This window comes from Caulobacter sp. P1_D6 (genome assembly GCF_056406095.1).
In genome coordinates, this window is record NZ_JBFUAW010000037.1 from 1 (window position 1) to 54,525 (window position 54,525).

Consider the following 54,525-nt stretch of genomic DNA (forward strand, 5'->3'; position numbering starts at 1 on the left):
CCTTGTCGCGGGCCTGGCGGATCAGGACGGGATTGGTGGAGGCCTCGATGCTCGCCCAGGCCGCTTCGAGGGCGGCCATCAGCTTGAGCTGGAAGGTCAGGCACCGGGTGGGGATGTCGATGGTGGCTTGGGTCATGCCGCTAGTGTGCAGCCGTCCCGGAGGGTGGGGACGGGAAACGTGCGTTTTTGTGCAAGGGATTGGATTCGTTGGGGTCGTGATCGGCGGGCGCGGGGATAGAGCACCGTTTCCCTCTCCCCTTGCTGGAGAGGGTGGCCTCCGAAGGAGGTCGGGTCTGAGAGACCCCTCATCCGGCGGCTTCGCCGCCACCTTCTCCCGCAAGGGGAGAAAGGAAGCCCTGTGGATAACTTCTAGCGCCCGCCGGTCGCGCAGGCGCCGTCGGCCATCTGGCGCTCCTGGTCGCGGGTCCTGTCCAGCGCCTCGATCTTGGCGTCGCGGAGGTTCTTGGCCTTGGCCGCCGCGATCTCGCGGGCGTACAGCGTCTTGGCCTTGGCGATCTGGACGCGGGCCTCGGCGCAGTCGGCCGGCGTCTCGTTGAACCTGAGCAGGTCGACATAGTTCTGGATCGCCTGGCTCGACCCCGTGGCGGCCGCCAGCGCCATCCAGCGGCGGCGTTCGGGGGCGTGGATGTCGTACATGAAGTAGTGGATCGACAGCCGGGCGGCGTCCTCGCGCCAGCCTCTCAGCGTGCCTTGCTGGGCCTGGGCCAGTTCGGCGGGCGACAGCACGCCGTCGAACGGCGCGGCGTTTTCCGCCGCCGCCTCGGCCGCGCGCACGGCTTCCTGGGCCCTCTGCTCGGGCGTCTTGGGCGTGCAGGCGCAGAGCAGCAGGGCGAGCGCGAGGGGCGATGCGAACCGCCCGACGCCCAGGTTCGTTTTCGGCATTGGATCCCCCTCGGACGCGCACGGCGGAACTTGACCATGGCGAGACGGGGGAGGGCAACGGACGCGTTCCCTCTCCCCTTGCGGGAGAGGGTGGCGGCCGGAGGCCGTCTGGTGAGGGGTCTCGCAAACGAAAACCGCCGCGACCGGCCTTTCGGCGGATCGCGGCGGCTTGCGTCTTTCGACCCCTCATCCGGCGCTGCGCGCCACCTTCTCCCGCAAGGGGAGAAGGACGAAGGTTTACTGGTAGCTCTGCAGCGGGCGAACCTCGAGCGTCTCGGCGGGGGCCGAGGAGATCGCCTGGGCCGCGGCCAGCGCACCAGCGCTGGTGGTGTAGTAGGGCACCTTCATCATCAGCGCCGTGCGGCGGATCTCGAAGCTGTCCTCCAGGGCCTGCTTGCCTTCGGTGGTGTTGAACACCAACTGGACGCCGCCGTTCTTCATCACGTCGACGATGTGCGGACGGCCTTCCAGCACCTTCTTGACCAGCTCGACCTCGACGCCCTGCTCGGCCAGGTAGCCGCGCGTGCCGACCGTCGACAGCACCTTGAAGCCTGCGGCTTGCAAGAGCTTCACCGGCTCGACGATCCACGGGCGGTCGCTTTCCTTGACCGAGACGAAGGCCGTGCCCGAGGTCGGCAGGCTGACGCCGCCGCCCAGCTGGCTCTTGGCGAAGGCGCGGGCGAAGGCCGGGCCCAGGCCGTTCTCGCCCTCGCGGATCCAGTCCAGGCCCATGACCTCGCCGGTCGAGCGCATTTCCGGGCCCAGCACCGTGTCGACGCCGGCGAAGCGGGCGAACGGGAACACCGCTTCCTTGACCGCGATGTGGTCGTAGGGAACGTCCTTCAGGCCGAAGCTGGCCAGGGTCTCGCCGGCCATGATCTTGGCGGCGATGGCGGCCACCGGCTGGCCGATGGTCTTGGCCACGAACGGCACGGTGCGCGAGGCGCGGGGGTTCACTTCCAGCACGTAGATGCGCGGGTTCTCGCCGTGCGGCTCCTCGATGGCGAACTGCACGTTCATCAGGCCACGGACGTTCAGGGCCAGGGCCATCTTGACGGTCTGGCGCTTCAGCTCCTCGACGGTTTCGGCCTTCAGCGAGAAGGGCGGCATCGAGCAGGCGCTGTCGCCCGAGTGGACGCCGGCTTCCTCGATGTGCTCCAGCACGCCGGCCACGAACACGTCCTTGCCGTCGCACAGGGCGTCGACGTCCACTTCGGTGGCGCGGCTCAGATAGTGGTCCAGCAGGATCGGGTGCTCGAACGAGATCTCGCCGGTGTTGGTGATGTAGCGTTCCAGGTGCTCGTGATCGCGGATGATCTCCATGCCCCGGCCGCCCAGCACGTAGGACGGGCGCATCACGAACGGGAAGCCGATCTCGTCGCCCTTGGCGCGGGCCTCGTCCCAGGTGCGGGCGATGGCGTTCTCGGGCTGGGCGATGTCCAGGCCGTTCAGCAGCTGCTGGAAGCGCTCGCGGTCCTCGGCCAGGTCGATGGCGTCGGGGCTGGTGCCCAGGATCGGGATCCCGGCTTCTTCCAGGGCGTGGGCCAGCTTCAGGGGAGTCTGGCCGCCGAACTGGACGATGACGCCGGCCAATGTGCCCTGGCTCATTTCAACGTGAAGGAGCTCCAGCACGTCCTCGGCCGTCAGGGGCTCGAAGTACAGGCGGTCGGAGGTGTCGTAGTCGGTCGAGACGGTCTCGGGGTTGCAGTTGACCATGATCGACTCGACGCCGATCGCGTCCAGGGCAAACGCCGCGTGGCAGCAGCAGTAGTCGAACTCGATGCCCTGGCCGATCCGGTTGGGACCGCCGCCCAGGATCACTGCCTTCTTGCGGTTCGAAGGCAGGCTCTCGCACTCGGGGATCTGGCCCAGGGCGCCGGTCTCGTAGGTCGAGTACATGTAGGGCGTGGTGGCCGCGAACTCGCCGGCGCAGCTGTCGATGCGCTTGAAGACCGGGCGGACGTTCAGGTCCTGGCGGGCCTTGCGGACGGCCTTTTCGGTCCCGCCGGTCAGCTTGGCCAGGCGGGCGTCGGAGAAGCCCTGGGCCTTCAGGGCGCGGAAGCCCTGCGCGTCGGTCGGCAGGCCGCCGGCCCGGACCCAGCCCTCCTGGCGGATCAGCTCGGCGATCTGGCGCAGGAACCAGGGCTCATACGAACAGGCGGCGTTGACCTCTTCCACGCTCAACCCATGGCGGAAGGCCTGGGCGATGACGCGCAGGCGGTCGGGCGTCGGGGTGCCCAGGGCGCGGATCACGGCCGCGCGGCCGGTGTCCGGATCATCGGCGCCGGCGATCTCGATCTCGTCGAAGCCGTTCAGGCCGGTTTCCAGGCCGCGAAGGGCCTTCTGGACGCTTTCCTTGAAGGTGCGGCCGATGGCCATCACCTCGCCGACCGACTTCATGGCGGTGGTCAGCAGGGGCTCGCTGCCCGGATACTTCTCGAAGGCGAAGCGCGGGATCTTGGTGACGACGTAGTCGATGCTGGGCTCGAACGAGGCCGGGGTCGCGCCGCCGGTTATGTCGTTCTTCAGCTCGTCCAGGGTGTAGCCGACGGCCAGGCGGGCGGCGACCTTGGCGATCGGGAAGCCGGTGGCCTTCGAAGCAAGTGCGGAAGAGCGCGACACGCGCGGGTTCATCTCGATCACGACCATGCGGCCGTCGGCGGGGTTCACGGCGAACTGGACGTTGGAGCCGCCGGTCTCGACGCCGATCTCGCGCAGCACGGCGATCGAGGCCGCGCGCATCCACTGGTATTCCTTGTCCGTCAGGGTCAGGGCCGGGGCGACGGTGATCGAGTCGCCGGTGTGGACGCCCATCGGGTCGATGTTCTCGATCGAGCAGACGATGATGCAGTTGTCCGCCGTGTCGCGGACCACTTCCATCTCGTACTCCTTCCAGCCGAGCACGCTCTCTTCGATGAGCACTTCGGTGGTTGGCGAGAGGTCCAGACCGCGCGCGACGATCTCCTCGAATTCCTCGACATTGTAGGCGATGCCGCCGCCGGTGCCGGCCAGGGTGAAGCTGGGGCGGATGATCGCCGGCAGGCCGACGAACTCCAGGCCCTCGCGCGCCTCGTCCATGTTGTGGGCGGCCTTGGACTTGGGGCTCTCCAGGCCCAGCTTGTCCATGGCGTCGCGGAACTTCTGGCGGTCCTCGGCCTTGTCGATGACCTCGGCCTTGGCGCCGATCATCTCGACGCCGTACTTCTTCAGGGCGCCGCTGGCTTCCAGGGCCAGGGCGGTGTTCAGCGCGGTCTGGCCGCCCATGGTGGGCAGCAGGGCGTCGGGCCGTTCCTTGGCGATGATCTTCTCGACCATGTCCGGGGTGATCGGCTCGATATAGGTCGCATCGGCCACGTCCGGATCGGTCATGATCGTGGCCGGGTTCGAGTTCACCAGGATGATCCGGTAGCCTTCCGCGCGCAGGGCCTTGCACGCCTGGACGCCCGAATAGTCGAACTCGCACGCCTGGCCGATGACGATCGGGCCGGCGCCGATGATCAGGATCGAGGAGATGTCTGTTCTTTTGGGCATAGGGGTAAAACTCGCGCGCAGAGACACGGTCGCGCACATCCGCGCGCCCGCTGCCGACCATCTTGCAGGTTAAGCCGCCCGTTTAGAGAGGGAGTCGGTTTGGCGCAACCCTGCTTTCTTCAACCGTCATTCTCTCAATTACCGCCCATCCTTTCTTCTCGTTCGTCATTCCCGCCCTTGTGGCGGGAACCCCTCTATCCGCCGCAGGTGCGGAGGTGTGGCGCGCCGGCGCGCCAAGGCGCCTCACCGTCGGCTGAGTCAGGGGTTCCCGCCACAAGGGCGGGAATGACGGCTGAATAGAAGCGCGCTCACTGACCGCTGATCGCCGGCGGCGCGGGGACGGCGGGTTGGGCGGGCGGGACCTCGGCGGGCTCGTCGGTCAGGCTCCAGGCCCAGCCGGCCTCGGCCCGCTCGAAGCCCATGCGGAACAGGGCCGCGCGGTTGTCGTTGGCGAAATCCATGCCGGAAGTGTCGAGATCCGCGCTGTCGGGAATGGCCGCGTAGAACAGCTGTCCGCCGTTGCGGCGGGCGAAGGCGCTGCTGGCCGCCAGGTGGGTGCGCATCAGGGCCTTGCTCATCGCGTCCCACGAGCGGCCGACGATCGCCCCGGCCTTGCCCTTGGTGAAGCCGAAGGTGCCGCCGACCTTGCCGTTGACGATCACGTAAAGCCGCCCGGGCCGGACCTGGCCCTTGGCGGCGGTCCACAGCAGCAGCGACTCCGGGGCCACGAAGAACGGGATGGTGACCCCGCCGTCGACATGCATCTCCGACAGATGCCGGCCCCCCTTCTCGCCATTGGGGCCCTGGATTTCGATCAGGGTGGGCGGGAAGACGCCGGGAATGCTGGCCGAGGCCACCAGCACCTCCTTGAACAGCTGGCGCGAAGCCGGGTCGCCGCGCAGGGCGATCGCGCCCATGTCCCAGATCACCGTCTCCTCGGTGTCCAGGTTGGTGGTGGCGATCAGCAGGCGGCGGCCGCGCTTGTGCTCCGCGACGATGGCCTGCAGCAGGTCGTCGGTGACGTTGAGGTCGACCAGTTCGCGCAGGCCGGCGGCGCTGTAGACGCTGGGGTGGAACAGCATGCCCAGGCCGCGGGGCTTGAGGATCTTGCCGGCCGCCTTGCCGGTGTAGGCCTCGGTCAGGCGGTCGTCCCAGGAGGGGCCGAGAAAGGCGAAGGGGGCGGTGAGGGCGCCGGTCGAGACGCCGGTGACGATGTCGAACTCGGGCCGCTCGCCGCGCTTGGTCCAGCCGGCCAGCACGCCGGCCCCGTAGGCCCCGTTCGAGCCGCCGCCCGACAGGGCCAGGACGTCGAAGGTGCGCTGGGTCGAGGCGCGCTTGCGGGCCGGTTCGGCGAAGCGGACGGCCGCGTCGCTGTCGCTGGCGTTGAAGCGCAGCTCGGCCAGTCCCTGGGGGGCGGGTCCCGCCAGGTCGCTGGCGTCGTAGACGTCGCGCGACAGGGATCCGCAGGCCGAAAGCCAGACGGCGGCCAGGACGACGGCGAGGAGGCGGGCTACGCGCATGGGGGCTCGTGGGGAGGCTCTCTGCCGAAACCCTGTTACGGCCTGGGGGAGCGCGCAAGAAAAATGGGCCGGCGCCAGGCGCCGACCCATTCCAAATCTCGTGAGCGTGAGGCGATTAAGCCTGCAGTTGGCCCGCCGACATCTTGCCCGAGCGGTTGTCGCGCTCGAGTTCGTAGGTGATCTTCTGACCTTCGTCCAGGCCGCGCAGACCGGCGCGTTCAACGGCCGAGATGTGCACGAAAACGTCGGCGCCGCCGTCGTCAGGTTGGATGAAGCCGAAGCCCTTGGTGCCGTTGAACCATTTCACGGTGCCGGTAGCCATAGTGGTAGTCCTTGCAGTCAATATTCGTCGGCGGAATCGTTCCGCACGGCGATCAAATTTCGTTGGGGGTCGGTGGGCGCGTCCGGCGCTCTCGCGGAGAGAGCATGGAAAAGCAGGCCGAACGTCAGCGAATTTCGATAATGCACCATGAGCCTAGAAACCGGCGGGAGCAAGTGAATTCGTGAATCGACTTGAATCGCAATTAGTTTTGGACCCCAAGCGCCGCCTTGAACGTTAAGGTACTTCTGTCGCGCTACTGCGTGAATTGCTGACTTTCGAGGAGCTAAGTATGACCCTGATCGAGCGGATTCCTCTGCTGAACGACCAGGAGCTGGTCTCGCTCCTGGCCAATGCCCGTCGCCTGGACATCGTGGGCACCCCGGCCCAGCGGCTGGCCGCGGCGGAAGTGCTGCCCGTGCTCGAGCTTGAGGCCTCCAAGCGTCGTCAGGTCACCCTGGAAGCGGCCACCAAGAAGCGCGGCGCCACCGCCGCCGCCCGCCGCAAGGCCGCTTCGGCGGCCGAAGCCGCCTAAATACGGAAATCACACCGCAAAGACGCCTTGCCTCCGTCGTTATTGATAGTCATTCTCAATAGTGACGGAGCGCTTCGGAGGCGATCATGGTGTTTCTGACGGCAGGGGCCGGCTGGCTGGCCCTGATGATGCGGGCGGAGCGGACCCGCGCGGGTCATGACGCGGCCGATACGGAATGGCTGCTGCACGGCCCCACCGACCCCGACGCGATCGAGGACGACGAGCCGTTGCTGCTGGCGGCGGAGTAAATCCTCCCCTGTGGGGGAGGTGTCGGCGAAGCCGACGGAGGGGGGAGTGATCGGCGGATCACAACAACCCGGATCGAGCTTCCTGGAACTCCCCCCACCGGCCTTCGGCCGCCTCCCCCACAGGGGGACGGCTTGAACCCCTAGACCAGCGCCTTGCGCGCCGCTTCCCAGTACTGCGCGCCGGTGATCAGGGTCACCACGGCGGCCAGCCACAGCAGGCCGTGGGTGGCGTAGGTGGCCGGGGTCACGATCGCCGGGTCGTTGGGCAGGTGGAAGGCGGCCCAAGAGACCAGGATCATCTCGGCCCCGATCGCCACCAGCTGCAGGGTGGTCTTCCACTTGGCCAGCACGGTGACGGGAAGCTTGATACCCTTGCCGGCCCCGACCTCGCGCAGGGCGCTGACGGCGAATTCGCGGAACAGGATCAGGCCCGAGGGCAGGATCACCAGCGGGTTGGGGCCCAGGGCCATCAGGCCCAGCAGGGCGCCGCAGACCAGGATCTTGTCGCCGATCGGGTCGAGGATCGCGCCCCAGATGCTCACCGCGTCCAGCTTGCGGGCCAGCCAGCCGTCGAAGAAGTCGGTCACCGCCGCCACCACGAACGCCCAGAACGCCCAGCGCTGCAGCGACAGCTGCTGTTCGCCGGTGAGCCGCTCGCTCAGCCAGGGCACCCCGCCCGCCGCCGCGGCCAGGGCCACGAACATGAACAGCGCGATGACGAGGCGCGCGGAGGTCAGGATGTTGGGCAGGTTCTTCATGGTGGCGTTCTAACGCATGAAGAGCGGGAAGGGCTATGGGGCGGCTTCTCGGCGATCGGATGGGCGATCTCGGCGTCATCCCGGGTCCGCCGCCCGGAACGACGGCTGAAAGGTCAGGGTGAGGCAAGGCTGTTCGCGTGGCCCTCTAGAGCGGAATTAAAGCCGTCGCGTTCGGAAGGAAAACCTCGCGGTTGAGGTCGTTTCTTCCCCTCCGGCGGTTGACGTCGCGCCCTCCGCCCGCCAAGCCATGGCCACGTTTCTAGAGGGCGTCATGGCCACCACCACCACCGAACCGACCGCGACCAATTCCAATCGCCGGGTGCTGACGGCCAGCCTCGTCGGCACGGCGGTCGAGTTCTACGACTTCTACATCTACGCCACGGCCGCCTCGCTGGTGTTCGGCCAGCTGTTCTTCCCGTCCAAGTCGCCCAGCCTGCAGCAGATGGCCGCCTTCGCCAGCCTGGGCGTGGCGTTCCTGGCCCGGCCCCTGGGCGCGGCGGTGTTCGGCCATTTCGGCGACCGGATCGGCCGCAAGTCGACGCTGGTGGCCTCGCTGGTGCTGATGGGCGGCTCGACCCTGGCCATCGCCTTCCTGCCCACCTACGCCATGGCCGGCTGGCTGGCCCCGACCCTGCTGTGCCTGCTGCGGTTCGGCCAGGGCTTCGGCCTGGGCGGAGAGTGGGGCGGCGCGGCGCTGCTGGCCGTCGAGAACGCGCCTCCCGGCTGGCGGGCCCGCTTCGGCATGTTCCCCCAACTGGGCGCGCCGGTGGGCTTCATCGCCGCCAACGGCCTGTTCCTGATCCTGGGCCTGATCCTGACGCCCGAGCAGTTCCTGGCCTGGGGCTGGCGCCTGCCGTTCCTGGGCAGCGTCGTCCTGGTCGGGGTGGGGTTGTGGATCCGCTTGAAGCTGACCGAGACCCCGGCCTTCGCCGCCGCCATCGCTCACGAGGCGCCGCCCGCCGTGCCGCTGGGCGAACTGCTGCGCGACCACTGGAAGGCCACCCTTTGTGGAACGCTCGCGGCCGTCTGCTGCTTCGCCGTCTACTACATGATGACCGCTTTCGCGCTGGGCTACGGCGCCAAGGACCTGGCCTACGGCCGCACGGCCATGCTGAGCGCCCAGTTGATCGCCATCCTGTTCATGGCCGCCGGCATCGTCGTCGCCGGCTACTGGGCCGACGCCACCAGTCCGCGCCGGGTGCTGATGGCCGGCTGCGCCATGACCGTCGGGGTCGGCGCCCTGCTGCCGGTGATGATGGTCGCCGGCTCGCTGCCGACCATCGGCCTGTTCCTGGCCCTGGGCCTGCTGGTCATGGGCTTCGTCTACGGACCCCTGGGCGCCTTCCTGCCCGACCTGTTCCCGGCCCGGGTGCGCTACACCGGCGCCTCGGCCGCGTTCAACGTCGGCGGCATCCTGGGCGGCGGCCTGGCGCCGATGATCGCCCAGGCGCTGGCGGACAGGGGCGGGCTCGTTCCCGTGGGGATCTACCTGGCCGTGGCGGCGGCGCTGAGCTTCGGGGGACTGCTGGCGCTGAAGCCGAAGGCGCCCTAGTTCGCCCGTCGCGGCTCGCCCACTTGCCCCCACCTGACCGCTTCGCGGTCTGTCGCGGCGAGGGGGCGGAGGCTCAACCGTCGGCGCAGCGCGTCCTCCGCCCCCAATGGGGCGGACAGGCGACGCAGTCGCCAGGTGGGGGCAAGTGATCGCCGTGCGAACGCTTGTTTGCCTCCGCCCCCCATCCGCGCCACTCTGCCGTCCAACGATAAGAAACCTCGGGAGGCGACCTCATGAACCCCAGCGCGGACTTCGACGTCATCGTCCACGGCGCGACCGGCTTCACCGGGCGCTTGGTGGCCGAGCACTTCGCGAAACATCACCCCGACGTCCGCTGGGCGATGTCGGGCCGCAACGCCGACAAGCTGGCCGCCGTGCGCGACGAGGTCGGCGCCGCCGCCGACACGCCGCTGATCGTCGCCGACGCCGACAGTCCGGCCTCGCTGCGCCGCATGGTCCAGCAGACCAAGGCGGTTTTGACGACCGTCGGTCCCTACCAGCTCTACGGCTCGGACTTGGTGGCCGCCTGCGCCGAGGCCGGGACCGACTATCTGGACCTGTGCGGCGAGCCGGCCTGGATGCGCCAGATGATCGACGCCCACGAGCGCACGGCCCGCGACAGCGGCGCGCGGATCCTCTTTTCCTGCGGCTTCGACTCCATCCCGTTCGAGCTGGGCGTCTGGTTCGTGCAGCAGGAGGCGGCCAAGCGGTTCGGCGGTCCCGTCGCCCGCGTGAAGGGCCGGGTGCGGGCCATGCGCGGCACGTTCTCGGGCGGTACGGCGGCCAGCCTGAAGGCCACCCTGGCCGCGGCGATGCGCGACCCGCAGATCCTGGAATACCTGAAGGACCCCTTCGCCCTGACCCCCGACTTCGCCGGCCCCAAGCAGCCGCACGGCGCGGCCGTGGCCTTCGACGAGGACCTGGACTTGTGGACCGCCCCGTTCGTGATGGCGGCGATCAACACCCGCAACGTCCACCGCTCCAACTGGCTGATGGACCAGCCGTACGGGGCCGACTTCGTCTATGACGAGATGATCCTGACCGGTCCCGGCGAGGGCGGCGAGGCCGCCGCCAAGGCCGTCGGCCTGGCCAACGCCTCAATGGGGGCGGAGGGCGGTCCCAAGCCGGGCGAGGGGCCCAGCAAGGAAGAGCGCGAGGCCGGCTTCTACGACCTGTTGTTCGTCGCGATCGCCGACGACGGCCGCCAGGTCCGCGCCGGCGTCAAGGGCGACAAGGACCCCGGCTACGGCTCGACCAGCAAGGTGATCGCCGAGACGGCCTTGTGCCTTATCGACACGCCGGACGTGGCCGGCGGGATCTGGACCCCGGGCGCGGCGCTGCGGGGCAAGCTGGTGGAGCGGCTGGCGGCGAAGGCGGGACTGGTGTTCGCGGTGGAGTAGGACGAGCGGCTGACCGCTCCGCGATTTGACAGGCGATCCGAGATATTTGTCTGATGAAAGCGCGTCGGGGCCCGCCGGCCTGGAAGCCAAGAACGGTCGGGGCGCCAAGAACACTCGGAGCTAAGGTCTCATGCGGAAATGGTTCTCGGCCGCCGTGCTGGCGCTTGGCCTTCTCGTCGCCGCGAGGGCCGACGCGCAGGACAGGGCCTTTCCCGTCGCCATCACGGTCGACGCCGCGCGGGCCGAGGACCCGGTCAAGCCGGTCTGGCGGTTCTTCGGGGCGGACGAGCCGAACTACGCGACGATGAAGGACGGGCGCGCCACCCTGGCGACGCTCGGGGGATTGGCCCCGGACCAGGTCTATTTCCGGACGCATAACCTGCTGACCTCGGGCGACGGCACGCCGGCGCTCAAGTGGGGTTCGACCAACGTCTACACCGAGGACGCGCAGGGGCGACCGGTCTATGACTGGACGATCGTCGACCGCATCTTCGACACCTATCGCGCCCGCGGCGTGAAGCCCTATGTCGAGATCGGGTTCATGCCCGAGGCGCTGTCGACCAAGCCCCAGCCCTACCAGCACGAGTTCCGCCCCGGCAGCGGCGCGTTGCGCACGGGCTGGGCCTTCCCGCCCAAGGACTACGGCAAGTGGGAGGAACTGGTCTATCAGTGGGTGCGCCACTGCGTGGAGCGCTACGGCCGGGCCGAGGTCGCCAGCTGGTATTTCCAGACCTGGAACGAGCCCAACCTGCCGCAGTACTATTGGGGCGGAACCCAGGCGGAGTTCTTCCGCCTGCACGACACGGCCATCAAGGGCGTCCGCCGCGCCTTGCCGGAAGCCCGGGTCGGCGGACCCGACATCGCCGGCGCCGGCGACACCTACATGACCGCCTTCATGGACCACGCCAAGGCGGCCGGAACGCCGGTCGACTTCCTGTCCTTCCACGCCAAGGGCAGTCCCAAATTCGTGGAGGACGGGGATCGGGGCCATGTCCGCATGGGCATCGCCGCGCATCTGAAAGCGGCCGATCACGAGTTCGCCCAGATCGCCGCCGATCCGGTGTTCCGGGACAAGCCCATCGTCATCGGCGAATCCGACCCGGAGGGCTGCGCCGCCTGCCAGGGTCCGGCCAACGCCTATCGCAACGGGACGATGTATTCGAGCTATACGGCCGCCTCCTTCCCGCGGCTCCAGGCCCTGGCGCGGCGGCGCGCGCTCAATCTGGAGGGCGTCCTGACCTGGGCGTTCGAGTTCGAGGACCAGCCGTATTTCGCCGGCTTCCGACAGCTGACCTCGGCGGGCGTCGACCTGCCGGTCATGAACGCCTTCAAGCTGCTTTCGAAGATGACCGGGACCTATGTCGCCGACGTCTCCGATCATGAAGCCTCGCTCGACGACATGATGCGCGACGGCGTGCGCGGCGTCGCCGACGTCGGAAGCGTGGCGACGCGGGACGGCGACAAGCTGTCGGTCCTGGTGTGGCACTACCACGACGACGATCTGGCCGGCCCGGATGCGCGGGTGAGCGTCGATCTCACGCACCTGCCGAAGGCGTTCGCGCATGGCGCGCGGCTGGTCCACTACCGCATCGATCGCGACCATTCGAACAGCTATGCCGCCTGGCTGGCGATGGGCTCGCCGATCGCGCCCTCCGAGGCGCAGCGCAAGGCGTTGATCGAGGCCTCGCGGCTGGCGACGCTGGATCCGGGCCCGTCGGCGATCCCGGTGGCGCGTGGAGCGGCGCGGTTGGATTTCACGCTGCCGCGCCAGGGCGTCTCGCTCCTGGTGTTGACCCCGAACTGACCGTTCCGCCGCCAAGCGAGCGTCGACGGAGCGCTTTAGATTTGCCAAGCCGCCCGCCAGCGGCGACCTTCGCCGAATGCTGATCTTCGAATGGATCCTGGTCCTGCTGTTGGGCGCGGTGGTGCTGTCGGCCCTGGCCCGGCGGATCGGCGCGCCCTATCCGGTCCTGCTGGCCCTGGGCGGGGCGGCCGTCGCCCTGATCCCCGGCGCGCCCCGGCTGGAGCTGGAGCCGGAACTGATCCTGGCCCTGTTCATCGCCCCGGTGCTGCTGGACGCGGCCTACGACTCCTCGCTGCGCGACCTGAAGGACAACTGGCGGCCGGTCTCGGCCCTGGTGCTGATCGCGGTCAGCCTTACGACGGCGGGGGTGGCGGTGGCGGCGCGCATGCTGTTTCCGGACATGCCCTGGCCGGCGGCCATCGCCCTGGGGGCCATCGTCGCGCCGCCCGACGCCGTGGCCGCCCTGGCCGTGCTGCGCCAGATCCAGCCGCCGCATCGGATCCTCAAGATCCTGGAGGGCGAAAGCCTGCTGAACGACGCCTCGGCCCTGCTGATCTACCGCCTGGCGGTGGGAGCGGTCGGCGGCGGCTTCAGCCTGGTCCACGCCGCCCCGACCCTGGCCCTGGTGGCGGTGGGCAGCGTCGTGGTCGGCTACGGCCTGGCGCGGGTGAGCGGCCTGTTCTTCCATCGGATCACCGATGTGCCCAGTTCGGTGATCGTCCAGTTCGTCTCCACCTTCGGGGTGTGGATCCTGGCCGAGCGGCTGGGCCTGTCGGGGGTGGTGACCATCGTCGTCTACGGGGTGACCGTGGCCTGGCGGCCGGGGGCGCAGCTGTCGGCGCGGCTGCGCATCCCGTCCTTCGCGGTCTGGGAGTCGGTGACGGTGGTGCTGAACGTCCTGGCCTTCACCCTGATCGGCCTGCAGATCGGGCCGATCCTGGAGACCCTGTCGCCGCACGAGCGGATGGACTATCTGCGCGCGGCCCTGGTGATCCTGGCCACGGTGATCGCCGTGCGGATCGCCTGGGTGATGACCTACAACAGCGCCGTGCGGGTGAAGAACCGGTTCTTCGGCCTGCACCTGGCGCGGTCCAGCATGGCCCCGCCGACGGCGCGGGGCGGGCTGCTGGTCGCGTGGTGCGGCATGCGCGGCATGGTCACCCTGGCCGCCGCCCTGGCCCTGCCCGAGGGCTTCCCCTATCGCGACTTCATCCTGCTGGCCGCCTTCGCGGTGGTGCTGGGCACGCTGACGCTCCAAGGCCTGACCCTGGCGCCGCTGATGAAGCTGCTGCGCCTGCCCGACGACGACCCGGTGCGCAAGGAACTGAAGCTGGCGCGGGCGAAGGCCCTGAAGGCGGCTCTGGCCGAGCTGGACGGCGACAGGTCGGAAGCCGCCGAGGCCCTGCGCCGCGAGTATGGCGCGGCCCTGCAGCAGACCAAGACGGGCGCCGACGCGCGAGCCTCGACCGAGAACGCCCTGCGCCGGCGGGTTGTGGCGGTGTCGCGCGAGGCGATCGCCGACCTGCGCCAGCGCGGCGAGATCGGCGACGACGCCTATCGGGCGCTGGAGGAGGAGTTTGACTGGCTGGAGTTGAGCGCCCGCGAATAAAGGCCCTCCCCCTGTGGGGGAGGCGATCGCGCAGCGATCGGAGGGGGGAGTATTCGGCAGGCGGTCGTAGTCTGGATCCCCGACCCTAAAAGTCCCCCCACCGGCCTTCGGCCGCCTCCCCCACAGGGGGAGGGTCTCCGTCAGCTCTTCCGGAAGAACGCGTGGATCCGCTCGGCCAGCGGCTGGCTGACGCCGTCCACCTTCATCAGGTCCTCGACCCCCGCCCGGCTCACGCCCTTGGCCGAGCCGAACGCGTGCAGCAGGGCCTTCTTGCGGCCCGGGCCTACGCCCTCGATCTCGTCGAGCGGGTTCTTCTTCAGGTCCATCGAGCGCCGCGTGCGGTGCGCCCCGATCGCGAAGCGGTGGGCCTCGTCGCGCAGGCGCTGGAGGTAGTAGAGCACCGGCGACTTGGGCTCGAGCATGAAGGGCGTCTTGTCGGGCAGGAAGAACCGCTCCAGCCCGGCGTCGCGGTCCGGACCCTTGGCCACGCCGACGATGGCGATGTCGTCGACGCCGAGGTCGGCCATCACCTCCAGCGCCGCGTCCAGCTGGCCCTTGCCGCCGTCGACCAGCACCAGGTCGGGGCGGTTATCGCTGTCGCCCTCTTCCTCTTCCTTGACCAGGCGGGCGAAGCGGCGGCGCAGGACCTCCTTCATCATCCCGTAGTCGTCGCCGGGCGTCAGCTCGGTCGAGCGGATGTTAAACTTGCGGTACTGGCCCTTCATGAAGCCCTCGGGCCCGGCCACGATCATGCCGCCCACGGCGTTGGTGCCCTGGATGTGGCTGTTGTCGTAGACCTCGATCCGCTCGGGCGGGGCCTCCAGGCCGAACGCCTCGCAGACCCCCGCCAGCAGCTTGGTCTGGGCCGAGCCCTCGGCCATTTTTCGCCCAAGCGCTTCGCGCGCATTGGTGAGCGCATGGCCGACCAGATCGGCCTTCTCGCCGCGCTTGGGAGCGGTGATCTCGACCTTGCGGCCGCTCTTCAGGCAGAAGGCCTCGGCCAGCAGGTCGCGGTCGGCCGGCTCCAGATTGGTCAGGATCAGGCGCGGGATCGGCTTGTCGTCGTAGAACTGGCCCAGGAACGCGGTGAGGATCCGCTGCTCCTCGGTGGCGGTCTCGTCCTCGTCCTCGGCGTTGCCGGTCACGCGCGGGAAATAGGCGCGGTTGCCCCAGTTCTGGCCGGCCCGGAAGAAGAACACCTGCACGCAGGCCTGGCCGCCCTCGACGTGCAGGGCCACGACGTCGGCCTCGTCCACGGTCTCGGGATTGATCTGGCTCTCCTGGGCCACCGAGGCCAAGGCGCGGATGCGGTCGCGCAGGCGGGCGGCGCGCTCGAACTCCAGGTCCTCGGCGGCGGCCTCCATCTGCTGGGCGATCAGGGCCATGACCGCGCGGGACTTGCCGCGCAGGAAGGCCTCGGCCTGGTCGACCAGGGCCTGGTAGTCGTCCTTGCCGATCAGGCCGGTGCAGGGGGCGGCGCAGCGCTTGATCTGGTGCAGCATGCAGGGCCGCGAGCGGGTGTCGTAGACGCTGTCGCTGCACGAGCGCAGCAGGAAGGCCTTCTGCAGGGTGTTCAGCGTGCGGTTCACCGCCCCGGCGCTGGCGAACGGCCCGAAATAGTCGCCCTTGATCGTGTGCGCCCCGCGGTGCTTGCGCAGCTGCGGCGCGTCGTGATCGCGGCGGATCATGATCTCGGGGAAGCTCTTGTCGTCGCGCAGCAGCACGTTGAAGCGCGGCTTCAACGACTTGATCAGGTTGATCTCGAGCAGCAGGGCGTCGGCTTCGGTGCGGGTGGTGACGAACTCCATCGACCGCGTGGCGTCGACCATGTGGGCGATGCGGTTGGTGTGGAAGCGGCCTTGCGCGTACTGCACGACGCGCTTCTTCAGGCTCCTGGCCTTGCCGACGTAGAGGACTTCCTCGTTCTCGCCGATCATCCGGTACACGCCGGGCGCGTCAGGCAGGCGCGAGACCTCGTCCTTGATCAGGGCGGCGCCCTTCAGGGCGTTTTCGGCGGGGGTGTCAGTCGTCGTATCGTTCACGCCCGACATATAGGCGAGTCTGATGCGGTCAGCGATCTTCGAGGCTGTGATGAACGGTCGCGATCAGCACTCGCGTGGCTTCGACCCGATAGCGGATGACGTAACCATTGGCGCCGAACGGGATAAACAGCTCTCTGCCGCGGGCCCGCAACGCCCGAACACCGCGTTCCGGAAATTCCGAGAGCGACATCATCGCCTCGAAGAGCAGCGGACCGACGCGCGTTGCGGCGTTGGCGTCCTTGTCGATCAGCCAGCCTTCCAGACGTCGCACGTCATCGTAGGCGCGTGGCGTGACAACGACAGGCTTCATCGCGGTGGCGAGGGACCGTCCGATTTGCCCCAGCCGCGCATCCACGGCTCGAGGTCTTCCAGTGGAATGCCGTCGTTATTCGCGATGGTCGCATCGCAGATCGCATCGACCTCTTCCCAGATCGCTGCATCTTCCTCGAGCAGCCGTAGAGCAAAATCCTCCACGCTCTGGCCCGCTGCTTCCGCGCGCGCCCTCAGGCGCTCAGCGCGCGCGCCATCGATCTTCAGAGTGATTTCACCATCAGCCATGACGTGATCATCCGCCCGTCCCGGTTTGTCGTCAACGCGGCGGGGCGGTATGGACGACGCCATGACCACGCGCCCGCTCTTCGTCACCCCGCTCTACGAAGCCAGCCTCGCCGGCGACAAGGGCTTCGAAGCCTTCATCGACGACCTGCACGACGCCTGCATCGCCGTGGCCGAGGACGACGAGGCCGGCCAGGCCTGGGCCGAGACCAAGGGCTATCTGGGCTACACCTCCTACGCCTCGCTGGACGACCTGGCCCAGCGCGACAGCCTGTTCGCCGATCTGAAGAAGAAGCTCGACAAGCACGCGGCGGCCTTCGCCAAGGACCTGCGCTTCGACCTGGCGGGCGGCAAGCTGGTGATGGACAGCTTCTGGATCAACATCCTGGAGCCGGGCGGCCAGCACAGCGGCCACATCCATCCCCACAGCGTCATCTCCGGCACGGTCTATGTGACCATCCCGCCGGGCGCCTCGGCCCTGAAGTTCGAGGACCCCCGCCTGCCGATGATGATGGCCGCGCCCACGCGCGAGGCCGACGCGCCCGAGACGCTGCAGCCGTTCGTCTATGTCCAGCCCGCGCCGGGCGCGATCCTGATGTGGGAAAGCTGGCTGCGCCACGAGGTGACGCCCAACCAGGCCGAGGAACAGCGGATCAGCCTCAGCTTCAACTACGCCTGGCGCTAGAGGGGAAGCGATGGCCGGTTCGCAAGCGTCCTCGCCGGAACCCGAAACCCACCAGCTGACCTGCGTCGCCGACTGCGGGATCGTGCCGCCCGTCGTCGTCGAAGCGCTTTGGATCATCCCTCCGCTGGGCCTGCTCCTCGCGCTCCTCTGGCTCGGCGCGCGTCGGCTGGCGCGTCGACGAAAGCCGACCCGCCTCGGCGACGGTTGAAACCGGCTCGACATCGGCGGGTTTCTTCTCCGACTCCAGGAGAAGCTTCATGCCTCACGCCCAGACGCCCGATCATTCCGGTGAAGCGATCACCATGCAGAAGGTCCAGCCGTTCGGCGACGACAGCCTGGTCCTGACCACGACCGCCACGGACCTGGACGGCCGCATCGCCGACCGCCACAGCGCCTATCACGACAACCTCTCGCCGCCATTGATCTGGACCCAGGTCGAGGGCGCGGCGGCCTACGCGATCATCGTCGAGGACCCCGACGCCCCGCGCGAGCGGCCGTTCGTGCACTGGCTGATCTGGAACATCCCCGGCGAGGCCACCAGCCTGCCCGAGGGGCTGCCGAACGAGGCCAGCCTTGGGCTGATCGGCGGGGCCACCCAGGGGATCAACGACAATGGCACGGTCGGCTGGTTCGGCCCGCGCCCGCCGGTAGGGCACGGGGTGCACCACTATCATGTCCAGATCTTCGCGCTGGTCGAGCGCCTGCCGTTCGACGCCAGGACGCCGCTGGCCGACCTGGTCAACGCGCTGAAGGGCGACGCCCTGGCCTCCGACGACCTGATCGTCACCTACGAGGCGGCGGGGGCGTAGTCGGGGTCGGAGGTCGGCTGATCGTCGTTGGGGGCGGTCGGCGCCTGGCGCGAGCGCCAGTGGCGGTCCAGGCAGAAGGCGGCGATGGCCAGCCACAGCAGGCCCAGGAACGCGTGGCCGCGCTGCCAGAGGCCGACGTCGCTGCCGGTCCGCACGTTCCACACCCCGGTCAGCAGGGCCAGCACCACCAGCAGGAAGAAGAACCAGCCCAGCGAGAACCGCGCCAGGCGGCGATGCCCCGGCTTGCCCCACAGGGCCCAGGCGGTGAACAGCGGGGCGAACTGGATGGCCAGGCCCACGCCGCAGGCGCGGTGCATGGGGTCGGGCCAATGGAACAGGCCTGCGAACAGGGCCCCCAGGCCGGTCATCGCCACCCAGAGGCCCGCGAAGGCCGAGACCCGGCGACGGCCGCCGGCGTGCTCCAGGGCGTGGGCGAAGCCGCCCCCGGCCGCGACGCCCGCCAGGCCGGCCAGGATCATGCCGATGTTGAAGATCAGGGGGTTGGGCGCCTTGGGCCCGCCGAGCTCGCTGATGAACTGGGCGCCGGCGTCGAAGCCCGGAAACAGGTGCTGGGCCAGCAGGACGTCGACCACCATGATCGCGGGCACGACCAGGCCGATCCGCAGCAGGTTTCCAACGCTTATCACTCGTCCCGTCTCCGGCTGGTTCGGGGTACAGATCGCGCCGCGTGGGGGCGGGGTCAAGCCAACTGATGGGGACAGGCGCATGCGCCTGTCCCCGATCGTGGATCGGTCCCTACTTCTTGCCGAACAGGGTCCCGAAGAAGTCGCCCTTGTTCCAGGCCGGACGGGCCGGCATGTCGGCCAGTTCGCGGGCGATCTGGTAGTTGACCAGGGCGAAGCGGGCCCCGGCCTCGTAGTTGATCGGCTGGTTCAGGTCGTCGTTGGGCTTGTGGTAGTGGGTGGCCAGGAAGTCCTTGAAGCCCTTCTCGCCGCCGTTCTTGAAGCCGGTCATCAGGAACACCGACGGCACGCCCTGCTCGACGAAGCGGTAGTGGTCCGAGCGGGTGAACAGGCCTTCTTCCGGCATCGGGTCGGCCGACAGGGTGATGCCGACGCGGCCGGCGGCGCGGGCCACGGCCGGGCCGATCGTCGAGCGGTCGGCGCCGAAGGCGATTACGTCCTGGAAGTCGTACAGCAGCACCGGCATGTCCAGATTGACGTCGGCGGCGATGCCGGCCTTCGGCACGGTGGGGTTGTTGGCGAAGTATTCCGAGCCGATCAGGCCCTTCTCCTCGGCCGTGACGGCCAGCAGCACCACCGAGCGCTTGGGCTTGGTCTTGGCTTCCTTGAAGCCCCGCGCCACCTCCAGCATCGTGGCGATGCCCGAGGCGTTGTCGAGCGCGCCGTTGTTGATCTTGTCGGCGTCCTTGCCGTGGATGCCCAGGTGGTCGAGGTGGGCGGAAAGGATGATGGTCTGGGCCTTCAGCGTCGGGTCCGAGCCCTCGATCAGGCCGACCACGTTGCTGCTCTGGCGCTTCTCGATCTCGGTCTTCAGCTGGACGGTGACGTTGGTGGGCAGGTCGAAGCCCTTGACCGCGCCGTCCGGCGTCTCGGCGGCGGCCAGCACGTCGTCAAGCGAGGTCGGCGCACCCGAGAACAGCTTGGCGGCGCCCTTCAGGCTCAGGCTGGCCAGGCCCGGCGCCTCGGCGCCGCGGACATAGGCGACGCCCTTGGCGTCGTTCCAGGTCATCCGCCATTCCTGGTAGTTGCCGATGCCGCGCGCGAACGGGCGGCGCTTCTCGGAGCTGGTGGTCGGCATGGTCAGGACGCCGACCGCGCCGCGCTTGGCGGCTTCGGCGCGCTTGACGTTGGTGTTGCTGTAGTGGGCGCGGATCTCGGTCTGCAGGCCGCTGGGGGCGCCGCTCAGCAGGACGACGATCTTGCCCTTCACGTCCAGGCCCGCGTAGTCGTCGCGGCCGCGTTCGGGGGCGACGACGCCATAGCCGACGAAGACCAGCGGGGCGGTGACCGAGGTCTCGGCCTGGCGGGCCTGGGCCGAGGGCAGGTAGTCCTCGCCGAAGGCCAGGGCGCCCGACTTGCCGTCGGCGCCGGTGTAGGACACGCCGCCCTCGTTGGCGGACCGGTAGGCCGTCAGGGGCACCTGCTGCAGATAGGAGCCGTTGTCGCCGGCCGGCTTGACGCCCATCACCGCATATTGCGAGGCCACGTAGTTGGCGGCGATATCGTAGCCGCGGGTTCCGGACTCGCGGCCTTCCAGCAGGTCGTCGGCCAGGAAGCTCATATGCGCCTTGATGGCGGCCGCCGATGGCGTGAAGGCGGGGGCGGCGGCCTTGGTCGCGGCGGGTTTCGCCTTGGCGGCGGGGGCCGCGAGGGCGGGCTGGACGGTCAGCAGCAGGGTGACGCCGGCGAGCGCGGCGCGACGGGAGAACGGCATCAAGGCAGGCTCCAAATACGGGCCGAGCCCGCGAAGGGGCGAACCTTGGCTAGAGCGGGGCGGATTGTCGAGGTTTGGGAACCTGAACGTTTTGTAATCTTCCTGGAAAAACAACATCGAAAGAACGCGTTATCCAGGCATGAGCGGCGTTTACCGTCTTTGGTCAGCCGTGATTAACGGGTTCGGGACGAGGTTGGCGGCCTCTCCAGAGGAAGACGTCGTGCAGATCGCCGCCAACCGTTTCAGCGCTCCCGTCCAACGCCCGGCCTCCTCGGACGCGGCCCAGGCCCAGAGCGCGGCTGCGGCCGACCTCACGCAACTGGCCGTGGCCCAGACCAACGTCAAGATGACGGCCGCGGCGGGCGCCGCCCTCGGCCAGGCCACCGGCGAGCTGACCGGCACGCTGGTCAACATCAGCGCCTAGCGCCAATCCCGAAATTGCTGGGCGCGACCGTCGCCGAACCCGGCCTCGGACGTTAACCGTGTAACTTCACCCTTTTTGGTGAACACCGATTAACCGATGCATCGGACATTGGCCCGGCAACCAGGGAGATGGTCGTGCAGGTCCTCAACACCGCCGCCGCGGGCATGTTCGCCGCCGCCGACCGACTCAGCGCCAGCGCTCAACGCACCGCCGCTTGGGGACTGGAACAGAGCCAGGCCGAGCAGAAGGTCGACCTGGCGCACGAGGCCGTCGAACAGGTCTCGGCCAAGACGGATTTCACAGCCAACGCCGCGGTCATCAAGACCGCCGACGAGATGACGGGCGCCCTCCTGGACATGAAGGTCTAGGTTACCGGGTAACACCGGAGAGCCCGGCTCGAGCCGGTCCGAGCCCATCCCGCATTCCCCCCTGCGCGGACTCGGACCCGCCGCCCTCCGGCTCCGCCGGGGGGCGGCCCCCTTTTATCGAGCGCGTTTTATCGAGCGCCTGGCTTCCAGCCGGCCGCCTTGGCCTTGGCCTCGCCGGCGGGGTCCAGCGGCGGGCCGGCGCGCATCGAGTCGACGGCGGCCACGATGGCCGCCGGGATCTGTGGGCCGCTCGGGCTGGCGTTGGCGGGGCTGACGGCCCGCACGCGCCAGGCGTCCGGGTCCCGGCAGGCCACCCCGGCGATGGACGAGCGGCCCGAGGCTTGGAACGACCGGCAATAGAAGCCCGACGGGGTCCTGAACGACTGGCCGATGCGCACCGGTCCGGCGGCCTGGCCCGAATCCAGGGTGTTCAGCGCCTTGGCCAGCGGGCCGGCGGCCAGCGGGGCCGGATCGTCCGCCCCGCTCAGGGTGACGGGCGACGGCGCGGCCAGGCGGCCGATCACCAGGCCGGCGACCAGGCAGGCGGTCAGGCCGACCCAGGCGGGTATGCCTTGTTTCGCCGCGCCGGCCGGCTTGGCCAGCTTGGGGTCGCGCGGCTTGGCCTTCTCCTTCGCCTTCTTGGCCTTGGCCTGGGCGCCGGGGAAGGCGATCACCTCGGCCGGCTTGGACGTGGGCGGCGGCTTGGCGGCGGTCGTGGCCCCCCGGGCCTCGGCTTGCCGCCCGACCCCGGCATGGGCGCCCGACAGCAGGCGGCGCAGGGAACGCTGGGTTTCGACCCTCAGGGCCAGCTGCGGATCGGTCGCCATGGCCGCCTCGATCCGGGCCATGGCCTCGGGCGGCAGCTCGCCGTCGACAAAGGCGAAGACCTCTTCGTCGGGAACGGTCATGGCGGGGCTCCTTGGTCGCTCCCTACACTCTAGCCGCGAGGCGGGCGGGTCGCCAGTTCGTCGGTCCGGAGTCAGATGTTTCTTGGCCCCCGCGACGCCCGCCAGCGACTTCGAGCCCCGCGTCGCGGGAGTTCCTCAAGGTTGAAGTCCTGAAGGGCGGACGATTTGGCGAGCGAAAATGATCTTCGCCGCGGGGAAGCAAACGCCTTCAGCCGCGTTCTGACCGTCGAGAGGCGACCGTGAAAGTCGCCCACCTCGTCGATCGATAGGAGAAGAAGATGCGTAAGACTTCCTTCCTCACGGGCGCCGCGACGGCGGTCGTCCTGCTCTCGGCCCCGATGGTTCAGGCCCAGATTCTCGGCGGATCCGGCGGCGCTTCGGGCGGATTGGGCGGCGCGGTCGGCGGGCTGTCGGGCCAGGTGGGCGGCGGCCTGAGCGGTGGTTTGAGCGGCTCCGGCCAGGTCAATCCCGACACCGACGGCCTGACCTCGCGTCTGCAGAGCACGACCGAACGCACGCGCCAGAGCGCCGGCGACGCGGTCCAGACCACGCGCGAGACCACCGGACGCACCGTCAAGAAAGGCCGCTCGGCGGCCGACGCCGTCGTCGGCTCGGCCAGCGATACGGCCGGCTCGGCGACCGTCAACGCCTCGGGCGCGGCCAACGCGGCCGGCGACCTGTCCGGCGACGGCGTCTCCGGTTCGCTGAATGGAGGGACCGCGACCGGCGCGGGGACCAACCGTGGCGGGGCCAACGGCGCCGGCTCGGTCGGCGTGTCCGGCTCGGCCAACCGCGACGGCGCGGGGGCCTCGGTCAACACCGGCGCCGCGACCGACGCCAACGTCCGCAACTAGGCCTTCCGTTCTGCCGACTTCCGGGGCGGTTCCGAAAGGACCGCCCTTTGGCTTGCGGAATGCGAACCAGGCTTGACTGGTCGCCGATTCATGCCCATTGTTCCCTAAATGTTCCTGTTTAGGAGGCTTCAATGGCCAAGAATACGGGTGATGGATTTCGACGCGGCGCTGTGATTGGACGCACCCAGTTTCAGCATGAAAATGGCGACTGGCAGAAGCGGGACGAAGGAACGGGCCACTTCATGGAGCGCAAGTCCTCCGAGGGACCGTTCAAGGGCGTTGCCCGCGAGCCGGATGGTCGCGACACCAAGAACAGCTAACGAAAACGCCCGCCCCGGTTTCCCGGGACGGGCGTTTGATTTCAGATCCTGTCGAGACCCTTAGGAGTCCAGGAAGCTCCGCAGCTTGCGCGACCGCGAGGGGTGCTTGAGCTTGCGCAGGGCCTTGGCCTCGATCTGGCGGATCCGTTCGCGGGTGACCGAGAACTGCTGGCCGACCTCTTCCAGGGTGTGGTCGGTGTTCATGCCGATGCCGAAGCGCATGCGCAGCACGCGCTCTTCACGCGGGGTCAGCGAGGCCAGCACGCGGGTGGTGGTTTCCCGCAGGTTGGACTGGATGGCCGCGTCGATCGGCAGGATGGCGTTCTTGTCCTCGATGAAGTCGCCCAGGTGGCTGTCTTCCTCGTCCCCGATCGGGGTTTCGAGCGAGATCGGCTCCTTGGCGATCTTCAGGACCTTGCGCACCTTCTCCAGCGGCATGGCCAGCTTTTCGGCCAGCTCTTCCGGGGTCGGCTCGCGGCCGATCTCGTGCAGCATCTGGCGGCTGGTGCGGACGATCTTGTTGATCGTCTCGATCATGTGCACCGGGATGCGGATGGTTCGCGCCTGGTCGGCGATCGAGCGGGTGATCGCCTGACGGATCCACCAGGTGGCGTAGGTCGAGAACTTGTAGCCGCGGCGATACTCGAACTTATCGACGGCCTTCATCAGGCCGATGTTGCCTTCCTGGATCAGGTCCAGGAACTGCAGGCCGCGGTTGGTGTACTTCTTGGCGATCGAGATCACGAGACGGAGGTTGGCTTCCACCATCTCCTTCTTGGCCTGACGGGCCTCGCGCTCGCCCTTCTGCACGGTCTGGACGATGCGGCGATAGTCGTCGATCGGCACGCCGGTCTCGGTGGCCAGCGCCGCGATCTCCTGGCGGATGTCGCTGACCGAGTTGACGTCGTTCTCGACGAACTTGGTCCAGCGCACGCCCATGGCTTTCACCTGGTCGACCCAGTTCGGGTTCAGCTCCGAACCGAAATAGGCCTTCAGGAACTCACTGCGGCTGATGCCGTAGCTGTCGGCCAGGCGCAGCAGGCGGCCTTCCAGGCCGATCAGGCGCTTGTTGATCGCATAGAGCTGCTCGACCAGCGCCTCGATGCGGTTGTTGTTCAGCTTCAGCGTCTTCAGGTGCTGGATGATCGTCGTCGACAGGCCTTCATAGGCCTTGCGGTCGGCGTCGCTCAGGTCCGCGCCCTTCAGGCGGCTGCCGACCAGCTTGTCCTGCAGCTTGCGGAAGGTCTCGAACTCGCTGGCGATCGCGTCGAGGATGGCCATCACGCCTTCGCGCAGCTCGCCTTCCATGGCGCTGACCGTCGGGCCGGCGCCGTCGTCGAAATCGTCGTCGTCGTCGCCTTCGCCCTCGGGCTTGGCTTCGCCGGCGGCTTCCTCGTCGACCGGCTCGGCCGGCTCTTCCTCGGCGGCGGGCGCGGCGGCCACGCCGTTGATCGCGGCGTAGGTGCCTTCCAGGTCGATCACTTCGCGCAGCAGGATGCGGCCGGTGCCCAGCTCCTCGCGCCAGACCATGATGGCTTCGAAGGTCAGGGCGCTTTCGCACAGACCCCGGATCATGGTGTCGCGGCCGGCCTCGATGCGCTTGGCGATGGCGATTTCGCCCTCGCGCGACAGCAGCTCGACCGAACCCATCTCGCGCAGGTACATGCGCACCGGGTCGTCCGTGCGGTCGTAGGCCGCCGGCTTGTCGCTGGTGATGACCTGTTGGTTGTCCTCGCGGGCGACGACTTCGCCGCCTTCCGAGGTCTCGGCGTCTTCTTCGGCCTCGACCACGTTGACGCCCATCTCGCTCAGCATGGCGAGGGTGTCTTCGATGGCCTCGGAGGTCACTTCCTCGGACGGGAGGACCTTGTTCAGCTCGTCCATCGTGACGTAGCCGCGGGCCTTGGCCTGCTTGATGAACTTCTTGACGCCGGCGTCGGTCAGGTCGAGCAGGGGACCGTCGCCGCCGGTGGCTTCAGGCGCTTCCGTCTCGGCCGAGGAATTGGTGCTCATTCAGGTCTCCGAAACGACGCGGCGCCGATACGCGGCGCGCGTCGAGAAATGTGTACGTGATGGGTCGCCTGCGCATCGCGCCCTGTCGTCCGAGCAAGCTGTCCAGTGAACCGCTGAAAAAATTCTCAAGATAAACGCCTGACATACGCCGAAGAGCCATGACCTAACGCTCCGCGAGCTGGGCTCTTTGCGGAGGCGTTGCCTTCGGGCGCGATCAGCGTCGACCCTTGAGGGGTTTCGGCAGCCACTGGGACCTGGCGGCGGCGAGGGTGACATCCTGTTTCAAGGAGGGCGCGCGCATGAAAATGGCGGCCCGAGCGATGTCAATCAGCAGCGTGGCAAATCCTTGAGTCGCCAGATGGCGTTGCATGACGCGTGAGTCAAGATGGGATGACTTTGAATCCGTCTCCCCGGCGAAGGCCGGGGTCCAGATCGAACCCGCGAGCGCTAGCGAGTGCGCGTGGCCTGTTGGCGCATCAACCCCAGAGGCTCTGGATGAATCTGGGCCCCGGCCTTCGCCGGGGAAACGGAGGTTTTTATGCTTTGCCGACGGTTGGTTGCGAGTGAGGCTCAGCCATGGCCTTCTTCGTCTACATCGTCGCCAGCCGTCGTAACGGCACGCTCTACACCGGTTCGACCGATGACCTGCAGCGCCGTGTCTGGGAGCACAAGGAGGCGGACGGTTCGCGGTTCACGGCGAAGTACGGCTGCCAGATCCTGGTCTGGTACGAGGTCTGCGACAGTCGCGAGAGCGCGTTGATCCTTGAGCGGCGGATGAAGGAGTGGAAGCGGAGATGGAAGCTTAGGGCGATCGAAGAGCGGAACCCCGAGTGGGTCGACCTTTACGAGACCCTAAACCAATAGCCCGTCTCCCCGGCGAAGGCCGGGGCCCAGATTCATTCGGAGCCTTTGGGGTGGCCCGCCATTGGGCCGCGCCGCTCCACCGTCGTCCCTGGGTTCGATCTGGGCCCCGGCCTTCGCCGGGGAGACGGCTAAATTTACGTGATCTTGACCGTGGTTGCAGGCGCTTCCCAGAACTCCAGGCCGCTGATCTGGCGTTCGAGTACGCCGATCCGGGTGCGCAGGTCGCGGGTGGCCGACAGAGTGCCGGCGGTGACGGCCTCACGGCGCAGAGAATCGAGGGCGCGTTCGCTATCGCCGATCTCGACCAGGGCCTCGTAGCAGGCCGACCACAAAGTCTTGGCACGGTGGGGGTCCATTTGCGGGTCGAGGAACGGGGCGCCGATGCCCGAGGCCACGCGCTCGACCTCTGCGACCTGACCGCCCAGACCCTTGCGGTCGAGGATGGCGCGGAACGGGGTGTCGTCGCCGATGCCTTCGGACAGGGCGTCGAATAGTTCGGTCGCCAGCGGAGCTAGGCGCGGATCGCCGAAGCCGATCCGTTCGATGGCCTCGTCATAGGGGCGAGCCCAGGCCGGATGATCCAGCGCCGCGATGGCCACGGCGGCGTGAAAGGGCTTGAGCGTGTAAAGAGCCCGTTCTTTGGCGCCGGGGACTACATTTCTGAAGACCTTTGCTGGATCTTTGGAACCTGCCGAATAGGGAACAAATTCATTCACCGGCGCGTCGTAGGTGTCCGGGTTGCCCTTGAAGAATCGCGATTGGCCACCGCGTTTTGGAGCGTTCCTCTGGCCGCCCTCTTGCCCCCCGCCGAAGGCGGGCTTGGGAAACAGGGCGTCCAGCTTGGCGTAGAGGTCGTCGCGATAGGCGGCGGCCAGGTCCTTGTCGGCGATGGTCCCGGCGGCGGCGCGCAGGCGCTGCTTGAGGCCGGCCTTGCGCTCGGGCGTATCGAGCGGCTCCAGGTCGCGCTCGCGATTGAACAGCGCCTCGACGAACGGCGTGGTCTGGGTCAGCTGGCTCTTCAGCGCCGCCGCGCCCTGCTCGCGCAGCACGTCGTCGGGGTCCTTGCCGCCGGTCACGATCGAGAACTTGAACGAGCGGCCGGGCTTGAGCAGCGGCAGGGCGCGGTCGATGGCGCGGGCGGCGGCGCGTTGGCCGGCCTTGTCGCCGTCGAAGCTGAGGGTGGGCTCGGGATGCAGGCGCCACAGCACCTCCATCTGCTCCTCGGTCATGGCCGTGCCCATCGGCGCCACGGCCGGCAGGCCCGCCCGCTGGCAGGCGATGACGTCCATATAGCCTTCGACCACCAGCATCGGGGTCTGTTCGGTGGGCGCGGCGGCCTGGGCGGCGTGCAGCAGCTTGCGGGCCTCGTACAGGCCGTACAGCAGCCGGCCCTTGTGGAAGAGCGTGGTCTCCGGCCCGTTCAGGTACTTGGCGCGGGCGGCGGGATCCATGGCCCGGCCGCCGAACGACACCACCCGGCCCCGGGTGTCGGTGATCGGGAAGATGATCCGGTCGCGGAAGCGGTCATAGGGCGCGCCGCCGTCCTCGGGCGCGATCAGCAGGCCCGCGTCGACCAGCTCGGCCGGCTTGGCGCCCTTGGCGATCAGGTAGTCCTTCAGCCCCGTGCGGTTGTTGGGCGAGAAGCCGATGCGGAAGCGGCTCCACTGGTCCTCGGGCAGGGCGCGGCGGGCCAGGTAGTCGCGGGCGGCCTGGCCGACGGGGCGACGCAGCTCGCTTTCGAACCAGGCCGAGGCCAGCTCCATCCAGTCGCCGAGGCCGGCGCGCTTCTTGTCTTCCTGGGCCGCGCGGGCGTCGGGCTCGGGCAGGGCCATGCCGGCCTCGGCCGCCAGCCGTTCCACCGCCTCGGTGAAGGTCAGCCGCTCGGTCTCCTGCAGGTAGGAGATGATGTCGCCGTGCTTGCCGCTGGAGAAGCAGTGGTAGAAGCCCTTGTCGTCGTTGACGAAGAACGACGGGCTCTTCTCCTTGGTGAACGGCGACAGCCCCGCATATTCGCGCCCCTGCCGCCGCAGCTTCACCGACTTTCCGATCACGTCGGAAGGGCGAAGACGGGTCTTCAGTTCGTCAAGGAAGTGGTCGTCGAAACGCATGGCGGATTAGGCGTGAGCATAGGCCGAGCCGGCGGATTTCGCACGCCGGATGATGGGTTCGTCCAGAGCTGCGGCGAGGCTTGTGGATAAGCCGGGCGGATTCTCAGGGTATATGAACGACGAAGGGCCGCTGAACATGGACGGCGCGGGCGAGAGGCTGCTCTTCTCCACGTTCAAAGTGCGGGAAGTCGCCGGGAATGGCTCGGCGAACGGAAATCTGCACCGGCGTGACGCCGCTGGTCAGCATGACCTTGGTGACCGCTTCGATCCGCCGTCCGACCAGCGGCTTCAAGCGCGCAGCGGTCTCCTTGCCGTCGATCGATCCGATGAGCTCATAGCGGGCGATCTGGGATGGGCCGGCCCATGCGTCGAACTCGGATTTCATCCCGATGATGATCTGAACCGCTTCGGGGCTCAGTTCGGCGGAGCCGTAGTCGAAATAGAGCCAGCGCTCGGGCGGCGCGTAGGTGATCGCCCGTGCCGTCCCTACGCCGCCGAGCGCCAAGGCCGCGCCAAGACCCAGGATGCCTCGTCGGTGGATGATCATGCTCGATCCTCTTCGCACAGGTTCTAGACCGACATCACAAACCGCGTCCGGACCTTCGGCCACAGCATGTTCACCGCCAACCCCGTCAGCACCAGGGCCGCGGCCGCCAGCTTCCAGAGCGGCAGGCTTTCGTGCAGCAGGATCGCCGAGGCGCCCATGCCGAACACCGGCACCAGCAGGGCCATCGGCGTGACGGTGGCGGCCGGGTGGCGGGCCAGCAGCCAGCCCCAGGCCGCGTAGCCGAACATGGTGTTGCCCACCGCCTGCCAGGCCACCGCGCCCCAGGTCAGGGCGTCGGCGTTTCTGACGCCGGCGACCATGGCCGACCAGCCTTCCAGCCACAGCGACATCAGGAACAGCGGCGGGATCGAGAACAGGCTGGCCCAGACCACATAGGCCAGCATGTTCACCGTGCCGGCCTGGCGGGCGACGATGTTGCCGCCGGCCCAGCTGGTGGCGGCCAGCAGGATCAGCAGCACGCCCAGGGGCGTGGCCGCCCCGCCGCCGTGCGCGGCGATCAGCACGATGCCCGAGGCGGCCAGCAGCAGGGCGACGATCTGGAACGGCTGCACCTTCTCGCCGCTGATCTTCATGGCCATGCCGATGGTGAAGAACACCTGGGTCTGCACCACCAGCGAGGCCAGACCCGGCGAGATGTGGCCCTTCATGGCCACGAACAGCAGGCCGAACTGCCCCGCCCCGATCAGCACGCCATAGGCGGCCAGGTTGGTCCAAGGCACCTGCGGCCGCTTGACGAAGAACACCACCGGCAACAGCACCAGGGTGAAGCGAAGTGTGGCGAACAGCAGCGGCGGCAGATGGTCCAGCGCCACGCGGATGACCACGAAATTGGTGCCCCACACCGCCACCACGGCCAGGGCGAGCAGGAAGTGGCGCAGCGGCAGGGACATCGGCGGGCTCCGGGGATCCGCCGTATCTAGGCGCTCGGCCCAAGCGACGCCATGCCGGTTTGGCTATTCCATCAGGCTTTCGCCCGTCAGGACCTGTTCATCGACCTCGATGCGCGCGATCGCGGCGCCGGGGCCCTTCGAGGCGAACACCCGCAGCTCGTAGGTCTTGTCGGCCGGCCAGACCTTCATCGTCCAACAGCGCAGGGTCTCGGTCGGGCGACGCTCGTCGGGACAGGGCCAGACCGAGCGGATGTCGGCCACGGTCAGGCGACGAAGGATCGCGGGACAGGATTCCGGCGTCGCCGTCGCCACCCGGCAGTCGATCTCGAAGGGCGGGTCCGGGGTGACCGCGCCCTCGGCCGCGCGGGTCAGCCACCAGGCGCCGCTCAACGCCGCCTCGGCGGTCGGGGCGGAGAAGAAGCTCACCTCCTCCTGGCCGGCCAGCCGGGCGCAAGCCGCCTGGGCCTCGGGCGGCGGCGGGCCGTCGTAATAGTCGTCCTCGCGGGCCGGTGGGGCCACCATGTGATAACGGGTGCTGGCCTTGAGGCTGGCCGCGCGCATGGGGGTGTCGGCGCCGCGCTCGGCTTCCCCTTCGCTTTTCTGGGCCGGCTCGAAGGTCACGACCACGCCGTCGCGGGCGCAGACCCCCGGGGCCCAGGTGGCGCGGGGGGCCGCCTGGAAGGCCAGGTCGCGCAACGGCTTAGTCGGCGTGCGGCCGGGCGAGGGGCGGGGATCGGACGGGGTCAGCAGGTCGGCGACCAGGTCCATCACCCTGTGGGTCAGTTCGGCGGGCGGCAGGGCGCGCGCCTGGGTCTTGCTCAGCGTGTCGCTCTGCGCCGCCGCCACGGCGGGCGTCGCCAGCGCCAACAGCGCCGCGAGCGCGATGGGACCCGACGATCCTCGCCTTGCCATAGCCAGTCCTCCAAAGGCCGTCCCTAGAGTGATCCCGCCAATGTGGCCGTCAAGCGGCGAAGCTCGACCCTTGAAATTCAAACATCTGTTTGACGTTCTGTCATGGAAGGCGTTTAGCTTGCGCCGAGCAAGGGAGCCATGACGATGTCCACCTGGGATTTCCTGGTCGGCAAGGCCGACTTCCGACAGGCCAGGGTCGCGCCCAGCGATCCGCCGGCCCTGGCCGACGGCGAGGCGCGGTTGGCGATCGAGCGCTTCGCCCTGACCTCCAACAACGTCACCTACGCGGTGTTCGGCGAGGCGATGCGCTACTGGGAGTTCTTCCCCGGGCCGGAGGGCTGGGGGCGGATCCCGGTCTGGGGCCATGCGCGGGTCGAGGCCTCCAACCACCCGGACCTGGCCATCGGCCAGCGGTTCTACGGCTACTATCCGATGTCGACCCACCTGACGGTGACGCCGCGCAAGACCCGGACCGGCTTCGCAGACGTCGCCCCGCACCGTCAGGGCCTGCCGCCGGTCTACAACCAGTATCAGGCGGTGGGCGCGGCCGACCCGGCCGAGGACTATCAGGCCTTGCTGCGGCCGCTGTTCATCACCGGCTTCCTGATCGAGGACTTTCTCGATGAGAACGACCTGTTCGGGGCGCGGTCGGTGGTGCTGACCAGCGCTTCCAGCAAGACGGCGATCAGCCTGGCCTTCCAGCTCAAGCAACGGGGCAAGGCGCGCGTGGTCGGCCTGACCTCGGCCCGCAACAAGGCCTTCGTCGAGGGGCTGGGTTATTACGATCAGGTCGTGACCTATGACGAGGTCGCTTCGGCGCCGATCGAGGCGCCGGTGGTGCTGGTCGACTTCGCCGGCGACGCGCCGCTGCTGAAGGTCGTCCACGAGCGGTTCGGCGACGCCCTGGCCTATTCCTGCCTGGTCGGCGGCACGCATTGGGAGGCCGAGCGGGGGGCTGGAGTCCTGCCGGGCCCCAAGCCGGTGTTCTTCTTCGCCCCCGACCGCATCCGCAAGCGCGCGACCGACTGGGGGCCGGGCGGCCTGGACCAGCGCCACGACGCCGCCTGGGCCCCGTTCGCCGCCGACGCGCCGCGCTGGCTGCGGGTGACCGAGGGCGTGGGCGCCGAGGCGGTGGCGCAGGCCTATGCGGCGGTGGTGGGCGGCCAGGCCGACGCCGAAGAGGGAAGGATCTTGGCCCCTCTGCCTTAAGCCTACTTCGCCAAATCCGCCGGGGTGGTCGGCTGCGAGATCACCGCCTCCATCCGGGCCCAGCGGGCGTCCTGCGACGGGCCGGCCCGCTCGACATGGGCGCGGACCATGTCCTGGCCGAGATTGTAGTTGATCACGTAGCTGCGATAGCCCTCGATGAAGCTCAGCGATTTCTCGGCCTTGGCGCGGCTGCTCAGGGCGTACTTGGCCAGGGCGGCGACAGCGGCCTCCTTGTCCAGCTTTCCCGACAGGTAGAGGTCGGCGATGGTGTTCTGGACGCTGGCCAGGTCGGCCGTGGCGCTGGTCAGGGCGTCGTAGGTGGCGGCCGTGGCCGGATCCAGCCCGGCCAGCGGGTAGAGCGTCTTGCGCTCGAAGGCCAGTTTCTCGTCGCCCGGGAAGGCCAGGCGGATCCCGTAATTGGCCGAGCCCTCGGCGATCAGCGACTGCGGCGAATAGAGCGGATAGACGCTGAACTCGACCCAACCCTTGGCCTTGGTCAGCTTCTCTTCCAGCAGGGCGTTCAGCACGTGGTGGCCCGGGTAGCCCTCGTGGCAGCCCAGGTCGACGGCGCGGCTGATCGGGGTGGGCAGGTCGGTGTTGACCTCGATCAGGCTGTGGGCGCCGCCCTTGTACCAGTTGTAGCCGCTCCAGGGTTTCTTGGTAACGAACGACAGGTCGAAGCGCTCGTTCTTGGGCAGGGCGATGTGGGCCTCCGTGCGCGCCTTGCACTCGGCGATCGCCGCCTTCATCACCGGCTCCAGCCGGTCGGTCGGGATCGTGTAGCTGGCCTGGAAGGCGGTGACGCGGCTGGCCAGGTCGCCCTCGCCGGGGACCAGCTTGTCGATCTTGGCCAGGATCGGGTCGTAGGCGGTCAGCGGCTTCAGCGGCGGGCGCACGCCGAACAGGCCCTCGGCCTCATCCTGGAAGCTGAACTTGACGCCGGCCAGCATGGCCAGGCGGGTCTGGGCGGCCTTGACCTGGCCGGCCAGGAAGGCCTTGCGGCGGACTTCGTCGGGGCTGAGGCCCGCGCCGTCCACGGCCTTCAGGGCGGCGGCCAGCCGGTCGGCCTCGGCGCGCAGGGCGGGCACTTCGCGCGGCTTGGCCTTGGCGGCGGTCGCCCACTCGGCGGGGCCGTAATAGGCGTCGACATAGCCGGGTTCGCGCTCGCCGGCCTCCAGCGTCAGGCGCACGAAGTCCTTGGCGATGACGTCCAGCTTGGCGCCCTCGGGGGCGGCCAGGGCTGGCGCGGCGAGCAGGGCGAAGGCGGCGGTCGCGGCGGCGAGGCGGAGGATCATGGAGCGCGTCTCAGGGCAAGGAAGGCGCGCACGCTGCCTCGCGTCGCCGCTCACCGCAAGAGCGCTGGCCTCTGTATGTGCTGTCATCCCGGACGAGCGCGCAGCGCGAAGATCCGGGACCGACGCGTGAACTCAGCGCTTCCGGCGGTCCCGGATCGGCGGCCCTGCGGGCCTTGTCCGGGATGACAGGGTATTGGCGGAAGTCTTCTAACCCCGCGCGGCGACCGCCAGGCCCGGGAAGTCGCTGAAGACGCCGTCGACGCCGGCGGCGTACAGGGCCTTGAAGACCGCCGAGACCTCGCCCGGCTGGGCCAGGTAGTCGGCGGCGGCCGCGTCGCCGCGGCGCAGGGACGAGGGCAGGAAATAGTTCTCGGCCCGCACGGTCCAGGGGTGGACGGCCAGGCCGGCGGCGTGGGCGTCCTTCACCAGCGAGGTGGCCGGCAGCAGGTTGGTCGCGTCCTGCGGCACGATCTGGGTCTTCTCCGGGCCCAGGCCGTCGGCGTAGAGCGCCACGTCCTTCAGGCCCGAGGCGCTGACCAGCTGGGAATAGGTCACGTTCGGCAGGTCGGGCGGGCCGCCCTCGCCGGCGGTCAGCAGCACCAGCCGGGCCTTGGTCTTGGCGCGGATGGTCTTCAGCGGCGTGACCTCGAAGCACTGGACGAAGACCGGGGCGGTGGCCGAGTCCAGATCGTTCTTCTTGAGCAGGGCGACCAGCCGATCCTCGACCGGCAGGCCGATCCTGGCGAAGTAGCCGGGGTGTTTCATCTCGGGATAGACGCCGATCGTCCGGCCCGTGCGCTGGCTGCCGGCCTTGGCGATGGCCCAGACCTCGTCGAAGGTCAGCAGCGAGGCCTGGCCGTCGTACTTCGTATTGGCCGGACGCAGCTGCGGCAGCCGTTCGCGGGCCCGCAGGGTCTTGATCTCGGCCAGGGTGAAGTCCTCGGTGAACCAGCCGGTGACCTGTTGGCCGTCGATGGTCTTGGTGGCCTTGCGGTCGGCGAATTCGGGACGCGAGGCGACATCGGTGGTGCCGCCGATCTCGTTTTCGTGGCGGGCGATCAGGTGGCCGTCCTTGGTCGGCACCAGGTCGGGCTCGATGAAGTCGCAGCCCTGGTCGATGGCCAGGTTGTACGAGAGCTCGGTGTGCTCCGGACGCAGGCCCGAGGCGCCCCGGTGGGCGATGACGATCGGCTTCTTCCGCGCGGCGGCGAAGCTCGTGCCGGAAAGCAGGGTTCCCGCCAGGGCGGCGGTCGTGAGGGCGCGTCGGGTCAGCAAGGTCATGGCGGCCATCTAGCGCGCCGATGTGACGGTTTGACCAGCCCGCCCCCTCTTCCCTTGGCGACCTCTCGTCACCGATCGTTCAGCGCCGCTTAGTCCTTGCCCGAACGGTTCAGGATGGCGAGCAGGCCTTGCGACTTCTGCGGCAGGTCGGAGGCCAGGCGCGAGCACATCTCGCGCACGCCGACCGCATAGGCGTCGCCGCCCTCGGCGATCTCCTGGGCCCGGCGGGCCAGGTCTTCCAGGTCGCGGCCCATGGCCTCGATCTGCTCGCGGGCCAGCAGGCGCGCCTCGCGCTGCAGGCGCTGCACGCGCTGGGTGGTGGTCTCCGGACCCCGGCTGAGATTGTAGACCTCGACCGGCTCGGCGTGGTCGGGAACAACGGTCAAGAGCGGACCATTCATGGCGTCTTCACTCCTCGGGCGGCGTCCGAACGCGGCGCCGGCCCTCGTGAATACAAGGCGGGTCCAAGCCCTGCCGTTCCCGAGGTTTCGGCCGCGCCATGCGATCGGCCGGGTTAAGTGTCCTGCATGCCACAGCTTGGCCCATGGCTTGCAGGAGGCGGGGATTTCGGCGCCCGTTTTCGGGCCTATCGACCGGTCGTCTTGCTCATATTTTGATCCGCGTCCTGACCAGCCTTCTGTCCTGGCTCGCAAGGCCCCTGGTAGGTGCTGACGGCCTTCATGCGCAGGGTCTGGCGACGTCCGAAGGCCGAGACCTCCAGTTCCAGGTCGGTGTCGGCGGTGGTGACGAAGTCGCCCCGCACCTGGCCGACCAGGCTGTAGTTGATGTGGTCCTTCTCGCAGGCCAGGTCCAGCTGGAAGCCGTCGGCGGTGCGGGTCACGTTGGGACTGCCGCACGGCGAGACCTTGCGGGCCGCCTCGGCCCCGGGGTCGTAGCCCTCGGCCACGCACTGGACCGAGTCCTGCGGACCGGTCGGGCTCTGGGTCACGGTCCGCCACAGACCCGGCTTGAGGGTCCTGGGGCCGCCCGCCGCCGGGGCGGCGTCCTGGGCGGCCGACTGGACAGGGCCCGCGCCCGCCGCCGGATCGCTGGCCCGGTCGTCGCTCCGCGAGCAGGCGGCCAATCCCAAGGCGACGGGGCCCAGGCCGAGCAGAAGAGCCGGGATCAGAACGCGTGAACTCGAGATCAGGGAACGCATGCCAAATCCTAGCGCGGTCGGCGGCCGGCGGAAAAGACCCCATGCCTTTCCGCGCCGCTCAACACCTGAACGCGCGATCAGCCCGGATAGACGGCCATGGCCGGCGCATGCCCGCCGGTGGGGGCCGGCGCGTGGCTCGCGACGGGCGCCGGGGACGCCGGGGCCTGGCGCTGGAACTTCAGGCTGCGGCCCTGGAACTGGGCGCCGCTCTCCATGGCCAGCTGCTCGTGGGTGATGTCGCCGTCGACCACGGCCGTCCCATAAAGACGCACCTGCTTGGCGCAGACCGAGCCGGTCACCTTGCCGTGGATCTCGATGACCTGGGCGTGCAGCGAGCCCTCGATCCGGGCGTTGGGGCCCAGGACCAGCTTGCCGACGCGGACGTCGCCCTGGACCACGCAGTCCAGGTGCACCTCGCCGTCGCCCATCACCTCGCCCTTGATGGCCACGCCCTGGGCGACCATCGAGGCCGGCCGGGGACGCGGCGGCGGGGCCGGCTGGGCCGGCGGCGGGGCGATCTGAACGGGCTCGCTCTGGGCCAGCGGCGTGAAGGCCGGGGCGGGAGCGGTGTCTTTCTTCTTGGCGAACATGGCGACGGCCTTGTCTCGAAATGATGCGTTGTTGGTGAAGCTGAGCAAAAGCGGCGCCGTGGCGAAGACCCCCTCCGGCCCTCCGGGCCACCTCCCCCAGAGGGGGAGAATCTGGAGCGCCCAGATGCTCCCCCTCTGGGGGAGCTGTCGCGGAGCGACTGAGGGGGTCTTCGCGGCCGACTCGCCCCATGCTCTCCCCATGCCCAACGAAACCCTCGAACACCTCATCGACCGCCTGCGCGCCGTGGAGGCCGAGGTCGAGGCCGCGTTCGCCGCGCGGGACGCCGAGCGCGCCGCCGCCGCCGGCCTGGTGATCGAGGCCGGCAAGCCGTGCTTCAAGGCCGACGCCCTCCGTCGCCAGCGCGCCCACCGCAAGCCCGCCGGCCTGGGCGCGATCCGCACCCCGTGGCCGACCCTGCTGACCATGCCGCTGATCTACGGCATGGCCCTGCCGCTGATGATCCTCGACCTCAGCGTCAGCCTCTACCAGCTGGGCTGCTTCACCGCCTGGGGCGTGGTCCGCGTGAAGCGCTCGGACTATGTCGTCATCGACCGCCACCGGCTGGGCTATCTGAACCTGGTGCAGAAGCTCAACTGCGTGTTCTGCGGCTACGGCAACGGCGTCATCGCCTACGCCCGCGAGATCACCGCCCGCACCGAGCAGTACTGGTGCCCGATCAAGCACGCCCTGAAGGTCAAGGGCAGTCACGACCGCTATCGCGACTTCCAGGCCTATGGCGACGCCGAGGGCTATGTGGCGAGCTCGGGGGCCTATCGCGAGCGGCTGCGGCGGGGGGAGTAGGCGGGCCCTGGTTCTTCTGGCCTTTGCCTCGCCAGTAGAAGGACCACATGTCCGGCTCGGGCGGTTCGGTTCCGTCCAGGGCCATCTGGCGGACCCAGCGGGGCAGCCAATCGGCCGCGCCGTCGCCCAGGTCGGGGCGGTCGCGGCGGAGCTCGGCCAACTTGGCGATCGCTCCCCGGATGAAGCCGGTCTTGAACCGCGCGCGGATGTAGTTGCGCATCGCGCGCTTGAGCCGGGCCGGGCGGATGCGTTTGGCGCGGGGCTGGACCATGGGCGTCTCCTTTTCTAAGTCCCTCCCCCTGTGGGGGAGGCGGCCGAAGGCCGGTGGGGGGAGCTGTCGGATCGTCGATCCGAGGTGCGGTCACCCTCCGAATACTCCCCCCTCCGTCGGCTGCGCCGACACCTCCCCCACAGGGGGAGGGACTTGGGCGCGACTTCGCCGCTTCACGCGGATCGCCGCTGAAGGTGTGGAAAGGGTCGCGGAGCGCCGGACAACGTCCGGAGTTCTTTGTGTTTGTACCGTTTCGACGAAGCCGACCGCTCCGCGCGCTCGTTATCCGCCAGCATCCGGTGGGCAGCCCTGTTGAGGCTTAGCCGGACCCGGTCCCGGTCGTTTCCGACCAGTCCCAGCCGCCGGGGGCGCGGGCCAATGGGCAATTCACGCGCTTTGTCCCCGTTCGACGCCGACGGCGGGCGGGCTCCCCAACGATGGAAGTCCCCGGACCGCGCGAGTAACCCCCTCGCGCCTGTCCCCGCTCGATCGCCCCCCGCCGCCGCATTGGTCGCTGGCCTTGCGCCCTTTCCGGTGCGGCGAGGTGAGTTGATTATGCGGGCGGTTTCAGCGCCGAGGACTTGTGACGCTCGTTATTTCGTAGGGCGTTGAAGGGGTTGGGGTTTGTGGGGCGCGTGGCGGGGATAAACGCCGCCCCATCCCCCTCTCGGCCGTCATTCCCGCCCTTGTGGCGGGAACCCCTCTGTCCGCCGCGAGGGCAGGGGTGTGGCGCGTTGGAGATCAGCTCCAGATGGCCGCAGCCCTCGCGCCGGGCCTCGGCCTTCAGCCAGTCCAGCAGCGCCTTGCCGTGGCCCTTCGACCGGACCCGGTCGTCGGCCACCAGGTCGTCGACGCTGAGGAACCGGCCGCAATACAGCATGTCCGCCACCCGATACCCCGCCACGGCCCGCGCCACGCCGTCCTCGCTCACATAGGCCAGCCGGAACCCGTCGCTGGCCATCAGCTGGCGGACGCGGGCGACATAGGTGTCGCGGGCGAGGTGGGGACGGAGCTGGGCCATGACGTCGAAGGTGGCGAGGATCTCGGCGTCGGTTTGGGCGAGGGTGATCATGGGGGTGATCTAATCCTTCTCCCCTTGCGGGAGAAGGTGGCGGCGAAGCCGCCGGATGAGGGGTTTCTCAAAAGCCGGCCGCCCCCTCTTGCCAACCCACGCTGTTCCCGTAATGTTCTCGTCATGGTCGATCGCGCCCAACAACTCGCCTTTGCGCGTCGGCTCCGCCAAGAGCCGCCCGTCACCGAACGCCTGCTCTGGGCCCTGCTCCGCGACCGCCGCCTGGAGGGCCTGAAGTTCCGCCGCCAGGTCCCGCTCGGCCGTTACGTCGCCGACTTCCTGTGCCCGCGCCATCGCCTGATCGTCGAGGCGGACGGACCTCATCACGAAGACAGCCTTCACGACGAGATCCGCGACGCCTGGCTGCGCGGCCAAGGCTTCCGCGTGCTGCGCTTCACCAACAAGCGCATCCAGGACGCCCCCGACGCCGTCCTGACAGAAATCCTGAGCGCCTGCGGCTGCTAAACCCTTCTCCCCTTGCGGGAGAAGGTGTCAGCGAAGCTGACGGATGAGGGGTCTCTCAAACGGCTGCCGCCCCACCCAGCCGCTCCGCCATACGCGGCCGACCTCGCCTTCGACCCCTCACCCGACGGTCCTCCGGACCGCCACCCTCTCCCGCAAGGGGAGAAGGGAAGGAAGTCGCGAATCCTTCTCCCCCTGCGGGAGAAGGCGGCCTCCGAAGGAGGTCGGATGAGGGGTCTCTCAGAAGGTGGCCGCTCTCCCTTCCTCGTGAAGGGGAGCCAGCCTTTCATCTCACGGCGAGACGGTCGCCGGTCTGGACAGGTCACTCAAGGACGGCGCTCCGCACCGCCGCGTCGCGGCTGGCCGCAGGCCAGTCCTTGACTGACCTGTCCAGACCGGCACGCTGCTGCCTCTAAGAGATGTAAGGCGGGGCAGGGCGCGAGACGCCTGCCCTTCGAGGGGGCTCAGGCGCTGGTCGTACCCGAGCCGCGCAAAGCCGCCGCCGTCGTCTGCACCAGAGCGGCCAGTCGCTGGCGCAGCGGGCCGGGCGGCAGGTCCAGCCAGGCCTCGGCCATGGCCAGGCCGCCGGGCGCGCCCAGCATCCGGGCCGTCAGCGAGGCCTCGGTCTCGGGCGCGGCGGCGACCGTCTCCGGGAGGCCGTCGAAGAAGAAGGCGATCGGGACTTCCAGCGCCCCGGAAATGGCATGCAGGGCCGAGGCGCTGATCCGGTTGGCGCCGGTCTCGTACTTCTGGACCTGCTGGAACGTCAGCCCGATCCGCTCGGCCAGCGCCTGCTGGCTCAGCCCCCGCAGCTTGCGCCGCCACCGCACGGCGCGACCGACATGGACGTCGACGGGGTGGGGGCCGGCGGTGGGTTTCATGATGCGCTTTGCCTCTGGTTGAGAAAATACACACTGACAGTATGTAGAACGTGACGCCGACCAAGGCAACGGTCCGGCGTGGCCGACAAAGACGATCTCATCGCCCTGGGGCGCGAAATCCGCCGTCATCGCAAGGCGCTGGGTCTCAGCCAGGAAGCCCTGGCCGAGCGCGCGGGCCTGCACCGCAACTATGTCGGCTTCCTCGAACGCGGCGAACGCAACCCCAGCGCCACGACGATCTTCGGCCTGGCCCGGACGCTGGGGGTCTCGGCCTCGGCCCTGGTGGTGGGGGTGGAGTAGGCGGTTTGAGGCCCTTGCCGGCAAGGAGAAGCGACCGGTTGACCTAGTGCCATTGGCCAGGGGCAGCGCGGTCAACATCGATGAATCTCGCACAACGCTACGCGTAGCGCGAGCATCGCGGCAGGAATACACTTGCGCCAAGCTTAACACCAATCCTAGACTGGCATGATGGGGCAGCACTTCCGGCTTTCCAACGAAACTAGCGTTGCCGCGCTTCTGAGCGCGGCGGCCGGCTACCTCATTTCCCAATCAAATTTGTTTAAGGCTGCTAACCCCAACGACGGTCTTCGTTTGGCAGGTTTGTTGGCCATATACATGTTGATGTTTGCGGCCCCCCCTGTTGCTGCGGCGGGAAATCGTCTGCGCGCGCCTCAGAGGTATATTGTGAGAATAGTCTCTATTACCACATTCCTACTCGCTACGTTCCGGATATTTGGAAACTATATCACATATATGCCGGACCCCACTAACGGTGGTGGCTTTAAGATGAATGAGGTATATTCAGTACCGATACTAATGCTTCCGTTGTTTTGGGCTGCGATAGTTTGGGTTGATGAGGTTGTGTCAAAAATTTCTACATCTGAGCGCTCATGATGTTGGATATATTATTCTCTATGATGGGTTTTTTAGCCCTCGCTTATTGCTTATTTTTGGTTAGCAGGGGGGATCAGGGTGCCGAAGAAGGGGCGTCTGAAGGCTCTCCGTCCAATGCAAAGCCAAAAAATTCACCACCGGATAGGGTTGGAGTTCATGGTGCTCCCAGGCCTGAATATGGGTCCGAGCGCGTGTCAGGCGACGGCGTGGCGGATCATGTTTCGAAAATCCTCGGCGCGGCGGACTTCTATGAAAATTCCTTTTACAAGGATTCTTCTCGCGGAAAGTCACTACATGTAAAAAATAATCTCATATTTACAATCAAAAAACAGGAGAAAAGCGATTTTGGTAAAATTGTAGATAAGCTTTACTTTAAAGATGAAGATGAAAAGAAATATCAAAGCATTATGGAGGACGATAAATCTGGAAATCTTATTCTAGAAATAAAAGACGAAGATGACGTTCGAGCCGCTTTGCGGCGCTTGCAATAGGTGCTTGATATGAGTGAGGATGAATACACGGCGAGCCAAGATAAAATTTCGATCGATGAGAGTATTAGCGACATTACCGCTGTTGAAAACATTAAGTCTGTGAATGGTGTGCCGTACATCATTGCCAACAAGCTGCCGGGTCAAGACGCTGTTGCAGGTATGACGGTGAGGCAGACAACTATTGAATCGGCTGCAGGAAATATTCTAGAGGGTAAAATTGACGTAATGGATCTTACATTCATTACGCACTCGTTTTCACTATATATCAAGGGTGATATAGATATAGTATCGAACTTTAAGTCGTTTTCATATGTTATGACTGAAAAGTCGTTTGAGGCCATGCGTGATCGACTCATTTCTGCATCCGAAAATCTGGCGTCGGCTGCTCAGGCCTTGAGCAAGATTTCTTGGTACGACATGAGTGATGGCGAAAGCTCAGAAGAGACCATAGGGGCGTCGGATAGGGGCATCTCGGAATCCGAGCCATCCGGTTCTCTATTCGAAGGGGATGATACATCCTCAGAGACCCGCTAGATCGGCTAGCCCTGCTCAAACAATTCTACAGAAGGCGGATAGCCCCCCTACAACCGCGCCTTCCGAAACGCCTCCGCCTGCTCCGCCCTCAGCTCCGCCCGCACCCGCTTGGGCATCGCCTTGTCCACCGCCTCGCCCGGGGCCGTGAGGGCTTCGTTGGCGAACTCCAGGTCCATCAGCTTCATGCGCTTGATCTCGTCGCGCAGGCGCGCGGCGGTCTCGAACTCCAGGTTGGCGGCGGCCTCGCGCATGCGGGTCTCCATGTCCTTGAGCGCGGCCTTGAAGTTGTCGCCGCTGAACGGCTTGGCGTCCTTGCCCTCGCCGATCCCGCCGATCGGCACCAGCACGCGGTCGCCGCGCTCGTAGGGGCTGTTGAGGATGTCCTTGATGTCGCGCTTGACGCTCTCGGGCGTGATGCCGTGCTCGAGATTGTAGGCGTGCTGCTTCTCGCGGCGGCGGGAGGTCTCCTCCATGGCCCGCTCCATGCTGCCGGTCACCCGGTCGGCATAGAGGATGACCTTGCCGTCGACGTTGCGCGCGGCGCGGCCGATGGTCTGGATCAGCGAGGTCTCCGAGCGCAGGAAGCCTTCCTTGTCGGCGTCGAGGATGGCGACCAGGCCGCATTCGGGGATGTCCAGGCCCTCGCGCAGCAGGTTGATGCCGACCAGCACGTCGAACATGCCCAGGCGCAGGTCGCGGATGATCTCGATCCGCTCCATGGTGTCGACGTCGCTGTGCATGTAGCGCACGGCGATGCCCTGCTCGTTCAGGTATTCGGTCAGGTCCTCGGCCATCTTCTTGGTCAGGACGGTGACCAGGGTGCGGTAGCCGGCGGCCTTGGTCTGGCGGATCTCGTCGACCACGTCGTCGACCTGGCTGGCGCCGTCCTTGGAGACCGGGCGGACCTCGACCGGCGGGTCGATCAGGCCGGTGGGGCGGATCACCTGCTCGGCGAACACGCCGCCGGCCCGCTCCAGCTCCCACTTGGCCGGGGTGGCGCTGACGTGCACCGACTGCGGGCGCATGGCGTCCCACTCCTCGAACTTGAGGGGGCGGTTGTCCAGGGCTGACGGTAGGCGGAAGCCGTACTCGGCCAGGGTCCATTTGCGGTTGCGGTCGCCCTTGTACATGGCGCCGATCTGCGGAACCGTCTGGTGGCTCTCGTCGGTGAACAGCAGGGCGTTGTCGGGGATGTATTCGAAGAAGGTCGGCGGCGGCTCGCCCGGCCGGCGGCCCGACAGGTAGCGGCTGTAGTTCTCGATGCCGGCGCAGGAGCCGGTGGTCTCGATCATCTCGAGGTCGAAATTGGTCCGCTGCTCCAGGCGCTGGGCCTCCAGCAGCTTGCCGTTGGCCTCCAGCCAGGCCAGGCGCTCCTTGAGCTCGGCGCGGATGCTGATGATCGCCTGGCGCAGGGTGGGGCGCGGGGTGACGTGGTGGCTGTTGGCGTAGACCTTGATCATCTCCAGGTCGCCGGTCTTCTTGCCGGTCAGCGGGTCGAACTCGCTGATCGCCTCGACCTCGTCGCCGAACAGGCTGACGCGCCAGGCGCGGTCCTCGTAGTGGGCGGGGAAGATCTCGATGGTGTCGCCGCGGCGGCGGAACGTGCCGCGCTCGAAGGCGGCGTCGTTGCGCTTGTACTGCTGGGCGACCAGGTCGGCCATCATCTGCTTTTCGTTGATGGTCTGGCCGACCTCCAGCGTGAAGGTCATGGCCGTGTAGGTCTCGACCGAGCCGATGCCGTAGATGCAGCTGACCGAGGCGACCACGATCACGTCGTCGCGCTCCAGGATCGCCCGCGTCGCCGAGTGGCGCATGCGGTCGATCTGCTCGTTGATCGAGCTGTCCTTCTCTATGTAGGTGTCGGTGCGCGGGACGTAGGCCTCGGGCTGGTAGTAGTCGTAGTAGCTGACGAAATACTCGACCGCGTTGTCCGGGAAGAAGCTCTTCATCTCGCTGTAGAGCTGGGCCGCCAGGGTCTTGTTCGGGGCCAGGATCAGGGCGGGGCGCTGGGTGGCCTCGATGACCTTGGCCATGGTGAAGGTCTTGCCCGAGCCGGTGACGCCCAGCAGCACCTGGTCGTTCTCCTTGCCCTCGAGACCGGCCACCAGTTCGGCGATCGCGGTCGGCTGGTCGCCGGCCGGCTCGTAGTCGCTGACCAGCTTGAACCGCTTGCCGCCTTCGGACTTGTCCGGGCGCGCGGGACGGTGCGGCTGCCACAGCATGGGCATGCCGGAGGCCGCGTCGACCTCGGCTTCCAAGGCGGCGTCATAGATGAAGGGCGTGGCGGCGTCGGAAACGCCGCCCACGCCTTCGGAAGGGGAGCGTTCTGTCACGGGAGTACGGGCCATGGTGAGAACCTAGGTCCGCCAGGGCTGGAACGCCAGAGGGGCTGCTGACAGGGGCTGTCAGCAGAATGGCGGCAGGTGGCGGCATTGCCTTTCATGGTCAAGGTTGCGATCTTGTCGGGACAACCCCAGGGGTGGGGCACGGGGGTGGCTATGACCTACATGAAGCGCGGAACGAGCCGGCGGGTTCGCGGCCTGGGGCTGATCGGCCTGGCGGCGGCGATGACGACCATGGGGACGGCGGGCGCGGCCCAGGCCCAGTCCTCGGACATGCGGCTGATCCGCGATCCGGTCTATGGCGAGCTGCGCGAGGTGCTGGGCGGGGTCCTGCCGGTCGCCACGCCCAATCCGAAGTGCGCCAAGCCCCTGTTGCTGCCGGACGGCGCCTGCCTGGACCGCGTGGCGGCCGGGATGAAGGCGCGGGGCGCGACGAGCGGGCTGGTGCTGACCGCGCCGGGCGCCGGGGGKGGGGCGGGGGCGGTGATCTCCGGCCCGATCGGCCAGGCCTATCGCCTGTACGAGGTGTCCCTGGCCGGCGGCGGGGCGAACTTCCGGCCGGTGATCCTGCCGACCTCGTCGGTGCGGGTCCCGCGCGCCTGCTTCTCGACTGGCCGCGGCGTCGACTACCGGCTGGACATGCGCGACGGACAGTTGGCCGCGCGGGAGCTGCAGACCGTGTCGTGCGACGGGCCGGTTCCGCCGATCGGCTACGGCGGTCCGCGCCTGTCGCCGATCGGGCCGAGCGAGCCGGGCGAGCGCTGGCCGGCCACGGGCGTGGTCGAGGTGCTGGGCGCGGCCCGGCAGCTGGCCGCCCCGCGTCCGGACTGCGCGCCCGACGCGGTCCTGCGCGACGGCGTGTGCTTCGCGGCCGGGATCGCCGTGCTGGCGTCCCAGCCCGCCCTCAAGGAACTGGACGTGATCGGCGCCAAGCGGGCGGTCTCGCCGGGCGTGGTGCTGAGCGCCAAGGAAACCGAGCAGTATGTGCTCAAGCGCAAGGCCAAGGCCGGCTTCAAGGCCGACAAGCGCTGGTTCGACAAGTCCAGCCTGGCCGCCCCGGCCGGCTGCGGCCTGACCAGCCCGGTCGACTTCGAGGTCGAGGCCGGCGACAAGGTCCACGAGCGGGCCCTGGCCGGCTGCGGGGCGCCCGGCGCGCCCGCGCCGGTGGCGGTCTACGAGGCCTATGGCGCGGCCCTGCCGGTGGTCCAGGGCAACCGCCCCGGCTGCGCCGAGCGGGGCGAGCAGTTGCTGGGCAACGCCTGCTTCAGCGACGTGATCGGCTGGATGCGGGCCCGCAAGATCCCCAAGGCCGAGGCCCTGGTGCTGGAGCGTCCCTACGGTCCCGGCGCGCGGGTGAGCAGCGGCGGCCCGATCCGCTACTCGTTCGCCGACGTCTGGGCCAATCCCGACGGGACCTACAAGGCGGATCGCAAGCACGGCTATTCGGCCAACATCCGCTCCAACGGCTGCGTCAACGTCACCGACGACGGTCCCGAGGCCAGCGGCCTGCTGCTGGTCCGCCGCGACGGCGGGGTGATGGCCCAGGCCTATCAGTGGGTGGCTTGCCCGATCCGGTAGGAGGCGGGCGCGGGGCGCTTGCAGACTTGCAATCTTAAGGTGAACCTGTCGCTCCAGTCGGGGGAGATGGTTCCATGGACATGACGCGCAGGAGCGTGGCGACGGGCCTGATGGCGGCGGCCAGCGGCCTCCCGGGCCTGGCCGGAGGGCAGGCGACGCCACAGGCGTCACGAGGCGTCCTGGAGATGAGCCCCCAGACCCGCCTGTTCCTATACGGCCGCTACCTGCCGGTCTGGCAGGCCATCCAGGCCGCGCCCAAGGATCCGGGCCTGCAGCAGATGGCGTCCTTCATCGGCGACGAGGCCACGGCCCTGGCCTCCGCCGGTCTGGGGCCGGCGGGCGACGGGCCCCTGCCGGCCGACGCGACCGCCCAGGACGCCCTGGCCGCCATCGTCGAGGCGGCGCGCGACCGCCGCGTGGTCATGCTCAACGAGGCTCACGTCGCCTCGCGCCACCGCTCGTTCCTGGCGCGGGTGCTGCGCGCGCTGCGGCCGCTGGGCTTCGACGTCCTGGCCGCCGAGGACTTCGTCAACAGCCGGGAGCGCGGCGCGCCGGACGTGCGGACCTACAAGGCCGGCGCGGCCCTGAATCCCAGCTTCGGCTTCTACCTCCACGACCCGGTCTATGCCGAGGCGGTCCGCGAGGCGGCCGGCCTGGGCTACCGACTGGCGTCGTACGAGCAGCGGGTGGATCAGCGCGTGAGCGGCGAGGCGCGACTGGACGCCATGCCGCGCCGCGAGACGGCCGAGACCGACAATTTCATCGCCGACGTGCTGGCTTCGAACCCGGGATCGCGGATCCTGGTCCATTGCGGCTACGCCCACCTGCGCAAGACCCCTGACCACCGAGGCTTGCTGTGGTTCGCCGCCCGGCTGCGCGAAAAGTCGGGGATCGACCCGCTCTGCGTCTCCCAGGCCTATACCGGTTCGTTCGGGCCCCACGGAACCGACCCTGCGACGACGACGGCGGTGCTGGAGCGTTTCCGGCCCGCCGACTCGATCGTGGTGCGAGGGGCGGACGGCTGGGTCGGGGCGGCGCCGGCCGGGGCCGATCTGGCGGTGTTCCATCCGCCCCTGGCCGACGTCGACGGCCGCCCCGGCTGGCTGGCGGCCGATCCCGCGCGCCGGCGGGTGGAGGTCGCCGCGCCGGGGCGCCGCCAGGCGACGGTCCTCCTCCAGGCGATCCACGCGGTCGACGCCGACCAGGCCATCCCGGCCGACCAGCTGGTGCTGGCGCCGGAAGCCGCGTCGGCCGTCCTGTTCCTGCGGCCCGGCGTCTATCGCCTGCGGCTGGAAACCGAGACCGGTCTTGTCCCCTTCAAGACGGTGACGGTGTGACGGCAAAGGTCTGACCTCCTCCCGCTCTCTGGCTCGCTGACGGTCGTTCGATCGAACAAGGCCGAAATGTGGTCAGACAAATACGCTTCTGAAACGAACCTGAAATCACCCGGGCCTAAGGCGACGCGGCGCGAAGCCTTCGCGATGACGGGTGATCGGAGAGGCGGCCGCGTTGGAGGCCGTACGAAGCCGTATGCCAAGAGAATATTGACGTAACCGCGTATTATAACGCTTTGCGAAGTTCGCGGCGCGCCGCTGGTCGAGCCGTCGAAGGCGTCGCCTCCGTCGGAGGAGCGTGCGAAACTGACCTTTTCGCCGGCCCGGCGGTCGTCGCAATGGTCAAGATATTGGCCTGACAAATAGCGATTATCGAGATTGACAGGTCAGACCACTTGTAAGATGTGTTAGCGGTATCATCGGTCACGGCGCGACAGCACGCCGAGCCGAGGCAGGGACGCGAATGGACCAGGAAGCCCTCCAGCATCGAGTTCGCCGGCCGCGCGCGAACCGCGTTGCCGGGGCCAGTGTCGCCGGCGGCCTGGCCGTGACCCTGTCGCTGCTGCTGACCCAAACCGCCTTCGCCGACATGCCCCGCCTCGAGACCCAGGGTTCGGCCCAGCGCCTGGTGGTCGACGGCAAGCCCATGCTGGTGCTGGGCGGCGAGCTGGGCAATTCCAGCGCCTCCAGCCAGGCCTACATGGCCAAGTACTGGCCCAAGCTGAAGGCGATGAACCTCAACACCGTGCTCGCGCCCGCCTCGTGGGAGCTGATCGAGCCGAAGGAGGGGTCTTTCGACTTCTCCAGCGTCGACGGCCTGATCAAGGACGCCCGCGCCCAGGACATGCACCTGGTGCTGCTGTGGTTCGGGGCCTGGAAGAACAGCATGTCGACCTACGCGCCGTCGTGGGTGAAGCGCGACGACGTCCGCTTCCCGCGGGCCAAGGCGGCCAACGGCGTCAGCCAGGAGATCCTGTCGGCCTTCTCGACCAACACCCGCGACGCCGACGCCAAGGCCTACGCCGCCCTGCTGGCCCACCTGAAGGCGGTCGACGCCAAGGGCACGGTGCTGATGGTCCAGGTCGAGAACGAGATCGGCATGCTGCCCGTGGCCCGCGAGTGGGGCCCGGAAGCAAACGCCGCCTGGGCCGCGCCCGTGCCGGCCGAACTGCTCCAGCGCCTCTCCGCTGGCGGAACCGCGATCGAGCCCGAGCTGCGCGCCCTGTGGGCGGCTCACGGCTCCAAGACATCCGGGACATGGTCGGAGGTGTTCGGCGACGCCGACGCCGGCCAGGAGGTGTTCACCGCCTGGTTCTACGCCCGCTACGCCGACGCGGTGACCCGGGCCGGCAAGGCCGCCTATCCGCTGCCGATGTACGTCAATGTCGCCCTGAACCGCGCGGGCAAGGCGCCGGGCGAGTATCCCAGCGGCGGGCCGCTGCCGCACCTGATCGACGTCTGGAAGACCGGCGCGCCCAGCCTCGACCTGATCTCGCCGGACATCTACTTCCCGAACTTCAACGACCTGGCGGGCCGCTACAAGCGCCCGGACAATGCGCTGTTCATCCCCGAGGCCAACAATGTCGGCGCGCCCGAGACGCCGGCCAACGCCTTCTACGCGATCGGCAAGCTGGACGCGTTCGGCTTCTCACCCTTCCAGGTCGAGAACGCCGAGGCCAAGGAGCAGGAGGCCGTGACCCAGGCCTATGGCGTGCTCAAGCAACTGACCCCGGCGATCCTGGCGGCTCAGGGCCTGAACAAGATGTCGGGCTTCAAGCCGCGCGTGCTGGAGGACGGCACGGTGCTGGACCAGCCGGTCGGCCAGACGATCGGGGACTATCGCTTCACCGTCGGCTTCGTCGATCCCTGGACGCCCAGGGCCGACCAGAAGACCGCCAGCCATGGCGGGATGATCATCCAGATCGGTCCGGAAGAGTACCTGATGGCCGGCCGCGGCCTGGTCGTCACCTTCGCCGGCGCTGGAGACGGCGCGCCGATCGCCGGCATCGACAGCGCCGTCGAGGGCGTGTTCGACGCCCAGGGCCGCTGGGTCCCGGGCCGCGCCCTTAACGGCGACCAGACCCACCAGGGCCGCCACGTCCGACTACCGCCCGACCAGTTCCAGATCCAGCGGGTGAAGCTCTACCGCTACCGCTGATCCACCCCAACCACCGAACCACAACAATGGCCCGCCGCTCCCCCCAGGCGAGGCCAGGAGGGATACCGTGACTCGATTCAACCCCCGCAAGGCGCTGCTCGCCGCCACCGCCCTGGCCGGTCTCGCCGCCGGCGCGGCCCACGCCCAGACCGCCGCCGCCCCCGCGCCGGCCCCGGCCGAAGCGACCGCTCCAGCCGATGAAAACACCGCCGTCGACGAGATCATCGTCACCGGCATCCGCCGCAGCCTTCAGGCCAGCACCGCGGCCAAGCGCGACTCGGTGGCCTTCGGCGACTCGATCTTCGCCGAGGACATCGGCAAGCTGCCGGCCACCAACCTGGCCGAGACGCTGAACCGCGTGCCCGGCGTCAACGTCAACCGCGACATCAACGGCGAAGGCGTGCAGGTCTCGATCCGCGGCCTGGGCCCCAGCTTCTCCAAGGTCCTGCTGAACGGCACGCAGATCGCGGTGGCCTCGGACGGCGGCACCAACGGCGGCAGCGCCAACCGCGAAGTCGACCTCGACTTCTTTCCGTCGGAACTGTTCACCCGCATCGACATCGCCAAGAGCCCGATGGCCGCGACGCTGGAAGGCGGCATCGCCGGCACGGTCAACCTCCACAACGCCCGGCCGTTCGACAAGGAAGGCCAGCACCTGACGGTGATCGCCCAGGGCCAGTACACCGACAGCAACAAGGACCTCAGCCCGCGCGGCGCCATCGTCGCCAGCAAGACCTGGGACAAGTTCGGCGTGCTGTTCGGGGTCTCGGGCGTCAAGACCAAGACCCGCGTCGACGGCTATGAGACCATCGGCTACAGCGACGGCAACTTCCCCTGCGTGGGGACCAACTGCGTCGATCCGGGCGGCAACGGCTTCTCCTACGCCTCGGTCGTCCCGGGCAACACCGGCCACGGCCTGACCCCGGGCGCGCCGCTGGACCTGACCGCCACCTCGGGCCTGACCCAGGACCAGCTCAGCAAGGCGCTGATCCCGCGCCTGGGCCGCAACAGCTACACCGAAGGCACCCGCTCGCGCGTGTCGGCCCTGCTGTCGCTGGAATACCGCCCGACCGACGAGCTGCACTTCGCCCTGGACGGCCTCTACGCCGAGTCCAAGCGCGACTATCAGCGCCTGAACATGAACTGGTACGTCCGCAACTCAGGTCCGGGCACGTCGCCGACCTCGACCGGCGGCATGGTGCCGTTCGACCTCAAGGTGGACGGCAACAACGTCGTGACCTCGGGCACGTTCGCCAATTCGAGCTTCTTCCTCGAGAACGACATCTTCGACCAGACGACCAAGTTCTACAACGTCAACCCCAGCCTGCGCTGGCAGCCGAACGACAAGCTGACGGTCGACGCCCAGGTCAATTACGGCCACTCGACCTTCTTCCGCGAGCAACCGCAGTTCGACTTCCAGACCCCGCGGGAATCCGGCCTGGAGGTGCAGTACCAGGCCAGCGACAGCGGCCAGCCGATCATCACCCCCAACCGCGACCTGGGCGATCCGAACCTGGGCTGGAAGTGGTACCGGGTGAACGTCCAGAACGTGGCCCGCGAGACCACCACCAAGGGCGCCCACGTCGACGCGCGCTACGGCGACAGCGACGTCAACGTCAAGTTCGGCCTGGCCTATGACGACGCCAGCCGCGAGATCCGCGCCTACGACAACTCGACCGCCTTCCAGACCGCCGTCTGCGGCGCCACCTGCGACGGCACGACCGGCTCGGTGCTCAACAGCCAGGTCGCCCAGTACCTGAAGCGCGTCAACATCAGCGACTTCGGCCACCTGGCCAAGGGCGGCGTCGGCTACACCAGCTTCATCATGACCGACCTGGACGCCCTGAAGCAGGCGACCAACTACGCCTTCTTCCGCGACACCGCGCCGGAAACCCGCAGCGCCGTCACCGGCGGTTCGGTCGGCGACATCCAGGAGAAGACCTGGGCGACCTACGCCGAGGCCAACGCCAAGGGTTCGCTGCTGGACCGCGACGTGACCATGAACGTCGGCCTGCGCTACTTCCACACCGACCAGACCGTCACCAGCCCGATCCAGGTGGCCTCCGGCCTGGCCGACCAGACCCTGTCGGCCAAGTACGACGACATCCTGCCGTCAGCCAACTTCGTCATGGACGCGGCCGAGAACATCAAGCTGCGCCTGGCCGTCTCGCGCAGCATGACCCGGGCCGACGCCGGCCTGCTGTTGCCGGGCACGACCTTCTCGGACATCTCCGCCCAGGTCGCCAGCGCCGGCAATCCGGAGCTGAAGCCCTACACCTCCAACAACATCGACATCGGCGGCGAGTACTACACCGGCGGCATCGGCTATGTGGGCGTGTCGTTCTTCCGCAAGGACGTCGACGGCTTCACGGTCACCACCCAGACCACGGTGCCGTTCACCTCGCTGGGCGTCAATTACGGCGACCTGAACACCTCGCAGCAGCAGGCGCTGGACCTGCGCGGCGGGCCGAACGTGGCCACGGTGACGCTGAACCGGCCGATCAACCTCAACAAGCTGCTCATCCAGGGCGTCGAGGTGACCTGGGTCCAGCCGCTGGACTTCCTGGTCCGGGGCATGGGCTTCTCGGCCAACGCCACCAAGCTGGAGCAGAGCTCGTCGACGGGCCTCGTCGCCCCCGGCGTCGCGCCCTACAGCTTCAACCTGCAGGGCTTCTACGAAGGCCACGGCGCGTCGCTCAGCGTGAACTACGTGTGGAACGACGAGTCGATCGCCGCCAACGCGCCGCAGAACAACATCAACGTGCCGCTCAAGGCCGAGGCGCGCGGTCAGCTGGACGTTTCGGCCGGCTACGTCCTGCCGTTCGCCGACAAGGCCTTCCGTCTGACGCTGGACGCCCTGAACATCACCAACGAGCCCCTGCGGACCACGTTCGGCTACGACAACGCGCCGTACAGCGTCTACTACCCCGGCCGCCAGGTGCTGCTGGGCCTGCGGGCCAGCTTCTAAACTTCGAGATCCTCCTCCCCGGAGGCTTCACTAGGGCGGCGCCGGCGMCGGCGCCGCCCTTTCTTTTTGGGCTCTAGAGCTTGGGAGGCGCCGTGACGTCGGGACCGGCGGGCGCGGGGATGCGACGGGCCGAGGTGATCGGCACGGGCGGATCGAGGATCTGGCCCTTCATCACCGGATTGATCGCCTTGCCGGGCGTGGGCAGGGCCAGGATCTTCTTGGCCACGTCCATGCCCTGGACCACGCGGCCGAAGGCGGCGAAGCCCAGATTGTCGCCCGTGCCGGCGGGATTGGCGTCCAGATAGGGCGCGTCGCCGATGCAGATGAAGAAGTCCGAGGTGGCCGTGCCCGGCGCGGTGCGGGCGATCGAGACCGCGCCGTCGGTGTGCTTGAGGCCCGTCTGGCTGGTGGGCTCGTGGGCCACCGGCGGCAGGGCGCCGATGCCCTGAAGTCCGCCCTGGATCAGGCCGTAGTCCACCGCTCCCGGCGCGCGCGAGGCCCGGAAGAACGTCGCCTTGTCATAGAGCTTGCGGTCGACATAGCGCAGGAAGTTGGCGGTGGTCAGCGGGGCCTGGGCCACGGCCAGCTCGATCACGATCCGGCCCTGCGGGGTGTCGATGGCGACATAGACGGGGGGCTTGGCCGGAGCGGCCGGCGGCGCGGCGGGCGCGACCTGGGCGAGGGCCGCGGCGGGGAGGGCGGCCAGCAGGCCGGCGCCGATCAGGATGTCGCGGCGAGCGATGGGGCGTTGGGTCATGGCGCGAGACTAGCGCGGAGACCAGGCCACGCAAGGTCCTCCCCCCGTGGGGGAGGTGTCGGCGCAGCCGACGGAGGGGGGAGTGATTGGAAGGCGACCACGACCCGGACCAACGACCCTAGAACTCCCCCCACCGATCGCTGCGCGATCGCCTCCCCCACCGGGGGAGGGTCTTTCCTGGTTTGCTCCGCCTACACCAGCATCCCATGCCCGCGCAGCACCACCAGCCGGCCGGCGTTAAAGAACGGCAGCGACAGGGTGACGGCGATCATCACCTCGAAGGCCAGGCTGCTGAGGTTGAAGCGCCCTCGGGCCTTGTCCATGGCGGCCCGATCGACCAGGGCCGAGACGGCGCGGCCCAGGGCGGCGCCCATCCAGGCCATGGCCAGGGCGAAGGCCATGGCCGCGCCCACGTTCGACTGGTAGCCGAGGAACAGGGCCGCCGTGGCGTGCGACAGGATCAGCAGGCCGCCCAGGGCCCGGCCCTCGGTCTTTCCCCCGGTCAGGGGAGCGGCGGAGGCCTCGTCGTCGGCGCCTTCCAGGGCGGTCAGCCCCAGCACCGAACCTGGCCGCACCAGGGTCAGGCCGCCCAACACCCCGCCGATCACGCAGGCGATCATCGCCAGGATGAGGGAAAGGCCATAGCTCGAAATGGTCACGCTGGTCTGGTCTCCAACCCTCTAGAGCCTGTCCGTTTCTGATGGAATCAGAAACGGATGAACAGGCTCTAGTTCAAACATTTAGAGCGTGACAGGCGCCGAAACCGGCATCCACTTTCGGCTGTCACGCTCTAGGCGGGCGCATGGCAAACGGCTTCGACATTGCGGCCGTCCGGGTCGAACACGAAAGCTCCATAGTAGTTGGGGTGATAATGCGGCCGAACTCCGGGCGGGCCGTTGTCCTTGCCGCCGGCCGCCAGGGCGGCGGCGTGGAAGGCGTCGACCGCCGCGCGGGTCTTGGCGACGAAGGCGATGTGCATCGGCCCGGTCAGGGCCTCTTCCTGGCTGATCCAGAAGCTGGGCTTGCCCGCCTGGATGTCGCGGCCGTCGGCGCTGGGGCCGTAGCCCAGCACTTCGGAACCGCCGGTGATCTCGGGGCCGATGCTCATCACCACGTCGATGCCCAGCGGCGCGAAGGCCGCGTCGTAGAAGGCCTTCGACCGGGCCAGGTCCGTGACCCGCAGTCCGATATGATCGATCATCAGCGCACCCTTATATGGAAGACGACCTTGCGGTCGCCGGGCTGGTCGGCCTCCCACGGCCGCTTGAGCGTGAAGGAGAGGTCGGCGCGGCCGCGCCCGGCGGCCGTGTAGCGATAGACCGCGCGGACCGGCGCGCCCGGCGCCTTGGCCTCGGTCTCGAAGCTGGAGCCGCCGGCCAGCAGGGGCGGGGCCTCGTGGTCCAGCCGCCACGCATAGCCCGTGCCGGCGTTCAGCGGCAGGGCGATCTCCAGGTCCTGGCCGGTCACAAGCTCGACCACCCCGGCGTCGGCGTCGACGTCGGTCACCGTGCGCAGCGGCGTGGGCGCGGG

Annotated in this window: 52 protein-coding genes (1 of these 52 only partly in view); 24 read left to right on the forward strand and 28 right to left on the reverse strand. The window is 68.3% G+C overall.

Going from position 1 to position 54,525, the window contains the following annotated elements; all coding sequences use genetic code 11:
- Positions 1-369: 369 nt before the first annotated feature.
- The 4 genes from AC1DYP_RS19310 to AC1DYP_RS19325 form a co-directional block, all read right to left on the reverse strand.
- Positions 370-903, reverse strand: a complete 534-nt coding sequence (locus AC1DYP_RS19310; RefSeq protein WP_477047700.1) for a hypothetical protein — start codon at positions 901-903, stop codon at positions 370-372.
- A gap of 237 nt (positions 904-1,140) precedes the next feature.
- The gene (gene carB, locus AC1DYP_RS19315; RefSeq protein ID WP_477047701.1) at positions 1,141-4,434 is read right to left on the reverse strand and encodes a carbamoyl-phosphate synthase large subunit; all 3,294 of its coding nucleotides are present in this window, start codon (positions 4,432-4,434) and stop codon (positions 1,141-1,143) included.
- A 308-nt stretch (positions 4,435-4,742) separates the two neighbouring features.
- On the reverse strand, positions 4,743-5,954 hold the full coding sequence (locus AC1DYP_RS19320) for a patatin-like phospholipase family protein (RefSeq protein WP_477047702.1): 1,212 nt from the start codon (positions 5,952-5,954) through the stop codon (positions 4,743-4,745).
- Between the two features lie 115 nt (positions 5,955-6,069).
- Complete coding sequence (locus AC1DYP_RS19325; protein WP_007666377.1) at positions 6,070-6,276, reverse strand: cold-shock protein; 207 nt, start codon at positions 6,274-6,276, stop codon at positions 6,070-6,072.
- 289 nt (positions 6,277-6,565) lie between these two features.
- On the opposite strand from AC1DYP_RS19325, the gene AC1DYP_RS19330 reads away from it, so the two are divergent.
- Positions 6,566-6,808: a hypothetical protein gene (locus tag AC1DYP_RS19330; RefSeq protein ID WP_477033112.1), complete on the forward strand. Its 243-nt coding sequence runs from the start codon at positions 6,566-6,568 to the stop codon at positions 6,806-6,808.
- A gap of 86 nt (positions 6,809-6,894) precedes the next feature.
- Positions 6,895-7,056, forward strand: coding sequence for a hypothetical protein (locus AC1DYP_RS19335; RefSeq protein WP_477047703.1), 162 nt, complete (start codon positions 6,895-6,897; stop codon positions 7,054-7,056).
- A gap of 140 nt (positions 7,057-7,196) precedes the next feature.
- Here AC1DYP_RS19335 and pgsA read toward each other — a convergent pair whose 3' ends face one another.
- Positions 7,197-7,814: a CDP-diacylglycerol--glycerol-3-phosphate 3-phosphatidyltransferase gene (gene pgsA, locus AC1DYP_RS19340; RefSeq protein WP_477047704.1), complete on the reverse strand. Its 618-nt coding sequence runs from the start codon at positions 7,812-7,814 to the stop codon at positions 7,197-7,199.
- Positions 7,815-8,085: 271 nt separating this feature from the next.
- On the opposite strand from pgsA, the gene AC1DYP_RS19345 reads away from it, so the two are divergent.
- From AC1DYP_RS19345 to AC1DYP_RS19360, 4 genes are all read left to right on the forward strand, one after another.
- Positions 8,086-9,366: an MFS transporter gene (locus AC1DYP_RS19345; RefSeq protein WP_477047705.1), complete on the forward strand. Its 1,281-nt coding sequence runs from the start codon at positions 8,086-8,088 to the stop codon at positions 9,364-9,366.
- 233 nt (positions 9,367-9,599) lie between these two features.
- Positions 9,600-10,766, forward strand: a complete 1,167-nt coding sequence (locus tag AC1DYP_RS19350; RefSeq protein WP_477047706.1) for a saccharopine dehydrogenase family protein — start codon at positions 9,600-9,602, stop codon at positions 10,764-10,766.
- Positions 10,767-10,896: 130 nt separating this feature from the next.
- The gene (locus AC1DYP_RS19355) at positions 10,897-12,570 is read left to right on the forward strand and encodes a GH39 family glycosyl hydrolase (protein ID WP_477047707.1); all 1,674 of its coding nucleotides are present in this window, start codon (positions 10,897-10,899) and stop codon (positions 12,568-12,570) included.
- A 76-nt stretch (positions 12,571-12,646) separates the two neighbouring features.
- Positions 12,647-14,179: a cation:proton antiporter gene (locus tag AC1DYP_RS19360; RefSeq protein ID WP_477047708.1), complete on the forward strand. Its 1,533-nt coding sequence runs from the start codon at positions 12,647-12,649 to the stop codon at positions 14,177-14,179.
- 140 nt (positions 14,180-14,319) lie between these two features.
- Here AC1DYP_RS19360 and uvrC read toward each other — a convergent pair whose 3' ends face one another.
- From uvrC to AC1DYP_RS19375, 3 genes are read right to left on the reverse strand one after another with little or no spacing between them, the layout of a single operon-like run.
- Positions 14,320-16,230, reverse strand: coding sequence for an excinuclease ABC subunit UvrC (uvrC, locus tag AC1DYP_RS19365; RefSeq protein WP_477047709.1), 1,911 nt, complete (start codon positions 16,228-16,230; stop codon positions 14,320-14,322).
- A 19-nt stretch (positions 16,231-16,249) separates the two neighbouring features.
- Positions 16,250-16,531, reverse strand: a complete 282-nt coding sequence (locus AC1DYP_RS19370; protein WP_477047710.1) for a type II toxin-antitoxin system RelE/ParE family toxin — start codon at positions 16,529-16,531, stop codon at positions 16,250-16,252.
- Entirely contained in the window at positions 16,528-16,779 is a 252-nt protein-coding gene (locus AC1DYP_RS19375; RefSeq protein ID WP_477033102.1) for a hypothetical protein, read from the reverse strand. Before AC1DYP_RS19375 ends, AC1DYP_RS19370 begins: the two co-directional genes overlap by 4 nt.
- Before the next feature lie 61 nt (positions 16,780-16,840).
- On the opposite strand from AC1DYP_RS19375, the gene AC1DYP_RS19380 reads away from it, so the two are divergent.
- Genes AC1DYP_RS19380 through AC1DYP_RS19390 form a run of 3 tightly spaced genes read left to right on the forward strand, consistent with a single transcriptional unit; the run spans position 16,841 to position 18,270 of the window.
- Positions 16,841-17,461, forward strand: a complete 621-nt coding sequence (locus AC1DYP_RS19380) for a TIGR02466 family protein (protein WP_477047711.1) — start codon at positions 16,841-16,843, stop codon at positions 17,459-17,461.
- 10 nt (positions 17,462-17,471) lie between these two features.
- Complete coding sequence (locus tag AC1DYP_RS19385) at positions 17,472-17,669, forward strand: hypothetical protein (RefSeq protein ID WP_477047712.1); 198 nt, start codon at positions 17,472-17,474, stop codon at positions 17,667-17,669.
- Between the two features lie 49 nt (positions 17,670-17,718).
- Positions 17,719-18,270: a YbhB/YbcL family Raf kinase inhibitor-like protein gene (locus tag AC1DYP_RS19390; RefSeq protein WP_477047713.1), complete on the forward strand. Its 552-nt coding sequence runs from the start codon at positions 17,719-17,721 to the stop codon at positions 18,268-18,270.
- On the opposite strand, the gene AC1DYP_RS19395 is transcribed toward AC1DYP_RS19390, so the two are convergent.
- Positions 18,249-18,917 (reverse strand): DUF998 domain-containing protein, encoded by a 669-nt coding sequence (locus AC1DYP_RS19395; protein ID WP_477047714.1) that lies wholly within the window; start codon positions 18,915-18,917, stop codon positions 18,249-18,251. The genes AC1DYP_RS19390 and AC1DYP_RS19395 overlap by 22 nt on opposite strands.
- Positions 18,918-19,026: 109 nt before the next feature.
- Entirely contained in the window at positions 19,027-20,688 is a 1,662-nt protein-coding gene (locus AC1DYP_RS19400) for a M20/M25/M40 family metallo-hydrolase (RefSeq protein ID WP_477047715.1), read from the reverse strand.
- 220 nt (positions 20,689-20,908) lie between these two features.
- Between AC1DYP_RS19400 and AC1DYP_RS19405 the strand changes: the two genes are divergently transcribed.
- Together AC1DYP_RS19405 and AC1DYP_RS19410 are read left to right on the forward strand one after the other, a co-directional pair.
- Positions 20,909-21,112, forward strand: a complete 204-nt coding sequence (locus AC1DYP_RS19405) for a hypothetical protein (RefSeq protein ID WP_477033097.1) — start codon at positions 20,909-20,911, stop codon at positions 21,110-21,112.
- A gap of 128 nt (positions 21,113-21,240) precedes the next feature.
- Positions 21,241-21,480 (forward strand): flagellar basal body rod C-terminal domain-containing protein, encoded by a 240-nt coding sequence (locus AC1DYP_RS19410; RefSeq protein WP_477033096.1) that lies wholly within the window; start codon positions 21,241-21,243, stop codon positions 21,478-21,480.
- A gap of 128 nt (positions 21,481-21,608) precedes the next feature.
- Here AC1DYP_RS19410 and AC1DYP_RS19415 read toward each other — a convergent pair whose 3' ends face one another.
- The gene (locus AC1DYP_RS19415) at positions 21,609-22,388 is read right to left on the reverse strand and encodes an anti-sigma factor family protein (protein WP_477047716.1); all 780 of its coding nucleotides are present in this window, start codon (positions 22,386-22,388) and stop codon (positions 21,609-21,611) included.
- A gap of 278 nt (positions 22,389-22,666) precedes the next feature.
- Here AC1DYP_RS19415 and AC1DYP_RS19420 point away from each other — a divergent pair, with 278 nt between their 5' ends.
- Both AC1DYP_RS19420 and AC1DYP_RS19425 read left to right on the forward strand, forming a co-directional pair.
- Complete coding sequence (locus tag AC1DYP_RS19420) at positions 22,667-23,242, forward strand: hypothetical protein (protein ID WP_477047717.1); 576 nt, start codon at positions 22,667-22,669, stop codon at positions 23,240-23,242.
- Positions 23,243-23,373: 131 nt separating this feature from the next.
- Positions 23,374-23,562, forward strand: a complete 189-nt coding sequence (locus AC1DYP_RS19425) for a hypothetical protein (protein WP_477047718.1) — start codon at positions 23,374-23,376, stop codon at positions 23,560-23,562.
- 60 nt (positions 23,563-23,622) lie between these two features.
- Here AC1DYP_RS19425 and rpoD read toward each other — a convergent pair whose 3' ends face one another.
- Complete coding sequence (gene rpoD, locus AC1DYP_RS19430; protein ID WP_477033094.1) at positions 23,623-25,575, reverse strand: RNA polymerase sigma factor RpoD; 1,953 nt, start codon at positions 25,573-25,575, stop codon at positions 23,623-23,625.
- Between the two features lie 576 nt (positions 25,576-26,151).
- On the opposite strand from rpoD, the gene AC1DYP_RS19435 reads away from it, so the two are divergent.
- Positions 26,152-26,439 carry a GIY-YIG nuclease family protein gene (locus AC1DYP_RS19435; protein ID WP_477047719.1) on the forward strand — a complete coding sequence of 96 codons (288 nt, stop codon included), beginning with the start codon at positions 26,152-26,154 and terminating at the stop codon, positions 26,437-26,439.
- Positions 26,440-26,573: 134 nt separating this feature from the next.
- On the opposite strand, the gene dnaG is transcribed toward AC1DYP_RS19435, so the two are convergent.
- The 4 genes from dnaG to AC1DYP_RS19455 form a co-directional block, all read right to left on the reverse strand.
- Entirely contained in the window at positions 26,574-28,547 is a 1,974-nt protein-coding gene (gene dnaG / locus AC1DYP_RS19440; protein ID WP_477047720.1) for a DNA primase, read from the reverse strand.
- 103 nt (positions 28,548-28,650) lie between these two features.
- The gene (locus tag AC1DYP_RS19445; RefSeq protein WP_477047721.1) at positions 28,651-29,094 is read right to left on the reverse strand and encodes a hypothetical protein; all 444 of its coding nucleotides are present in this window, start codon (positions 29,092-29,094) and stop codon (positions 28,651-28,653) included.
- Between the two features lie 23 nt (positions 29,095-29,117).
- Positions 29,118-30,005: an EamA family transporter gene (locus AC1DYP_RS19450; protein ID WP_477047722.1), complete on the reverse strand. Its 888-nt coding sequence runs from the start codon at positions 30,003-30,005 to the stop codon at positions 29,118-29,120.
- A gap of 63 nt (positions 30,006-30,068) precedes the next feature.
- On the reverse strand, positions 30,069-30,917 hold the full coding sequence (locus AC1DYP_RS19455; RefSeq protein ID WP_477047723.1) for a hypothetical protein: 849 nt from the start codon (positions 30,915-30,917) through the stop codon (positions 30,069-30,071).
- Between the two features lie 144 nt (positions 30,918-31,061).
- Between AC1DYP_RS19455 and AC1DYP_RS19460 the strand changes: the two genes are divergently transcribed.
- Positions 31,062-32,126 (forward strand): DUF2855 family protein, encoded by a 1,065-nt coding sequence (locus AC1DYP_RS19460; RefSeq protein WP_477047724.1) that lies wholly within the window; start codon positions 31,062-31,064, stop codon positions 32,124-32,126.
- Positions 32,127-32,128: 2 nt separating this feature from the next.
- Here the strand turns inward: AC1DYP_RS19460 and AC1DYP_RS19465 are convergent, their stop codons facing one another.
- From AC1DYP_RS19465 to AC1DYP_RS19485, 5 genes are all read right to left on the reverse strand, one after another.
- On the reverse strand, positions 32,129-33,421 hold the full coding sequence (locus tag AC1DYP_RS19465) for a hypothetical protein (protein WP_477047725.1): 1,293 nt from the start codon (positions 33,419-33,421) through the stop codon (positions 32,129-32,131).
- A 207-nt stretch (positions 33,422-33,628) separates the two neighbouring features.
- Complete coding sequence (locus tag AC1DYP_RS19470) at positions 33,629-34,711, reverse strand: glycerophosphodiester phosphodiesterase (RefSeq protein ID WP_477047726.1); 1,083 nt, start codon at positions 34,709-34,711, stop codon at positions 33,629-33,631.
- An 80-nt stretch (positions 34,712-34,791) separates the two neighbouring features.
- On the reverse strand, positions 34,792-35,088 hold the full coding sequence (locus AC1DYP_RS19475) for a hypothetical protein (RefSeq protein ID WP_477047727.1): 297 nt from the start codon (positions 35,086-35,088) through the stop codon (positions 34,792-34,794).
- Between the two features lie 200 nt (positions 35,089-35,288).
- Positions 35,289-35,861, reverse strand: coding sequence for a DUF3617 family protein (locus tag AC1DYP_RS19480; RefSeq protein WP_477047728.1), 573 nt, complete (start codon positions 35,859-35,861; stop codon positions 35,289-35,291).
- Positions 35,862-35,938: 77 nt separating this feature from the next.
- Positions 35,939-36,451 (reverse strand): bactofilin family protein, encoded by a 513-nt coding sequence (locus AC1DYP_RS19485; RefSeq protein ID WP_477033085.1) that lies wholly within the window; start codon positions 36,449-36,451, stop codon positions 35,939-35,941.
- Between the two features lie 199 nt (positions 36,452-36,650).
- Here AC1DYP_RS19485 and AC1DYP_RS19490 point away from each other — a divergent pair, with 199 nt between their 5' ends.
- Positions 36,651-37,253, forward strand: coding sequence for a hypothetical protein (locus AC1DYP_RS19490; RefSeq protein ID WP_477033084.1), 603 nt, complete (start codon positions 36,651-36,653; stop codon positions 37,251-37,253).
- A gap of 824 nt (positions 37,254-38,077) precedes the next feature.
- On the opposite strand, the gene AC1DYP_RS19495 is transcribed toward AC1DYP_RS19490, so the two are convergent.
- Positions 38,078-38,596, reverse strand: a complete 519-nt coding sequence (locus AC1DYP_RS19495) for a GNAT family N-acetyltransferase (RefSeq protein ID WP_477047729.1) — start codon at positions 38,594-38,596, stop codon at positions 38,078-38,080.
- A gap of 36 nt (positions 38,597-38,632) precedes the next feature.
- Here AC1DYP_RS19495 and AC1DYP_RS19500 point away from each other — a divergent pair, with 36 nt between their 5' ends.
- Entirely contained in the window at positions 38,633-39,061 is a 429-nt protein-coding gene (locus AC1DYP_RS19500; RefSeq protein ID WP_477047730.1) for an endonuclease domain-containing protein, read from the forward strand.
- Between the two features lie 461 nt (positions 39,062-39,522).
- Here AC1DYP_RS19500 and AC1DYP_RS19505 read toward each other — a convergent pair whose 3' ends face one another.
- On the reverse strand, positions 39,523-39,939 hold the full coding sequence (locus AC1DYP_RS19505) for a helix-turn-helix domain-containing protein (RefSeq protein WP_477047731.1): 417 nt from the start codon (positions 39,937-39,939) through the stop codon (positions 39,523-39,525).
- A gap of 78 nt (positions 39,940-40,017) precedes the next feature.
- Between AC1DYP_RS19505 and AC1DYP_RS19510 the strand changes: the two genes are divergently transcribed.
- From AC1DYP_RS19510 to AC1DYP_RS19520, 3 genes are all read left to right on the forward strand, one after another.
- Positions 40,018-40,239 (forward strand): helix-turn-helix domain-containing protein, encoded by a 222-nt coding sequence (locus AC1DYP_RS19510; RefSeq protein WP_477047732.1) that lies wholly within the window; start codon positions 40,018-40,020, stop codon positions 40,237-40,239.
- Between the two features lie 590 nt (positions 40,240-40,829).
- Positions 40,830-41,324 carry a hypothetical protein gene (locus AC1DYP_RS19515; RefSeq protein WP_477047733.1) on the forward strand — a complete coding sequence of 165 codons (495 nt, stop codon included), beginning with the start codon at positions 40,830-40,832 and terminating at the stop codon, positions 41,322-41,324.
- 9 nt (positions 41,325-41,333) lie between these two features.
- Positions 41,334-41,858: a hypothetical protein gene (locus AC1DYP_RS19520; protein ID WP_477047734.1), complete on the forward strand. Its 525-nt coding sequence runs from the start codon at positions 41,334-41,336 to the stop codon at positions 41,856-41,858.
- 47 nt (positions 41,859-41,905) lie between these two features.
- Here the strand turns inward: AC1DYP_RS19520 and uvrB are convergent, their stop codons facing one another.
- Positions 41,906-44,206, reverse strand: a complete 2,301-nt coding sequence (gene uvrB / locus AC1DYP_RS19525) for an excinuclease ABC subunit UvrB (protein WP_477047735.1) — start codon at positions 44,204-44,206, stop codon at positions 41,906-41,908.
- 150 nt (positions 44,207-44,356) lie between these two features.
- Between uvrB and AC1DYP_RS19530 the strand changes: the two genes are divergently transcribed.
- From AC1DYP_RS19530 to AC1DYP_RS19545, 4 genes are all read left to right on the forward strand, one after another.
- Positions 44,357-45,778: a hypothetical protein gene (locus tag AC1DYP_RS19530; protein WP_477047736.1), complete on the forward strand. Its 1,422-nt coding sequence runs from the start codon at positions 44,357-44,359 to the stop codon at positions 45,776-45,778.
- A gap of 74 nt (positions 45,779-45,852) precedes the next feature.
- Complete coding sequence (locus AC1DYP_RS19535; protein WP_477047737.1) at positions 45,853-47,115, forward strand: hypothetical protein; 1,263 nt, start codon at positions 45,853-45,855, stop codon at positions 47,113-47,115.
- A 460-nt stretch (positions 47,116-47,575) separates the two neighbouring features.
- Entirely contained in the window at positions 47,576-49,270 is a 1,695-nt protein-coding gene (locus AC1DYP_RS19540) for a GH35 family beta-galactosidase (RefSeq protein WP_477047738.1), read from the forward strand.
- A gap of 67 nt (positions 49,271-49,337) precedes the next feature.
- Complete coding sequence (locus AC1DYP_RS19545; protein WP_477047739.1) at positions 49,338-52,238, forward strand: TonB-dependent receptor; 2,901 nt, start codon at positions 49,338-49,340, stop codon at positions 52,236-52,238.
- Between the two features lie 73 nt (positions 52,239-52,311).
- Here the strand turns inward: AC1DYP_RS19545 and AC1DYP_RS19550 are convergent, their stop codons facing one another.
- From AC1DYP_RS19550 to AC1DYP_RS19565, 4 genes are all read right to left on the reverse strand, one after another.
- Positions 52,312-52,995, reverse strand: a complete 684-nt coding sequence (locus AC1DYP_RS19550; RefSeq protein WP_477047740.1) for a peptidylprolyl isomerase — start codon at positions 52,993-52,995, stop codon at positions 52,312-52,314.
- 191 nt (positions 52,996-53,186) lie between these two features.
- Positions 53,187-53,648, reverse strand: coding sequence for a DUF4345 family protein (locus AC1DYP_RS19555; protein WP_477031930.1), 462 nt, complete (start codon positions 53,646-53,648; stop codon positions 53,187-53,189).
- A gap of 137 nt (positions 53,649-53,785) precedes the next feature.
- Complete coding sequence (locus tag AC1DYP_RS19560; protein WP_477031505.1) at positions 53,786-54,196, reverse strand: VOC family protein; 411 nt, start codon at positions 54,194-54,196, stop codon at positions 53,786-53,788.
- Positions 54,196-54,525, reverse strand: partial view of a protease inhibitor I42 family protein gene (locus AC1DYP_RS19565; RefSeq protein ID WP_477047741.1) — the 3' portion only. The gene runs 54 nt beyond the window's last position; only the last 330 of its 384 coding nucleotides appear in the window; its start codon lies off the right edge, out of view — the gene reads right to left on this strand; it ends in the stop codon at positions 54,196-54,198. The genes AC1DYP_RS19560 and AC1DYP_RS19565 overlap by 1 nt, the downstream gene beginning before the upstream one ends.

Bases quoted from the DNA above. Each gene is read 5' to 3' on its own strand.
- AC1DYP_RS19310 (WP_477047700.1), bottom strand. From the start codon at position 903: ATGCCGAAAACGAACCTGGGCGTCGGGCGGTTCGCATCGCCCCTCGCG.
- carB (WP_477047701.1), bottom strand. From the start codon at position 4,434: ATGCCCAAAAGAACAGACATCTCCTCGATCCTGATCATCGGCGCCGGC.
- AC1DYP_RS19320 (WP_477047702.1), bottom strand. From the start codon at position 5,954: ATGCGCGTAGCCCGCCTCCTCGCCGTCGTCCTGGCCGCCGTCTGGCTT.
- AC1DYP_RS19325 (WP_007666377.1), bottom strand. From the start codon at position 6,276: ATGGCTACCGGCACCGTGAAATGGTTCAACGGCACCAAGGGCTTCGGC.
- AC1DYP_RS19330 (WP_477033112.1), top strand. From the start codon at position 6,566: ATGACCCTGATCGAGCGGATTCCTCTGCTGAACGACCAGGAGCTGGTC.
- AC1DYP_RS19335 (WP_477047703.1), top strand. From the start codon at position 6,895: ATGGTGTTTCTGACGGCAGGGGCCGGCTGGCTGGCCCTGATGATGCGG.
- pgsA (WP_477047704.1), bottom strand. From the start codon at position 7,814: ATGAAGAACCTGCCCAACATCCTGACCTCCGCGCGCCTCGTCATCGCG.
- AC1DYP_RS19345 (WP_477047705.1), top strand. From the start codon at position 8,086: ATGGCCACCACCACCACCGAACCGACCGCGACCAATTCCAATCGCCGG.
- AC1DYP_RS19350 (WP_477047706.1), top strand. From the start codon at position 9,600: ATGAACCCCAGCGCGGACTTCGACGTCATCGTCCACGGCGCGACCGGC.
- AC1DYP_RS19355 (WP_477047707.1), top strand. From the start codon at position 10,897: ATGCGGAAATGGTTCTCGGCCGCCGTGCTGGCGCTTGGCCTTCTCGTC.
- AC1DYP_RS19360 (WP_477047708.1), top strand. From the start codon at position 12,647: ATGCTGATCTTCGAATGGATCCTGGTCCTGCTGTTGGGCGCGGTGGTG.
- uvrC (WP_477047709.1), bottom strand. From the start codon at position 16,230: ATGTCGGGCGTGAACGATACGACGACTGACACCCCCGCCGAAAACGCC.
- AC1DYP_RS19370 (WP_477047710.1), bottom strand. From the start codon at position 16,531: ATGAAGCCTGTCGTTGTCACGCCACGCGCCTACGATGACGTGCGACGT.
- AC1DYP_RS19375 (WP_477033102.1), bottom strand. From the start codon at position 16,779: ATGGCTGATGGTGAAATCACTCTGAAGATCGATGGCGCGCGCGCTGAG.
- AC1DYP_RS19380 (WP_477047711.1), top strand. From the start codon at position 16,841: ATGACCACGCGCCCGCTCTTCGTCACCCCGCTCTACGAAGCCAGCCTC.
- AC1DYP_RS19385 (WP_477047712.1), top strand. From the start codon at position 17,472: ATGGCCGGTTCGCAAGCGTCCTCGCCGGAACCCGAAACCCACCAGCTG.
- AC1DYP_RS19390 (WP_477047713.1), top strand. From the start codon at position 17,719: ATGCCTCACGCCCAGACGCCCGATCATTCCGGTGAAGCGATCACCATG.
- AC1DYP_RS19400 (WP_477047715.1), bottom strand. From the start codon at position 20,688: ATGCCGTTCTCCCGTCGCGCCGCGCTCGCCGGCGTCACCCTGCTGCTG.
- AC1DYP_RS19410 (WP_477033096.1), top strand. From the start codon at position 21,241: ATGGTCGTGCAGGTCCTCAACACCGCCGCCGCGGGCATGTTCGCCGCC.
- AC1DYP_RS19415 (WP_477047716.1), bottom strand. From the start codon at position 22,388: ATGACCGTTCCCGACGAAGAGGTCTTCGCCTTTGTCGACGGCGAGCTG.
- AC1DYP_RS19420 (WP_477047717.1), top strand. From the start codon at position 22,667: ATGCGTAAGACTTCCTTCCTCACGGGCGCCGCGACGGCGGTCGTCCTG.
- AC1DYP_RS19425 (WP_477047718.1), top strand. From the start codon at position 23,374: ATGGCCAAGAATACGGGTGATGGATTTCGACGCGGCGCTGTGATTGGA.
- rpoD (WP_477033094.1), bottom strand. From the start codon at position 25,575: ATGAGCACCAATTCCTCGGCCGAGACGGAAGCGCCTGAAGCCACCGGC.
- AC1DYP_RS19435 (WP_477047719.1), top strand. From the start codon at position 26,152: ATGGCCTTCTTCGTCTACATCGTCGCCAGCCGTCGTAACGGCACGCTC.
- dnaG (WP_477047720.1), bottom strand. From the start codon at position 28,547: ATGCGTTTCGACGACCACTTCCTTGACGAACTGAAGACCCGTCTTCGC.
- AC1DYP_RS19445 (WP_477047721.1), bottom strand. From the start codon at position 29,094: ATGATCATCCACCGACGAGGCATCCTGGGTCTTGGCGCGGCCTTGGCG.
- AC1DYP_RS19450 (WP_477047722.1), bottom strand. From the start codon at position 30,005: ATGTCCCTGCCGCTGCGCCACTTCCTGCTCGCCCTGGCCGTGGTGGCG.
- AC1DYP_RS19455 (WP_477047723.1), bottom strand. From the start codon at position 30,917: ATGGCAAGGCGAGGATCGTCGGGTCCCATCGCGCTCGCGGCGCTGTTG.
- AC1DYP_RS19460 (WP_477047724.1), top strand. From the start codon at position 31,062: ATGTCCACCTGGGATTTCCTGGTCGGCAAGGCCGACTTCCGACAGGCC.
- AC1DYP_RS19465 (WP_477047725.1), bottom strand. From the start codon at position 33,421: ATGATCCTCCGCCTCGCCGCCGCGACCGCCGCCTTCGCCCTGCTCGCC.
- AC1DYP_RS19470 (WP_477047726.1), bottom strand. From the start codon at position 34,711: ATGGCCGCCATGACCTTGCTGACCCGACGCGCCCTCACGACCGCCGCC.
- AC1DYP_RS19480 (WP_477047728.1), bottom strand. From the start codon at position 35,861: ATGCGTTCCCTGATCTCGAGTTCACGCGTTCTGATCCCGGCTCTTCTG.
- AC1DYP_RS19485 (WP_477033085.1), bottom strand. From the start codon at position 36,451: ATGTTCGCCAAGAAGAAAGACACCGCTCCCGCCCCGGCCTTCACGCCG.
- AC1DYP_RS19490 (WP_477033084.1), top strand. From the start codon at position 36,651: ATGCCCAACGAAACCCTCGAACACCTCATCGACCGCCTGCGCGCCGTG.
- AC1DYP_RS19495 (WP_477047729.1), bottom strand. From the start codon at position 38,596: ATGATCACCCTCGCCCAAACCGACGCCGAGATCCTCGCCACCTTCGAC.
- AC1DYP_RS19505 (WP_477047731.1), bottom strand. From the start codon at position 39,939: ATGAAACCCACCGCCGGCCCCCACCCCGTCGACGTCCATGTCGGTCGC.
- AC1DYP_RS19515 (WP_477047733.1), top strand. From the start codon at position 40,830: ATGATGTTGGATATATTATTCTCTATGATGGGTTTTTTAGCCCTCGCT.
- AC1DYP_RS19520 (WP_477047734.1), top strand. From the start codon at position 41,334: ATGAGTGAGGATGAATACACGGCGAGCCAAGATAAAATTTCGATCGAT.
- uvrB (WP_477047735.1), bottom strand. From the start codon at position 44,206: ATGGCCCGTACTCCCGTGACAGAACGCTCCCCTTCCGAAGGCGTGGGC.
- AC1DYP_RS19535 (WP_477047737.1), top strand. From the start codon at position 45,853: ATGGACATGACGCGCAGGAGCGTGGCGACGGGCCTGATGGCGGCGGCC.
- AC1DYP_RS19540 (WP_477047738.1), top strand. From the start codon at position 47,576: ATGGACCAGGAAGCCCTCCAGCATCGAGTTCGCCGGCCGCGCGCGAAC.
- AC1DYP_RS19550 (WP_477047740.1), bottom strand. From the start codon at position 52,995: ATGACCCAACGCCCCATCGCTCGCCGCGACATCCTGATCGGCGCCGGC.
- AC1DYP_RS19560 (WP_477031505.1), bottom strand. From the start codon at position 54,196: ATGATCGATCATATCGGACTGCGGGTCACGGACCTGGCCCGGTCGAAG.